This window comes from Microbacterium sp. sgz311019, from assembly GCF_056135325.1.
Genome location: NZ_JBWAXO010000007.1, coordinates 113,048 through 168,679, shown reverse-complemented (window position 1 = coordinate 168,679; position 55,632 = coordinate 113,048). Strand labels below are relative to the sequence as shown.

General features: G+C 70.2%; 58 protein-coding genes, 2 tRNA genes, 1 other RNA gene and 2 pseudogenes (2 of these 63 only partly in view). 20 read left to right on the top strand and 43 right to left on the bottom strand.

The annotated features are described in order from the left end of the window. The 12 genes from serA to AC0NZN_RS12940 all read right to left on the bottom strand — a co-directional run. Positions 1-111, bottom strand: partial view of a phosphoglycerate dehydrogenase gene (serA, locus tag AC0NZN_RS12995; protein WP_474592722.1) — the beginning only. Its footprint begins 1,494 nt before the window's first position; 111 of the gene's 1,605 nt are visible here — the first part of the coding sequence; the start codon lies at positions 109-111; its stop codon lies off the left edge, out of view. A 119-nt stretch (positions 112-230) separates the two neighbouring features. After that, positions 231-596, bottom strand: a complete 366-nt coding sequence (locus AC0NZN_RS12990) for a bacitracin resistance protein (protein ID WP_474592721.1) — start codon at positions 594-596, stop codon at positions 231-233. Beyond that, entirely contained in the window at positions 593-1,078 is a 486-nt protein-coding gene (locus AC0NZN_RS12985) for a DNA polymerase III subunit gamma/tau (RefSeq protein WP_474592720.1), read from the bottom strand. The genes AC0NZN_RS12990 and AC0NZN_RS12985 overlap by 4 nt, the downstream gene beginning before the upstream one ends. A gap of 28 nt (positions 1,079-1,106) precedes the next feature. Continuing rightward, positions 1,107-1,934 (bottom strand): peptidoglycan-binding domain-containing protein, encoded by an 828-nt coding sequence (locus AC0NZN_RS12980; protein ID WP_474592719.1) that lies wholly within the window; start codon positions 1,932-1,934, stop codon positions 1,107-1,109. Between the two features lie 89 nt (positions 1,935-2,023). Beyond that, the gene (locus AC0NZN_RS12975; protein WP_474592718.1) at positions 2,024-2,764 is read right to left on the bottom strand and encodes a copper homeostasis protein CutC; all 741 of its coding nucleotides are present in this window, start codon (positions 2,762-2,764) and stop codon (positions 2,024-2,026) included. Positions 2,765-2,880: 116 nt separating this feature from the next. Beyond that, positions 2,881-4,746, bottom strand: a complete 1,866-nt coding sequence (locus AC0NZN_RS12970) for a bifunctional metallophosphatase/5'-nucleotidase (RefSeq protein ID WP_474592717.1) — start codon at positions 4,744-4,746, stop codon at positions 2,881-2,883. 154 nt (positions 4,747-4,900) lie between these two features. Further along, a complete protein-coding gene (gene ilvC / locus AC0NZN_RS12965) occupies positions 4,901-5,926 on the bottom strand; it encodes a ketol-acid reductoisomerase (protein ID WP_474592716.1) in 1,026 nt (341 codons plus the stop codon). A gap of 34 nt (positions 5,927-5,960) precedes the next feature. Further along, positions 5,961-6,470, bottom strand: a complete 510-nt coding sequence (gene ilvN / locus AC0NZN_RS12960) for an acetolactate synthase small subunit (RefSeq protein WP_320941068.1) — start codon at positions 6,468-6,470, stop codon at positions 5,961-5,963. Between the two features lie 3 nt (positions 6,471-6,473). Next, positions 6,474-8,279, bottom strand: coding sequence for an acetolactate synthase large subunit (locus AC0NZN_RS12955; protein ID WP_474592715.1), 1,806 nt, complete (start codon positions 8,277-8,279; stop codon positions 6,474-6,476). Between the two features lie 38 nt (positions 8,280-8,317). Beyond that, positions 8,318-10,024, bottom strand: a complete 1,707-nt coding sequence (gene ilvD / locus AC0NZN_RS12950; RefSeq protein ID WP_474592714.1) for a dihydroxy-acid dehydratase — start codon at positions 10,022-10,024, stop codon at positions 8,318-8,320. 46 nt (positions 10,025-10,070) lie between these two features. Next, a complete protein-coding gene (gene otsB, locus AC0NZN_RS12945; RefSeq protein WP_474592713.1) occupies positions 10,071-10,856 on the bottom strand; it encodes a trehalose-phosphatase in 786 nt (261 codons plus the stop codon). 2 nt (positions 10,857-10,858) lie between these two features. Further along, positions 10,859-12,265 (bottom strand): alpha,alpha-trehalose-phosphate synthase (UDP-forming), encoded by a 1,407-nt coding sequence (locus AC0NZN_RS12940; RefSeq protein ID WP_474592712.1) that lies wholly within the window; start codon positions 12,263-12,265, stop codon positions 10,859-10,861. Positions 12,266-12,321: 56 nt separating this feature from the next. Between AC0NZN_RS12940 and AC0NZN_RS12935 the strand changes: the two genes are divergently transcribed. Next, a complete protein-coding gene (locus AC0NZN_RS12935) occupies positions 12,322-12,531 on the top strand; it encodes a hypothetical protein (RefSeq protein ID WP_474592711.1) in 210 nt (69 codons plus the stop codon). Positions 12,532-12,562: 31 nt separating this feature from the next. On the opposite strand, the gene AC0NZN_RS12930 is transcribed toward AC0NZN_RS12935, so the two are convergent. The 4 genes from AC0NZN_RS12930 to AC0NZN_RS12915 all read right to left on the bottom strand — a co-directional run bounded on the left by AC0NZN_RS12930 (position 12,563) and on the right by AC0NZN_RS12915 (position 15,726). Continuing rightward, positions 12,563-13,000 (bottom strand): N-acetyltransferase family protein, encoded by a 438-nt coding sequence (locus AC0NZN_RS12930; RefSeq protein WP_474592710.1) that lies wholly within the window; start codon positions 12,998-13,000, stop codon positions 12,563-12,565. Positions 13,001-13,038: 38 nt separating this feature from the next. Beyond that, positions 13,039-14,223: an acetyl-CoA C-acetyltransferase gene (locus tag AC0NZN_RS12925; protein WP_474592709.1), complete on the bottom strand. Its 1,185-nt coding sequence runs from the start codon at positions 14,221-14,223 to the stop codon at positions 13,039-13,041. A 73-nt stretch (positions 14,224-14,296) separates the two neighbouring features. Next, entirely contained in the window at positions 14,297-14,944 is a 648-nt protein-coding gene (locus AC0NZN_RS12920) for a 3-oxoacid CoA-transferase subunit B (RefSeq protein ID WP_474592708.1), read from the bottom strand. A 2-nt stretch (positions 14,945-14,946) separates the two neighbouring features. Continuing rightward, complete coding sequence (locus AC0NZN_RS12915) at positions 14,947-15,726, bottom strand: CoA transferase subunit A (protein ID WP_474592707.1); 780 nt, start codon at positions 15,724-15,726, stop codon at positions 14,947-14,949. Between the two features lie 198 nt (positions 15,727-15,924). On the opposite strand from AC0NZN_RS12915, the gene AC0NZN_RS12910 reads away from it, so the two are divergent. From AC0NZN_RS12910 to AC0NZN_RS12890, 5 genes are all read left to right on the top strand, one after another. Beyond that, positions 15,925-16,710, top strand: coding sequence for an IclR family transcriptional regulator (locus tag AC0NZN_RS12910; protein WP_474592706.1), 786 nt, complete (start codon positions 15,925-15,927; stop codon positions 16,708-16,710). Between the two features lie 38 nt (positions 16,711-16,748). Further along, complete coding sequence (locus AC0NZN_RS12905; protein ID WP_474592705.1) at positions 16,749-17,183, top strand: MarR family winged helix-turn-helix transcriptional regulator; 435 nt, start codon at positions 16,749-16,751, stop codon at positions 17,181-17,183. Beyond that, a complete protein-coding gene (locus AC0NZN_RS12900) occupies positions 17,180-18,412 on the top strand; it encodes an MFS transporter (protein WP_474592704.1) in 1,233 nt (410 codons plus the stop codon). Before AC0NZN_RS12905 ends, AC0NZN_RS12900 begins: the two co-directional genes overlap by 4 nt. A 97-nt stretch (positions 18,413-18,509) precedes the next feature. Next, a complete protein-coding gene (gene panB, locus AC0NZN_RS12895) occupies positions 18,510-19,343 on the top strand; it encodes a 3-methyl-2-oxobutanoate hydroxymethyltransferase (RefSeq protein WP_474592703.1) in 834 nt (277 codons plus the stop codon). Then, entirely contained in the window at positions 19,340-20,095 is a 756-nt protein-coding gene (locus AC0NZN_RS12890) for an SDR family oxidoreductase (protein WP_474592702.1), read from the top strand. The genes panB and AC0NZN_RS12890 overlap by 4 nt, the downstream gene beginning before the upstream one ends. Before the next feature lies 1 nt (position 20,096). Here the strand turns inward: AC0NZN_RS12890 and panC are convergent, their stop codons facing one another. Continuing rightward, positions 20,097-20,972, bottom strand: coding sequence for a pantoate--beta-alanine ligase (gene panC / locus AC0NZN_RS12885; RefSeq protein WP_474592701.1), 876 nt, complete (start codon positions 20,970-20,972; stop codon positions 20,097-20,099). A 1-nt stretch (position 20,973) separates the two neighbouring features. Then, positions 20,974-21,046: transfer RNA gene (locus AC0NZN_RS12880), tRNA-Lys, on the bottom strand. A gap of 116 nt (positions 21,047-21,162) precedes the next feature. Here AC0NZN_RS12880 and AC0NZN_RS12875 point away from each other — a divergent pair. Beyond that, positions 21,163-22,041: an inositol monophosphatase family protein gene (locus AC0NZN_RS12875; protein WP_474592700.1), complete on the top strand. Its 879-nt coding sequence runs from the start codon at positions 21,163-21,165 to the stop codon at positions 22,039-22,041. Next, on the top strand, positions 22,038-22,613 hold the full coding sequence (locus AC0NZN_RS12870) for a hypothetical protein (RefSeq protein ID WP_474592699.1): 576 nt from the start codon (positions 22,038-22,040) through the stop codon (positions 22,611-22,613). The genes AC0NZN_RS12875 and AC0NZN_RS12870 overlap by 4 nt, the downstream gene beginning before the upstream one ends. Before the next feature lie 91 nt (positions 22,614-22,704). On the opposite strand, the gene AC0NZN_RS12865 is transcribed toward AC0NZN_RS12870, so the two are convergent. The 5 genes from AC0NZN_RS12865 to ssrA all read right to left on the bottom strand — a co-directional run bounded on the left by AC0NZN_RS12865 (position 22,705) and on the right by ssrA (position 27,201). Continuing rightward, positions 22,705-23,475, bottom strand: a complete 771-nt coding sequence (locus AC0NZN_RS12865; RefSeq protein WP_474592698.1) for an amino acid ABC transporter ATP-binding protein — start codon at positions 23,473-23,475, stop codon at positions 22,705-22,707. Continuing rightward, on the bottom strand, positions 23,468-24,442 hold the full coding sequence (locus tag AC0NZN_RS12860) for an amino acid ABC transporter permease (protein WP_474592697.1): 975 nt from the start codon (positions 24,440-24,442) through the stop codon (positions 23,468-23,470). Before AC0NZN_RS12860 ends, AC0NZN_RS12865 begins: the two co-directional genes overlap by 8 nt. Before the next feature lie 2 nt (positions 24,443-24,444). Continuing rightward, positions 24,445-25,344, bottom strand: coding sequence for an ABC transporter substrate-binding protein (locus AC0NZN_RS12855; protein WP_474592696.1), 900 nt, complete (start codon positions 25,342-25,344; stop codon positions 24,445-24,447). A 152-nt stretch (positions 25,345-25,496) separates the two neighbouring features. Further along, the gene (locus tag AC0NZN_RS12850) at positions 25,497-26,687 is read right to left on the bottom strand and encodes an MFS transporter (protein ID WP_474592695.1); all 1,191 of its coding nucleotides are present in this window, start codon (positions 26,685-26,687) and stop codon (positions 25,497-25,499) included. A gap of 144 nt (positions 26,688-26,831) precedes the next feature. Next, positions 26,832-27,201, bottom strand: a transfer-messenger RNA (tmRNA) gene (ssrA, locus tag AC0NZN_RS12845). Between the two features lie 122 nt (positions 27,202-27,323). Here ssrA and AC0NZN_RS12840 point away from each other — a divergent pair. From AC0NZN_RS12840 to AC0NZN_RS12820, 5 genes and pseudogenes are all read left to right on the top strand, one after another. Continuing rightward, positions 27,324-27,989 (top strand): SIMPL domain-containing protein, encoded by a 666-nt coding sequence (locus tag AC0NZN_RS12840; RefSeq protein WP_474592694.1) that lies wholly within the window; start codon positions 27,324-27,326, stop codon positions 27,987-27,989. Continuing rightward, positions 27,986-28,651 (top strand): annotated as a pseudogene (locus AC0NZN_RS12835) (M20/M25/M40 family metallo-hydrolase); the annotation flags it as partial. The gene AC0NZN_RS12840 and the pseudogene AC0NZN_RS12835, both read left to right, overlap by 4 nt. 215 nt (positions 28,652-28,866) lie before the next feature. Beyond that, positions 28,867-28,983 (top strand): annotated as a pseudogene (locus AC0NZN_RS12830) (peptidase dimerization domain-containing protein); the annotation flags it as partial. Between the two features lie 63 nt (positions 28,984-29,046). Continuing rightward, complete coding sequence (locus AC0NZN_RS12825) at positions 29,047-29,355, top strand: M20/M25/M40 family metallo-hydrolase (RefSeq protein ID WP_474592846.1); 309 nt, start codon at positions 29,047-29,049, stop codon at positions 29,353-29,355. A gap of 32 nt (positions 29,356-29,387) precedes the next feature. Continuing rightward, entirely contained in the window at positions 29,388-30,866 is a 1,479-nt protein-coding gene (locus AC0NZN_RS12820; protein ID WP_474592693.1) for an MFS transporter, read from the top strand. On the opposite strand, the gene smpB is transcribed toward AC0NZN_RS12820, so the two are convergent. The 4 genes from smpB to prfB all read right to left on the bottom strand — a co-directional run bounded on the left by smpB (position 30,867) and on the right by prfB (position 34,623). After that, entirely contained in the window at positions 30,867-31,343 is a 477-nt protein-coding gene (smpB, locus tag AC0NZN_RS12815; protein ID WP_474592692.1) for an SsrA-binding protein SmpB, read from the bottom strand. A gap of 67 nt (positions 31,344-31,410) precedes the next feature. After that, on the bottom strand, positions 31,411-32,325 hold the full coding sequence (ftsX, locus tag AC0NZN_RS12810) for a permease-like cell division protein FtsX (RefSeq protein ID WP_474592691.1): 915 nt from the start codon (positions 32,323-32,325) through the stop codon (positions 31,411-31,413). Continuing rightward, positions 32,322-33,419, bottom strand: a complete 1,098-nt coding sequence (ftsE, locus tag AC0NZN_RS12805; protein WP_474592690.1) for a cell division ATP-binding protein FtsE — start codon at positions 33,417-33,419, stop codon at positions 32,322-32,324. The genes ftsX and ftsE overlap by 4 nt, the downstream gene beginning before the upstream one ends. Before the next feature lie 94 nt (positions 33,420-33,513). Beyond that, positions 33,514-34,623, bottom strand: a complete 1,110-nt coding sequence (prfB, locus tag AC0NZN_RS12800; protein ID WP_474592689.1) for a peptide chain release factor 2 — start codon at positions 34,621-34,623, stop codon at positions 33,514-33,516. A gap of 82 nt (positions 34,624-34,705) precedes the next feature. Here prfB and AC0NZN_RS12795 point away from each other — a divergent pair, with 82 nt between their 5' ends. Continuing rightward, positions 34,706-35,965 (top strand): MFS transporter, encoded by a 1,260-nt coding sequence (locus AC0NZN_RS12795; protein WP_474592845.1) that lies wholly within the window; start codon positions 34,706-34,708, stop codon positions 35,963-35,965. Positions 35,966-36,086: 121 nt separating this feature from the next. Here AC0NZN_RS12795 and AC0NZN_RS12790 read toward each other — a convergent pair whose 3' ends face one another. The 8 genes from AC0NZN_RS12790 to AC0NZN_RS12755 form a co-directional block, all read right to left on the bottom strand. Further along, complete coding sequence (locus AC0NZN_RS12790; protein ID WP_474592688.1) at positions 36,087-36,530, bottom strand: pilus assembly protein TadG-related protein; 444 nt, start codon at positions 36,528-36,530, stop codon at positions 36,087-36,089. Further along, positions 36,527-37,009: a TadE/TadG family type IV pilus assembly protein gene (locus AC0NZN_RS12785; RefSeq protein WP_474592687.1), complete on the bottom strand. Its 483-nt coding sequence runs from the start codon at positions 37,007-37,009 to the stop codon at positions 36,527-36,529. The genes AC0NZN_RS12790 and AC0NZN_RS12785 overlap by 4 nt, the downstream gene beginning before the upstream one ends. Beyond that, complete coding sequence (locus tag AC0NZN_RS12780) at positions 36,984-37,364, bottom strand: TadE/TadG family type IV pilus assembly protein (RefSeq protein WP_474592686.1); 381 nt, start codon at positions 37,362-37,364, stop codon at positions 36,984-36,986. The genes AC0NZN_RS12785 and AC0NZN_RS12780 overlap by 26 nt, the downstream gene beginning before the upstream one ends. Positions 37,365-37,414: 50 nt before the next feature. Next, the gene (locus AC0NZN_RS12775; RefSeq protein ID WP_474592685.1) at positions 37,415-37,606 is read right to left on the bottom strand and encodes a hypothetical protein; all 192 of its coding nucleotides are present in this window, start codon (positions 37,604-37,606) and stop codon (positions 37,415-37,417) included. A 16-nt stretch (positions 37,607-37,622) separates the two neighbouring features. Beyond that, complete coding sequence (locus AC0NZN_RS12770; RefSeq protein ID WP_474592684.1) at positions 37,623-38,555, bottom strand: type II secretion system F family protein; 933 nt, start codon at positions 38,553-38,555, stop codon at positions 37,623-37,625. Next, complete coding sequence (locus AC0NZN_RS12765) at positions 38,552-39,418, bottom strand: type II secretion system F family protein (RefSeq protein ID WP_474592683.1); 867 nt, start codon at positions 39,416-39,418, stop codon at positions 38,552-38,554. Before AC0NZN_RS12765 ends, AC0NZN_RS12770 begins: the two co-directional genes overlap by 4 nt. Beyond that, positions 39,415-40,563: a CpaF family protein gene (locus AC0NZN_RS12760; RefSeq protein ID WP_474592682.1), complete on the bottom strand. Its 1,149-nt coding sequence runs from the start codon at positions 40,561-40,563 to the stop codon at positions 39,415-39,417. The genes AC0NZN_RS12765 and AC0NZN_RS12760 overlap by 4 nt, the downstream gene beginning before the upstream one ends. Positions 40,564-40,630: 67 nt before the next feature. Then, positions 40,631-41,938: an alpha/beta hydrolase gene (locus AC0NZN_RS12755; RefSeq protein WP_474592681.1), complete on the bottom strand. Its 1,308-nt coding sequence runs from the start codon at positions 41,936-41,938 to the stop codon at positions 40,631-40,633. A gap of 125 nt (positions 41,939-42,063) precedes the next feature. Between AC0NZN_RS12755 and AC0NZN_RS12750 the strand changes: the two genes are divergently transcribed. Continuing rightward, a tRNA-Leu gene (locus tag AC0NZN_RS12750) sits at positions 42,064-42,145 on the top strand. A gap of 57 nt (positions 42,146-42,202) precedes the next feature. Then, a complete protein-coding gene (locus tag AC0NZN_RS12745; protein WP_474592680.1) occupies positions 42,203-43,000 on the top strand; it encodes a DedA family protein in 798 nt (265 codons plus the stop codon). Between the two features lie 3 nt (positions 43,001-43,003). Here the strand turns inward: AC0NZN_RS12745 and ku are convergent, their stop codons facing one another. Further along, positions 43,004-43,810, bottom strand: a complete 807-nt coding sequence (ku, locus tag AC0NZN_RS12740) for a non-homologous end joining protein Ku (protein WP_474592679.1) — start codon at positions 43,808-43,810, stop codon at positions 43,004-43,006. Between the two features lie 61 nt (positions 43,811-43,871). Between ku and AC0NZN_RS12735 the strand changes: the two genes are divergently transcribed. Beyond that, positions 43,872-46,271: an ATP-dependent DNA ligase gene (locus AC0NZN_RS12735; RefSeq protein WP_474592678.1), complete on the top strand. Its 2,400-nt coding sequence runs from the start codon at positions 43,872-43,874 to the stop codon at positions 46,269-46,271. Here AC0NZN_RS12735 and AC0NZN_RS12730 read toward each other — a convergent pair. The 4 genes from AC0NZN_RS12730 to murI form a co-directional block, all read right to left on the bottom strand. After that, the gene (locus AC0NZN_RS12730; protein WP_474592677.1) at positions 46,268-47,182 is read right to left on the bottom strand and encodes a cation diffusion facilitator family transporter; all 915 of its coding nucleotides are present in this window, start codon (positions 47,180-47,182) and stop codon (positions 46,268-46,270) included. The genes AC0NZN_RS12735 and AC0NZN_RS12730 overlap by 4 nt on opposite strands. Before the next feature lie 90 nt (positions 47,183-47,272). Beyond that, positions 47,273-47,854, bottom strand: a complete 582-nt coding sequence (gene rdgB / locus AC0NZN_RS12725; RefSeq protein WP_474592676.1) for an RdgB/HAM1 family non-canonical purine NTP pyrophosphatase — start codon at positions 47,852-47,854, stop codon at positions 47,273-47,275. Further along, positions 47,851-48,591: a ribonuclease PH gene (gene rph / locus AC0NZN_RS12720; RefSeq protein WP_474592675.1), complete on the bottom strand. Its 741-nt coding sequence runs from the start codon at positions 48,589-48,591 to the stop codon at positions 47,851-47,853. The genes rdgB and rph overlap by 4 nt, the downstream gene beginning before the upstream one ends. Positions 48,592-48,594: 3 nt before the next feature. Next, on the bottom strand, positions 48,595-49,440 hold the full coding sequence (gene murI / locus AC0NZN_RS12715) for a glutamate racemase (RefSeq protein ID WP_474592674.1): 846 nt from the start codon (positions 49,438-49,440) through the stop codon (positions 48,595-48,597). 39 nt (positions 49,441-49,479) lie between these two features. Between murI and AC0NZN_RS12710 the strand changes: the two genes are divergently transcribed. After that, the gene (locus AC0NZN_RS12710; protein WP_474592673.1) at positions 49,480-50,817 is read left to right on the top strand and encodes a nicotinate phosphoribosyltransferase; all 1,338 of its coding nucleotides are present in this window, start codon (positions 49,480-49,482) and stop codon (positions 50,815-50,817) included. A gap of 5 nt (positions 50,818-50,822) precedes the next feature. Here the strand turns inward: AC0NZN_RS12710 and AC0NZN_RS12705 are convergent, their stop codons facing one another. From AC0NZN_RS12705 to AC0NZN_RS12695, 3 genes are all read right to left on the bottom strand, one after another. Beyond that, on the bottom strand, positions 50,823-51,089 hold the full coding sequence (locus AC0NZN_RS12705) for a DUF3039 domain-containing protein (protein WP_320941129.1): 267 nt from the start codon (positions 51,087-51,089) through the stop codon (positions 50,823-50,825). 72 nt (positions 51,090-51,161) lie between these two features. Then, on the bottom strand, positions 51,162-52,694 hold the full coding sequence (locus AC0NZN_RS12700; protein ID WP_474592672.1) for a hypothetical protein: 1,533 nt from the start codon (positions 52,692-52,694) through the stop codon (positions 51,162-51,164). An 11-nt stretch (positions 52,695-52,705) separates the two neighbouring features. After that, a complete protein-coding gene (locus AC0NZN_RS12695; protein ID WP_474592671.1) occupies positions 52,706-53,941 on the bottom strand; it encodes an ABC transporter ATP-binding protein in 1,236 nt (411 codons plus the stop codon). A 299-nt stretch (positions 53,942-54,240) separates the two neighbouring features. On the opposite strand from AC0NZN_RS12695, the gene AC0NZN_RS12690 reads away from it, so the two are divergent. Both AC0NZN_RS12690 and AC0NZN_RS12685 read left to right on the top strand, forming a co-directional pair. Further along, positions 54,241-54,933 carry a phosphocholine cytidylyltransferase family protein gene (locus AC0NZN_RS12690; RefSeq protein ID WP_474592670.1) on the top strand — a complete coding sequence of 231 codons (693 nt, stop codon included), beginning with the start codon at positions 54,241-54,243 and terminating at the stop codon, positions 54,931-54,933. A 37-nt stretch (positions 54,934-54,970) separates the two neighbouring features. Then, on the top strand, positions 54,971-55,632 hold the 5' portion of the coding sequence (locus AC0NZN_RS12685; protein ID WP_474592669.1) for a hypothetical protein. The gene runs 163 nt beyond the window's last position; the window shows 662 of its 825 coding nt (coding positions 1-662); it begins with the start codon at positions 54,971-54,973; the stop codon falls past the right edge of the window.

Below are 55,632 nucleotides of genomic sequence, written 5' to 3'. Positions count from 1 at the left end.
CAGAGCCGGGCGGTCGGTGCCGTCGACGGAGCGGACGTCGAAGTCCGGCCCCAGGGCGTCGATCGTGGCGGGAGAGAGCTCCTCGGCGAGGAGGACGACAGGCTTGGGCACAGAGGAACCCTTCGATGAGCGCGACCGGGAATGCCCCGCCGCACGCCGTGGGGGCGAGACAGGCTCAGCCTACCGTGGGCGGGAAGGGCCTCCCCGCCGTGTGACGCCGGGCGACGCGCTCACGAACCGAGCATCGACCCGCCGTACGCCGCCCCGTAGGCGACGATGTCGAGCCAGAACACCGAGACAAGGCACAGTCCGGTGAGGAGGATGGCCGCGAACGGAAGCGCCCGCCTGCGCCAGCCGATCGTGAAGGCGACGGCGAACACGACGACCGGGAGGACGACCGGAAGCAGCAGCACGAACCAGCCGTAGCCGTTCAGGCCGAGGGGGCCAGACGCCTGCGCCACGAGGAAGGCGATGGCGTTCCAGAGCGCGTAGGCGTAGAAGAGGCCGAAGAATGCCGCGATGACGGCGATCAGCCAGGTCGGCATCGCGGCCCTGCGTGCCGCCGATGTCGGGGGTGTCGAGGCATCCGTCGTCATCGTCCGACCGCCCCCACCATGATGAAGGGCCACGGCAGCAGGAGCGCGGCGCCGCCGATGAGCCAGGCGAATCTCACCCATACACGGGAGCGCGCCGTGAGCCACAGCACCGTCAGGAACCACATCGCGGGCGCGGCCACCGCGAGCCACAGGCTCACCTGAAAGGCCACCGGTGCGACGAGGTAGTCGGCGGCGCCCTTCAGTCGCAGGCCGCCGACGATCCATCCGATCGTCGAGAGCAGCGACACCCCGCCCAGCACGCCGATGACAAGGAGCGCGACATTGCCCAGGGCGGGCGTCTGCTCGTCGACCTGAGCCTGGACGGCCTCCGCTCCCTTGCCGACCGCCGTGTATCCGTCCGGCAGAGTCGGCGCATCCGTCGCGTCCGCGGTCCGCTTCGCCTGAGCCGAGGAACCGACGTGCAACGTCGGATCGTCCTCGTCCCCCCACGAGAGGGCGTCGTCGTCGGAGCTGGCAGTCACCCGCCCAGCCTATCGGCGGCGCGGACCGTCACTCGAAGATGGGCACCGTCAGGTTGTGCCAGGTGACGGGCCCGGCGATGCCGTCCACCGGCGGTGCGAAGCTCGTCTGGAACTGCCGCACCGCGGTGTCGGTCTCGGGCCCGAAGATCCCGTCGACCGTGACGCTCAGCAGGCTCTGGAGTGCCCGTACGGCGTCACCGGTGCTGCCCAGCTGCACCGTCACGATGAGGCGCGGCCAGTCGAGCTGCCCGACGGTCGTCCCGAAGTCCGAGGAGCGGATGCTGTGCTGGAAGGCTTCGAGCGCGGCTCCGCTCAGCGGACCGAACGACCCGTCGGCGACGATGGTCGCACCGTGTGCGCGCAGCAGATACTGCGCGGCGAGCACGCGCCAGTTGTCGCCGGTCGTGGCTCCCTGGATCACGAGCGGCCAGCTGCCGGGAGCCATCATCAGGAACGACCAGGTCTGCACACCGACGATGCCGTCGGTCACCAGCCCCCACTGCATCTGGACGTTGCGCACCCGATCGTCGGTGTCCGGCCCGAAGCTGCCGTCCACCGCGGCCGGGGTGTCGCCCGGGAACCGCAGCAGCCCGAGGCTCTGGACCGCGCGCACGGCGTCGCCGCTCGAGCCCTGCTGCGTCTGGACGACCACGTGCGGCCACGTCAGCGGGCCGACGATGCCGTCCTGCACGAGACCGGCCGAGGCCTGGACGGCTGTGACGGCGGCCGCGGTCAGGGGTCCGAAGACCCCGTCGACGACGAGAGCGTGACCGTGCGCCCGCAGCAGATACTGCAGCGCGGGGACGCGGGGATCGGTCGTGCCCTGCCGGAAGATTGCCCACGGTTCGGTGTTCATGACGGCGTCCTCTCTGTGGCTGGGAGATCTGTGCCTGGCAGATCTGTGCCTGGCAGAGAACGAGAGGCGATCCGTCGCCGCGTGATACGTCAGGCGGATGCTGCGGCCGCCACCGCCGCGACAGCGGCGGCGACGAGCGCCGCGTCGGTGACCTCGAAGGCGTCCACTCCCCCGCCCGGGCCGCTGGCGCCGTGCTCGACGGGGCGCGAGGCCGAGAGGTGCACGGCATCCACCCCCGCCTCGACCAGCGCCGCGATGTCGTCGATCGCGACCCCGCCGCCGGCCATCACCTCGAGAGTCCCGCCCGCCTCGCGCACCATCACGGCGAGCGTGTCGAGCCCGTCCGCGCAGCGCCGCGCGCCGCCGGACGTCAGCACCCGGCGCACGGGAAGGGTCGCGAGTTCCGCGACCGAGGCGACCGGATCGGCGGATGCATCCACCGCGCGGTGCACGGTGACGTCGAGACCGTCCGCCGCATCGATGAACCGGCGGAGGACGTCGAGGTCGAGCCGGCCCTCCTCGGTGAGCGCGCCGACGACGACTCCGGACGCACCGAGCCGCGCAGCCGCGCGGATGTCGCGCACCATCGTCGCCACCTCGTCGCCGTCGTAGACGAACCCGCCGCCACGCGGGCGGATGAGCGCGTGGACGAAGGCGCCGCGTCCCGCGGAGAGCTCCACCGCATGCTCGATATGGCCGGCAGAGGGCGTCAGCCCGCCGAGCCGCAGCCCCTGGGTGAGCTCGACGCGGGCGGCACCCGCATCCATCGCCATCCGAACGCCCTCGGAGCTCTGAACGGCGATCTCCACGGCGACGGGGTGACGGGTCATCGCCTCAGGCTAGTGGCGGGATCCGTCCGCCCGTCACGTCCGAAAGGTGGGTCTCACGCGCCTCTCCCCGCGGCGCGGGAGCGCTGCGGGGAGAGGGCGCAGGAGACGAGTGCCGGTCAGAAGACCGGGACGCCTCCCTGGACGAGCTGCCAGTTGACCACGTGGAAGTCCTTCGGGTCGATGACTCCCGCGGCCGACGCGTACGCGACGATCGCCTCACGGATCGCCACCTGGGCGTTGTAGACCACCGGCGCCGCCGCGATGTGCGGGAAGCCGCCGCCGCCGGACTGACGGTAGTTGTTGACCGCCACGACGAACTTCTGGTCGGGTGCGACGGGCGCGCCGTTCCACGAGAGGTTCAGGATGCGCGAGCCCTGCGGCTGCGCGATGTCGATGTCGTACGTTACGCCCGAGAACTGGTCGTAGTTGTAGTCCGGCGTGTTCAGCGCGTTCGTCAGCGTGGCGGTGCTCACCGGTGTGCCGACCGGGACCTGGTTGAAGTACTTCGCCGAGTACTCGAGGTAGTCCTTGATCTCGGCACCCGTGAGCACCGACGCGAGCAGCGTGTTGTCGTAGATGTAGAGACCCGCGATGTCGCGGATCGTCACCTGACCCGCCGGGAACGAGGCGAGGCGGCTGAACGGCGCCGCGATCGAGACGATCGGGAGGGATGCCTCGGCCGTACCCGCGATCGCCTTGGCCACCGTGTCGACCTGCACCTTGTTGACGTAGTCGAGGATCGCCGTGTCCTTCCAGCACGCCTCCGCGGCCGAGAGCGCCTCGGTCGAGGTCGCGACCGGCTTGTTGACGTACGCGACGACCGCATCGTGCTGCGACTGGATGACGGACACGAGGGCCGGGTCGTCCTGCACGGAGTTCGTGTTCACCGTGTAGACGTTCTTGCTCGCGATCTGCCACTGGCCCTGGGCGAACTTGAGTTCCAGGTCGAACACGCTCACGCGCTCGCCCCAGCACACCGGCTCGCTCATGGCGACCGTCTGGCCGGTGGGGCCGGTCTGGAGGTAGTTGCGCTCGACGTGGGCGTGGCCGAACAGGATGGCATCGATGCCGGGCACCTGCTGGGCGATGAGCTTCGCCGCGTTCTCGTTCGGCAGGTCGCCCCCGTACGAGGACGTTCCGCTGTCGCCCGCGTGGACGCTCACGACGAGCACGTCGACGCCCTCGCGACGGATGATCGGCACCCAGCGCTTGGCCGTCTCGACGACGTCGAGCACTTCGAGCTTGCCGCTGACGTGCCCCTTGTCCCAGATGACGATGCCGGGGTTGGTCATGCCCAGGACACCGACGCGGATGGGCTTGCGGCCCTTCAGTTTGATCGTCTTGATCGTGTACGGCTTGTACGCCGGGACGGTCGTGCCGGCTCGAACGGCGTTCGCGCCGAGGACCGGCGCATCCATCTGAGAGATCCACGTGTCGAGGAAGTCGAGGCCGTAGTTGAACTCGTGGTTTCCGAGGGCGACGGCGTCGTAGCCGATGGCGTTCATCTGCGCGGCCATGGGGTGGATCGCACCCGAGGTCGTGATGGGGTCGACGGTGGCGTAGTAGAAGCCGAGAGGCGTGCCCTGGATCGTGTCGCCCGCATCGAACAGCAGCGTGTGGTCGCGTCCGCGGTCGGCGCGGATCTGGTTGACGACACTCGAGACGCGCGCGAGGCCGACGGCGTTGCCCGCCCTGTCGCTATAGGCGGCGTTCGTGTAGTAGTCCCAGTTGAGGGCGTGCGAGTGGATATCGGACGTGCCCATGATCGTGATCGTGACGGACTCGGAACCGTCGGCGGCGAGGGCCTTACCGGGGTTCGCGACCCAGCCCGCGGCAGCCAGCGCGCTGGCCGCCGACACCCCCGTCAGGAACCCGCGGCGGCTGACTCCGCTGCGGCGCTCCTCGTGAATCTCTTCAGGAATTCGGCACGAGCACCACCGGGGTGCGGGTGCGCTGTCGTGGGTGTGATGGTCGTGAGGCATGTGTTCTCCCATAACGGACAATGCCATCATGCTGAGTGTTTCCTGACAAGGAAATCGGCATGAACTCTCTCTCATCGGAAGCAGTTCGCTACCCGGCCGCGAACGCGAACGAGCCCGGCCCCTCACGGGACCGGGCTCGCGTACGAACGACGGGTCAGCGCGCGGCGGAACCCTCGGTGTAGTCGGCGTCCTGCTGCTTCCACGCGAAGAGCGCCCGAAGGTCGCGGCCGACAGCCTCGATGGGGTGCTGGGCGGCCTTCTCGCGCAGCGCGTAGAACTCCGGGGCACCCGCATCCTGGTCCGCGATGAAGCGCGCGGCGAACGCACCCGACTGGATGTCGGCGAGCACGCCCTGCATGTTCTCCTTGACGTGGGGGTCGATGACGCGCGGGCCGGAGACGTAGTCGCCGTACTCCGCCGTGTCGGAGACCGACCAGCGCTGCTTGGCGATGCCGCCCTCCCACATGAGGTCGACGATGAGCTTCAGCTCGTGCAGCACCTCGAAGTAGGCGATCTGCGGCTGGTAGCCCGCCTCGGTGAGCGTCTCGAAGCCGTACTCGACGAGCTGCGAGACACCGCCGCACAGGACGGCCTGCTCGCCGAAGAGGTCGGTCTCGGTCTCCTCGGTGAAGGTCGTCTCGATGACGCCGGCGCGCGTGCCGCCGATGGCCTTGGCGTACGACTTCGCGGTGTCCCAGGCGTGGCCCGAGGCATCCTTCTCCACGGCGATGATGTCCGGGATGCCGCGACCCGCGACGAACTCGCGACGGACCGTGTGGCCCGGGGCCTTGGGGGCGATCAGGATGACGTCGACGCCCTCGGGGGCCTCGATATAGCCGAACCGGATGTTGAAGCCGTGCGCGAAGGCGAGCGTCTTGCCCTCGGTCAGGTTGTCCTTGATGGACTCGCTGAAGATCGAGCGCTGGTGCTGATCGGGCGCGAGGATCATGATCAGGTCCGCCCAGGCCGCCGCATCGGCGACGTTCTTGACCTCGAAGCCGTCCTCCTGCGCCTTGACGATCGACGGGGAGCCGTCCTTCAGCGCGACCACGACCTCGACGCCCGAGTCGCGCAGGTTCTGCGCGTGGGCGTGGCCCTGCGAGCCGTAGCCCACGATGGCGACCTTCTTGCCCTGGATGATCGAGAGGTCGGCGTCGTCGTCGTAGATGATGTCAGCCATGTTGTGTGTTTCTCCTTGATGGTTGGTCTGGAAGTCAGCCGCGCAGGACGCGCTCGGTGATGCTCTTGCCGCCACGGCCGATGGCGAGCAGCCCCGACTGGGCGAGCTCCTTGATGCCGAACGGCTCGAGAGCGCGCAGCAGGGCGTCCACCTTGCCCTTGTCGCCCGTCACCTCGACGACCACGGCGTCCGACGCGTAATCGACCACCGAGGCGCGGAACAGGTTCACGACCTCGAGCACGTTCGAGCGGTTGCTGTTGTCGGCACGCACCTTCACGAGCATGTGCTCGCGCTGCACGGATGCGACGGGGTCGAGCTCGACGATCTTGATGACGTTGATCAGCTTGTTGAGCTGCTTCGTCACCTGCTCGAGCGGCAGCTCGTCGACGTCGACCACGACCGTGATCCGAGACAGCCCCGGCACCTCCGTGACACCCACGGCGAGCGACTCGATGTTGAAGCCGCGACGGGCGAACAGGCCCGCGACGCGGGTCAGCAGACCCGGCTTGTCCTCGACGAGGAGGCTCAGCACATGACTCGTCACGGATCAGTCCTCCATCTCGTTGAACGCGGGCGAGTGGTCGAGCGCGTACTGGACGTAGCTGTTGCTGACCCCCTGCGGCACCATCGGCCACACCATGGCGTCGGCGCTCACGACGAAGTCGATCACGACCGGACGATCGTTCGTCTCGAGAGCGAGCTTGATCGCCGCATCGACGTCCTCCTCCTTCTCGACGCGGATGGCGAGGCATCCGTACGCCTCCGCGAGCTTGACGAAGTCGGGGATGCGGACGGTGCCGTGGCCCGTGTTGAGGTCGGTGTTGGAATGGCGACCGTCATAGAACAGCGTCTGCCACTGGCGCACCATGCCGAGCGACGAGTTGTTGATGATCGCGACCTTGATCGGGATGTCGTTGATCGTGCAGGTGGCGAGCTCCTGATTGGTCATCTGGAAGCAGCCGTCGCCGTCGATCGCCCACACCACGCGGTCGGGCTCTGCGACCTTCGCGCCCATCGCGGCGGGCACCGCGTAACCCATCGTGCCAGCGCCGCCGGAGTTGAGCCATGCGTTGGGGCGCTCGTACTTGATGAACTGCGCGGCCCACATCTGGTGCTGCCCGACACCGGCGGCGTAGACGCCTTCGGGGCCGGTCAGCTCGCCGATGCGCTTGATGACGTACTGCGGCGACATGAGGCCGTCGCTCGGCTGGGTGTAGCCCAGCGGGAACTCGTCGCGCAGCCCGTCCAGGTACGACCACCACTCCGAGATGTCGGGCGCCTTTCCGTCCGACACGCCGCGGAAGGCGGCCTCGAGGTCGATGAGCACCTCGCGCAGATCGCCCACGATGGGCACGTCCGCCGTGCGGATCTTCGAGATCTCGGCGGGGTCGATGTCCACGTGCACGACCTGGGCGTTCGGGGCGAACAGCGACGCCTTGCCGGTGACCCGGTCGTCGAACCGAGCGCCGAGCGCGACGATCAGGTCGGACTCCTGCAGCGCGAGCACCGCGGGCACCGTGCCGTGCATGCCAGGCATGCCCAGGTGCTGCGTGTGCGAGTCCGGGAAGGCGCCGCGGGCCATGAGCGTCGTCACGACCGGCGCACCGGTCGTCTCGGCCAGGGCGAGGAGCTCCGCTGCCGCCCGCGCGCGGACCACGCCGCCCCCGACGTACAGCACGGGCTTCTTCGACTCTGCCAGCAGCTGCGCCGCCGCCTGGATCTGCTTGCCGTGGGCCTTCGTCACCGGACGATAGCCCGGGAGGTCGATCTTCGGGGGCCAGATGAAGGGCGCCTCGGCCTGCTGGGCATCCTTCGTGATGTCCACCAGCACCGGACCCGGGCGACCGGTCCCCGCGATCTCGAACGCCGCCGCGATGGCGCCGGGGATGTCCTCGGCGCGCTTGACCAGGAACGAGTGCTTCGTGATCGGCATCGTGATGCCCACGATGTCGGCCTCCTGGAAGGCATCCGTCCCCATGAGCGTGGAGAACACCTGGCCGGTGATGCAGACGATCGGAACGGAGTCCATGTAGGCGTCCGCGATCGCGGTCACGAGGTTCGTCGCGCCCGGGCCGGAGGTCGCGATCGCGACGCCCGTCTTGCCCGAGGCGGCCGCGTAGCCCTGGGCGGCGTGGCCGGCGCCCTGCTCGTGGCGGACGAGGATGTGGCGGACCGACTCCGCATCCATGAGCGGGTCGTACACCGGCATGATGGCGCCGCCGGGCAGGCCGAAGACGTCGGTGATGCCGAGGAGCTCGAGCGAGCGGACGACGGCCTCCGCGCCGGACAGCACCGGCGCGGTGGCAGGACGGGCGGGCGGCCGTGGGATGGCCGGGACGGTTTCTGCAGGCATGCGGATCACCTTCGTGCGAGACGGATGGAGAGTGAGGCCTAGCCCGTGACCGCGCCTTCTGCGGCGGAACGCACGAGCTTCGAGTACTTGGCCAGGACGCCACGGGTATAGCGCGGAGGGATGGGCTCCCAGCCCTCACGGCGGGAGCTCAGCTCTGCCTCATCGACGAGTAGGTCGAGAGTGCGAGCCGCGATATCGACCCGTATCAGATCACCATCGCGCACGAGAGCGACAGGACCAGCGTCCACCGCCTCGGGTGCTATGTGGCCGATGCACAGGCCGGTTGTGCCGCCGGAGAATCGACCGTCCGTCAAGAGTAGTACATCTTTGCCGAGGCCAGCGCCCTTGATGGCCGCCGTGATCGCCAGCATCTCGCGCATCCCGGGACCGCCCTTGGGCCCCTCGTAGCGGATGACGACGACGTCGCCGCCCGCGATCTCGCCGGCCTCGAGGGCGTCCATCGCGCCGCGCTCCCGCTCGAAGACGCGGGCCGGGCCCTCGAAGACCGCGGCGTCGAAGCCCGCCGTCTTCACGACGGCGCCGTCGGGTGCGAGCGATCCGCGCAGGATCGTCAGACCGCCGGTGGCGTGGATGGGGTTGTCGAACGTGTGGATCACCTCGCCGTCGATCGGACCCGGGTTCAGCACCGCGAGGTTCTCGGCGAGCGTCTTGCCGGTGACGGTCAGGGCGTCGCCGTGGAGCAGACCCTCGTCGAGCATCGCCTTCATGATCACCGGGATGCCGCCGTGGCGGTCGACGTCGTTCATGACGTACTTGCCGAAGGGCTTCATGTCCGCCACGTGCGGCACCTTGTCGCCGATGCGGTTGAAGTCGTGCAGGCTCAGCTCGACGTCGGCCTCCTTGGCGATGGCGAGCAGGTGCAGGACGACGTTGGTGGAGCCGCCGAGCGCCATGGCCAAGGCGATCGCGTTCTCGAACGCCTCGGGTGTCAGGATGTCGCGCGTCGTGATGCCCTGACGCAGCAGGTTGACGACGGCCTCACCGGAGCGGTGCGCGAAGTAGTCGCGGCGGCGGTCCGCCGAGGGCGGGGCCGCCGAGCCCGGCAGCGAGAGGCCGAGCGCCTCGGCGACGGAGGCCATGGTGTTGGCGGTGTACATGCCGCCGCAGGCGCCCTCCCCCGGGGCGAAGGAGCACTCGATGCGCTTGAGGTCCTCCTCGCTCATGCGACCGGCCAGGCACGCGCCCACGCCCTCGAACGAGTCGACGATCGTGATGTCCTTCTCGGTGCCGTCGGAGAGCTTCACCCAGCCCGGCGCGATCGAGCCGGCGTAGAGGAACACGCTCGACAGGTCGAGGCGGGCGCTGGCCATCAGCATCCCCGGGATCGACTTGTCGCAGCCGGCGAGGAGCACCGTCCCGTCGAGGCGCTCTGCCATGACGACGGTCTCGACGGAGTCGGCGATGACCTCACGCGAGACGAGGGAGAAGTGCATGCCCTCGTGGCCCATCGAGATGCCGTCCGAGACGGAGATCGTGCCGAACTGCAGCGGGTAGCCGCCGCCGGCGTGGACGCCCTCCTTGGCGCCCTGCGCGAGCCGATCGAGGCTCAGGTTGCACGGGGTGATCTCGTTCCAGCTGGACGCGATGCCGATCTGGGGCTTGTCCCAGTCCTCGTCGCCCATGCCGACGCCGCGGAGCATTCCTCGGGAGGTCGTGGCCTCGATTCCGTGCGTGACAACGCGGCTGCGGGGTTTCATGTCGATGGAGTTGTCGGGCTGAGCCATTCTGCGATTCTAGGGCCGCGCGGCGGATCGCCTCCCCGGGCGGTTCCTATCCCAGGAGAAGAGCCCGCCGATCCGCGAGACGGAGGAGGAGCGCCGCCAGAGCCGCGATGTCGGGGACGCTCACCGCAGCCGCGGTGCGGCGGTCGCCGACATGGATGCCGAGGTCCTCCGGCCGCAGGCTCTCCAGCGCGTCCTCGTCCGTCACGTCGTCGCCGGCGAAGACCACGGCGGTCGCGTCGACGAGTTCGCGGAGCTGCGCGACGGCGCCGTCCTTGCCCTCGTGTCGGAACGAGAACTCGAGGATGTCGTGCCCGCTGCGGCGACGCCACCGGGGGGCGGCGGCCCTGACCATCGGCTCGACGATCTCCCGCGCCGTCTGCGCGGTCGCGGCATCCGCGCGCCGGGTGTGCACGCCGAGCCCGAACGTCTTGGGCTCGATCCAGACGCCCGACAAGTCCGCCGTCGCGGCCTCGGCGCGCGCCTGCAGATCATCGCGCAGCCGGATGTCGGCGGGGTCATCGGGCGTGGCCCTCCGGCCCTCCCCCGGCACCCAGACCTCGGCGCCGTGCGAGCCCGCCAACAGCAGCGGCGAGTCGTCGTCGTGCTCGGCGATGATCCGCAGATCGGGGATGCTGCGCCCCGACACGAGCGCGACGATCGTCGCCGGCGCCGCCGTCAGCGCCACCACCGCATCGCGTGCGACGGGCAGCATGCGGGCCGTCATCGGATCGTCGACGAGCGGCGAGAGCGTGCCGTCGAAGTCGAGGGCCACCAGCAGCCGCGACGTGGCCGCGACAGCGTCCAGCAGACCGTCGACGTCGGACGGCGACATCCTCAGCTCCCCTGCCATCGCTTCGAGGCGGCCAGGGTCGCCAGGAACGCCCGCGACCAGTCCGTGACCGTGTGCTCGCGCACACGGCGGCGCAGGGCCCGCATCCGTCGCCCCTGTTCGGCGGGCGACATCTCGACGGCGGCGATGATGGCCTCCTTGACGCCGTCGATGTCGTGCGGGTTGATGCGGATGGCGCTGCCGAGCTCGTCGGCGGCTCCCGCGAACTCGCTGAGGATCAGCACGCCGCGGTTGTCGTTGCGCGAGGCCACGTACTCCTTGGCGACGAGGTTCATCCCGTCGCGGAGGGCGGTCACGAGCATGACGTCGGCGGCGAGGAACAGGGCCACCATCTCCTCGCGCGGGTAGGCCTGGTGCAGGTACCGGATGGCGGTGTGGTCCATCGTGTCGAAGTCGCCGTTGATGCGGCCGACCATGAGCTCGATCTCGTCTCGCAGCTGCACGTACGCCTCGACCCGCTCCCGGCTGGGGCTGGCGACCTGCACGAGGGTGACGTCCTCGACAGCCAGGCGTCCGTCCTCGAGCAGCTCCCCGAAGGCCTTCAGCCGATGCCGTATGCCCTTCGTGTAGTCCAGGCGGTCGACACCGAGGAGGATCTTGCGCGGGTTGCCGAGACTCTCCCGGATCTCCGCCGCCCGCGCGCGCACCTCGGGCGTCTGCGCCAGATCGCTGTAGGACTGCGCATCGATCGAGATCGGGAACGCCTTGGCGAGGGCGACACGGGTCGTGCCGTCGGGATTCGGGACATGGATGCCGCTCGCCCGCGTCACGTACCGCAGCTGGCGTCGGACGGCCCGGGCGAAATTGCCGGCGTCGGCCACGCGCTGGAAGCCGATCACGTCGGCGCCGAGCAGGCCCTCGAGCACCTGGCGGCGCCACGGTAGCTGCGAGAAGAGCCCGTATGCCGGGAAGGGAATGTGGTGGAAATAGCCGATCGTGAGGTCGGGACGCGCATCGCGGAGCATCTGCGGCACGAGCTGCAGCTGATAGTCCTGCACCCACACCGTGGCGCCCTCGGCGGCGATGTCGGCCGCCGCCTCGGCGAACCGCCGGTTGACGCGCACGTACGCGTCCCACCACACGCGGCGATAGCGCGGAGCGGCGATGACATCGTGGTAGAGCGGCCAGAACGTGTCGTTCGACATGCCCTCGTAGTACAGCTCGACCTCTTCGGCGGACAGCGTGATCGGCACCAGCATCGTGCCCTCGAACACGAACGGCTCGACATCGATGCCGGCCTGCCCCGGCCATCCGACCCACGCGCCCTCGGACTCGTGCATCACCGGCTCCATCGCGGTCACAAGACCGCCGGGAGATCGGCGCCACCCCCCGTCCGTGTCGCGGTCGACCGGCAGCCTGTTGGCCACGATCACGAACTCCGCTCGATCCACGGCGCCTCCCGTCCTCGGCTTGTCCCTACGCTAACAGGCGCCTTAACCTTGCTCTCATGCGCAGGTACATCTTCGGCACGGGCATCATCGGAGCGGTGACGACAGGACTCGAGATGCTGCGCGAGATGCGGGAAGGCCAGCCGTTCACGTGGCGCACCGCCCTGATCTGGCTCAGCTGGGGCATCACGGTCGCCCTCGCCATCGGCGCGATCGTCGACCGCCGTCACGAGGTCGTCGCCGAGAGGATCGCACGCGGCGAGCGCTGATCCCCGGCCTTCGCCCCGCGGGAGATCGGCGTCAGAGCTCGATCTCGTAGTGCACGAAGCCGGTCTCCGTCGCGACCGTGTCGTACAGCCGGCGGGCAGTCGCATTGGACTCCTGGGTGAGCCAGTAGACCTTCGCGCAGCCGTTCTGCTTCGCCCACTCCACGACGTGCGCGATGAGCGCGCGACCGGTGCCCGCCCCGCGCGTGTCGGGGGCGACGAAGAGGTCCTCGAGGTAGCAGTACGGCGTTTGCGCCCATGTCGAGGGGTGCGGAAGCCAGTTCACGAAGCCGATCGCACGTCCGTCGTCGTCCCGGGCGATCGCGCCCCGCATCCCGTCGCCTGCGACGAGGCGAGCGAACGTCGCCTCGGTGACCTCGTGGGTCAGCTCGCTCTCGTAGAACGTCAGGTAGCCCTGCCACAGCGGCAGCCAGTCGTCGTGGTCGGCGGAGCTCAGCGGTGCGATCTGCATGGCACGACCGTACCGCTGCGGTCCGACGTCGGGACGCCCTATCGCGTCAGGATGAGGGCGTCGCCCTGGCCGCCACCGCCGCACAGGGCCACGGCGGCCGTGCCGCGCCCGCGGCGCACCAGCTCGTGCACCATGTGGACGACGAGGCGGTTGCCGGATGCGCCGATCGGGTGGCCGATCGCGATGCCGCCGCCGTGGATGTTCACGATGTCGCTGGACAGGCCCAGCTCGCGCTGCGAGCGCGCGACGACGGCTCCGAAGGCCTCGTTGATCTCGACGACGTCGAGATCCGCGGGCGTGATGCCCTGTTTCGCGCAGGCCTGCTCGATCGCTCGGGCGGGCTGGGCGTGCAGGGAGTTGTCGGGGCCGGCGACCTGGCCGGAGGCGCCGACGACCGCGAGCACCTTCCATCCGTTCTCGTCCGCATGCGAGCGCGAGGTGAGCACGACGGCCGAGGCGCCGTCCGAGATCTGCGATGAGTTGCCGGCGGTGATCGAGCCGCCCTCGGCGAAGGCGGGGCGAAGCTTCGACAGCGAGTCGACCGTCGTGTCGGGGCGCACGCCCTCGTCGGCGCTGACCACGATGGGTTCCCCGCGCCGCTGCGGGATCTCCACATCCACGATCTCGTCCGCGAAGACGCCGGCCGCCTGGGCCGCCGCGGCCCGCTGGTGCGACAGGGCGGCGACGGAGTCCTGGTCCTCCCGCGAGACCTCGTAGGTCGGGTTCAGCCGCTCGGTCGAGGCGCCCATGCTCTCCCGGTCGTAGGCGTCGGTGAGCCCGTCGTACGCCATGTGGTCGAGCACCTCGATGGTGCCGTACGACCAGCCGTCGCGCGAGCCCATGAGCAGGTGCGGAGCGCGGGTCATCGACTCCATGCCCGCGGCCACGACGACCTTGGCGTCGCCGAGGCGGATCATGCGCGCCCCGTCGATGATCGCTGTGAGCCCCGACAGGCAGACCTTGTTGACGGATGCCGCGGGCACATCCCATCCGATCCCCGCGCCGATCGCGGCCTGGCGCGCCGGGTTCTGACCCGCCCCCGCGGGCAGCACCTGACCGACCAGCACCTGGTCGACGGCCTCGGCGGGGATGCCGCCCTGTGCGAGCGCGCCCCTGATGGCCGCGCTGCCGAGCTGCACGGCCGTGAGCGGGGCGAGCTGGCCCTTCAGCCGGCCCTGCGGGGTGCGGGCCGCTGCGACGATGACGACGTCGTCCATGTTCATGAATCCATTCTCCTGCTGATGTTCGGGGGCGGCTCGGCCGCGGGATGGGGCGGTCAGCCGATGCGGAGGGTGCTCAGCCGCGCAGGGCGTCCGGCACGATGAGACGGGGCTGGGTCGCGGCCACGACCTCGTCCGCGGTGACCCCGGGCGCGAGCTCGACGAGCACGAGGCCCTCGGGCGTCACATCGATGACGGCGAGGTCGGTGATGATGCGGTGGACGACACCCCGGCCGGTGAGCGGGAGGGAACAGGCATCCACGATCTTGGGGCTGCCGTCCTTCGCGACGTGCTCCATCAGCACGATGACGCGACCCGCGCCATGGACGAGGTCCATCGCACCGCCCGGGCCCTTGACCATCTTGCCGGGGATCATCCAGTTCGCCAGGTCGCCGTCTGCCGAGACCTGCATCGCGCCGAGGATCGCGGCATCGATCTTGCCGCCGCGGATCATGCCGAAACTCAGCGCCGAGTCGAAGAACGCGGACCCCGGGAGGGTCGTGACGGTCTCCTTGCCGGCATTGATGAGGTCGGGGTCGACGTGCGCCTCGTCCGGGTAGGGACCGACGCCGAGGATGCCGTTCTCGGACTGCAGCACGACCGTCACGCCCTCGGGGACGTAGTTCGGTACGAGCGTCGGCAAGCCGATGCCGAGGTTGACGTAGGAGCCGTCGGAGAGCTCGCGCGCGGCGCGCGCGGCCATCTCGGTGCGGGTGAGGGCCATGCTCACACTCCTTCCGGCGCGGCCGCGACAGTGCGCCGCTCGATGCGCTTCTCGATGTCGGGCCCGACTTCGACGATCCGGTGCACGTACACGCCGGGAAGATGGATGCTGTCCGGGTCGAGCTCGCCCGGCTCGACGAGCCGCTCCACCTGCGCGATGCACACGCGCCCGGCCATCGCCGCGAGCGGGTTGAAGTTGCGGGCCGCCTTGTTGAACACGAGGTTTCCGTGGCGGTCGCCTGCGAGGGCGTGGACGAGCGAGAAGTCCGTGGTGATCGCCTCTTCGAGGACGAACTCCCTCTCCTGTCCGCGCACGAGGAACGGACGGACATCCTTGGGGGGCGAGGCGACGGCGACCGTGCCGTCCGGCGCATAGCGGCGGGGCAGACCGCCCTCGGCCACCTGGGTGCCGACACCGGTCTGCGTGTAGAAGGCCGCGATGCCGGAGCCGCCGGCGCGCAGCTTCTCGGCGAGCGTGCCCTGGGGCGTCAGCTCGAGCTCGAGATCGCCCTCCAGGAACTGCCGCTCGAACTCCTTGTTCTCCCCCACGTACGACGAGGTCATCTTGCGGATGCGGCCGGCAGCGAGCAGCACCCCCAAGCCCCAGTCGTCGACTCCGCAGTTGTTGCTGACGACGCTGAGCCCTGTGGTGCCCTGCGCGAGCAGCGCCTCGATGAGGAGCATCGGATTGCCGGACAGCCCGAACCCGCCGACCGCAAGGGTCGCGTCATCGGGAATGTCGGCGACCGCCTCCGCGGCACTCGCCACCTGCTTGTCGATCATGCTGCTCCCTCGCATCGGCCCGCCGTCCCGGCGACTGCGGAACTCCACGGATGCGCCGCATCCCGCGGCTGAACCCGCCATCGTCGACGCCGACTCGCACGAAATCGTGGAGTTCCGCAGACGATCCTGCACCTGCCCGGGAGCGGCGTGCGCGCCTGTGCTTGCCATGTGGATGGCGTCGTCGATATCGTCCACATCGTGGACACGCAGCGAACGATCCCCGGCGCGCAGTCCATCGCGCGCGCCGCATCCATCCTCCGTCTCGTCACCGCAGCGGGCGAGTCGGGCGTCACGACGGCCGACCTCGCAGTGCGCTCCGAGCTGACCCGCCCGACGGCGCACCGGCTGCTCACGGCGCTCCGCCGCGAGGGACTCGTCGACCAGGACGAGCACAGCGGACGATGGATGCCGGGCCCCGAGCTGTACCTCATGGGCACGGTCGCGGCATCCCGCTACGACATCACCGAGATCGCCCGCGACATCGTCCGCTCGCTCGCCGTGCGTACCGAGGAGAGCGCGTTCCTGTCGGTGCGGCGCGGGGACGAGACCGTGTGCCTCATGCGGGAGGAGGGCAGCTTCCCGATCCGCTCGTTCGTGCTCGCCGAGGGGGTGCGGTTCCCGCTCGGCGTCGCCTCCGCAGGCCTCGCCATCCTGTCGTTCCTCCCCCGTCACGATGTGGACGCCTATTTCGAGCGGCATCCCGAGCTTGCGACGCGCTGGGGCTCCGCACATGCGGAGCGCCGGTTGCGCACCCGGCTGCGCGAGACGCAGGAGCGCGGCTACGCGCTGAATCCCGGGCTGATCGTCGAGGGCTCCTACGGACTCGGGGCGGCCGTGTTCACCCGGGAGGGCCACCCGCAGTGGGCCCTCAGCCTCACCGGCGTCGAGTTCCGCTTCGGGCCCGATCGCCTGCCCGAACTCGGGCGCACCCTGCTCGCCCACGCGCACCAGCTGACGTCGCGCATCGCCTCCCGCGGTCGCTGATCAGCGACTGATGCATACCTTAGGTATATACTTTTGGTATGCGTAAAGCCGATGACATCCTCGCGATCGTCAGCGCCGCGAACGCGCTGACCCGCATCGCGGCAGTCCAGACGCACAACGACGCCCCCGCCGCGCAGTGGCGGGCGCTGAAGATCCTGCAGCACGAGGGGCCTCAGCGCATCGGCGCTCTCGCCGCGTACAGCCGCACGACCCAGCCCGGCATGACCCGCCTCGTCGGCCAGATGGTCGACGAAGGGCTCGTCACCCGTGGGGCCGACCCCGACGATTCGCGCGCCACGGTGGTGGGCATCACCGAGGACGGCATCCGCGCCTTCGCCGCGTGGAAGGTCCAACTCGCCGACGCACTCGAGCCGCTGTTCACCGATCTCGGCGACGACGACTGGGCCGTGCTCTCCCGCGCGGCCGCCATCCTCACATCCCGCACCGCACCCGTGGAGGCCACCACCCGATGAGCGCACACGCACCCGCATCCGCATCCCCCTGGCGTCAGCCGGCCCAAGTCTGGGCCGTCGCGTTCGCGTGCGTCGTCGCGTTCATGGGCATCGGCCTCGTCGACCCGATCCTGCCCGCCATCGCCTCCTCGCTGCAGGCGACGCCCGTGCAGACCGAGCTCCTCTTCACGAGCTACCTCATGGTGACTGGGCTCGCGATGCTCGTCACGAGCTGGATCTCCAGCCGCATCGGCGCGAAGGCGACCCTCCTCGTGGGTCTCGCGCTCATCGTCGTCTTCGCCCTGCTCTGCGCCCTGAGCGGCAGCGTGAACGTCATCATCGGCTTCCGCGCCGGATGGGGTCTCGGCAACGCGCTGTTCATCTCCACCGCCCTCGCGACGATCGTCGGTGCCGCTTCGGGCGGCAGCGGAGCGGCCATCGTCCTCTACGAGGCCGCACTCGGTCTCGGCATCGCCATCGGCCCCCTCCTCGGCGGCCTGCTCGGCGAGGTGAGCTGGCGCGGACCCTTCTTCGGTGTCGTCGTGCTCATGTCGATCGCCTTCGTCGCGGTCGCAGTGCTCCTGCGCGGGCCGTTCGAGAGGCGTCAGCCCGTCCCGTTCAGCGCGCCCTTCACGGCTCTGCGCATTCCTGCACTCGCCGTGCTCGCCGTCGTCGCGCTGTTCTACAACATCGGGTTCTTCGTCCTCCTCGCCTTCTCGCCCTTCCCGCTCGGATTCAGCGCGATGGGCATCGGCCTGACGTTCTTCGGCTGGGGCGTCGCACTCGCCATCACGAGCGTCTGGGTCGCGCCGCTGCTGCTTCGCCGCTGGCGGCGGACCACTGTCATGGTCGTCATCCTGCCGCTTCTTGCAATCGACCTCGTGGTGGCCGGCATCCTCGTCGCGAGCCAGCTCGCGCTCGTCGTCTGCATCATCGTCGGCGGCATGCTCCTCGGCATCATGAACACGGTGCTCACCGAGTCGGTCATGGAGTCGACCGACCTGCCGCGCTCGGTCGCCTCCTCGTCGTACTCGGCGGTGCGCTTCCTCGGCGGTGCGGCCGCCCCGCCCATCGCCGCGGCCCTGTGGCACGCCTTCGGGCCCACGGTTCCGTACCTCTTCGCCGGAGCATCCGTGCTCGTCGCGACCGTCACGCTCGTGATCGGCCGCCGCGCGCTCAGCCGCATCGACGAGCACGAGGCCGATCTCGAGGAGACCGGCGCAGCCGTCCTCGTCGGCGACGCCGCCTGAGCACGGCGCGCCCGCGGGAGGCCTGCATCCACGGGGATGCGGGCGTCTCGCCGTCCGGTCGGCTCTGCACGCCCGCGCGGACTGAGAGACTTGACCCATGCGCACGACGATCGAGACGATCCGCCGGTCATACGAGAACGGTGAGCGGTTCGCGATGGTCACCGCCTACGACTACACGAGCGCGCGTCTGGTCGATCGCAGCAGCGTGCCCCTGATCCTCGTGGGCGATTCCCTCGGCATGGTCGTGCAGGGCAACGACAGCACCGTCCCGGTCACGCTCGACGACATGATCTACCACACGCGCATGGTCACCCGCGGGAGCGCGGGTGCACTCGTCGTCGGCGACCTGCCGTTCGGGACGACGGCGATCCCGGACGACGCGGTGCGCGCAGCCGTGCGCCTCATGCGCGAGGGCGGATGCCAGTCGGTCAAGCTCGAAGGCGGCGCACCGGTCGCCCCGCTCGTCCGCCGGCTCGTCGACGTCGGCATCCCCGTCATGGGTCACATCGGCTACACGCCGCAGTCCGTGAACGCCCTCGGCACGCGCGTCCAGGGCCGTGACGTGGCCAATGCCCGCCGCATCCTGCTCGATGCGCGCGCGATCCAGGATGCGGGCGCCTGGGCCGTCGTCCTGGAACTCGTGCCCGCCCCGCTCGCGGCCGCGATCACCGAGATCCTCGACATCCCGACGATCGGCATCGGCGCCGGAGCGGGATGCAGCGGCCAGGTGCAGGTCTGGCACGATCTGCTCGGCCTCTACGACGACTTCGTCCCGCGCCACGCGCGCCGCTTCCGCACGCTCGGCGACGAGACGGCGGCCGCGCTCGACGAGTACGCGGCCGCCGTGTCCGACGGCTCGTTCCCGGCGGCGGAGAACAGCAGCACGATGGATGCCGGCATCCTCGCCCGTGCCCTCGAGGACATCGAGTGACGGTCGCCGTGCCGACCGTCGCCCTGGTGACCGGCGCGCGCACCGGCATCGGCTTGGCCACCGCCCGGCTCCTCGCGCAGCGCGGCGCACACGTGCTCGTCGGCGGGCGGGAGGCCGCGACCCTCGAGCCGGTCGTCGACGGGCTACGCTCGGACGGCCTCGCGGCCGATGCCTTCGTCGCCGACGTGAGCGATCCCGACGCCCTCGCCGCGGCGTTCGCCCGCGCGGCCGACGACGACCTGGTGCCGCGCATCCTCGTCAACAACGTGGGCGCGCGCGATCGCCGCGGCGTCCGCGACATGGACACCGCGGGCTTCGCGGCCCTCGTGCAGGCCGACCTCGTCTCCACCTACGACGTCGTGCGCGGCTACCTCGCCGCGCACGGCGCACGGCGCGGAGGGTCGATCGTGAACGTGTCGTCGATCGCCGCCTCGATCGGTCGCGCCGGCGACGTCGCCTACGCCGCGGCGAAGGCGGGCATCGAGGGCATGACGCGATCGCTCGCCGCGGAGCTCGGACCCGACGGCTACCGCGTGAACGCGGTGGCTCCCGGCACCATCGCGACCGAGGCGAACGACGAGCTCATGACCGACGCGCGCATGAGCGAGGTCGTGCGCACCCGCACGTCCCTCGGGCGCTGGGGCCGGCCCGATGAGGTCGCGGCACTCATCGCATTCCTGGCGTCGGACGAGGCGTCCTTCATCACGGGCCAGACCGTCGCAGTCGACGGCGGGCTGACGACGCTCTTCTGATTCAGGCGAGCGGTGCGTTGTCGATGAGCCGCACGGGACCGACGCGCGCCGCCACAATTGCGAGGGCGCCCGATTCGACCTCGGAAAGCGGCTCGAAGGTCGACGGATCGACGATCGCCCAGTACTCGATCACCGCGCCGGCCTCGCGCAGGATGCGTCGGGCCTCCCCCTCCAGGAGCCCGGTGTCGCGCTCCCCCGCGGCGACGAGGTCGTGGGCGCGCCGCAGGCTGCGGCTGAGCGCCAGCGCGGCGTCGCGGTCGTCGGCGCCGAGCCGCGCGTTGCGGCTCGAGAGTGCGAGGCCGTCGGCGTCGCGGACGGTGGGCAGCGCGGTGATCTCGGTGGGCAGGTTGAGGTCTGCGGCGAGCCGGCGGACGACCGCGACCTGCTGCGCATCCTTCTGCCCGAAGTAGGCAGCCTCGGCCCCGACCGAGACCAGCAGCTTCGTGACGACGAGCGCGACGCCGTCGAAGTGGGAGGCGCCGCGCGTGGCGCCCTCCCAGCGCTCGCTCACACCGCCGACGTGGACGGAGGTGGCGAAGCCGGCGGGGTACATCTCCCCCGCGCTCGGGACGAACAGCAGCGTTGCGCCGGCGGCCTGCGCGAGCTCGACATCGCGGTGCTCCGTGCGGGGGTAGGCGGCGAGATCCGCCGCATCGTTGAACTGCGTCGGGTTCACGAAGATCGAGACGACGACCTCGTCACTGTCCTCCGCGGCCGCGCGGATGAGAGCGAGATGGCCCTCGTGGAGGGCACCCATCGTGGGGACCAGCCCGATCCGGCGCCCCGCGCGGCGGGCCGCGCCGAGGTGCTCGCGCAGCTCGGAGACGGTCCGCACAACGAGAGAACGGCCCCGCGCAGCGGGACCGTTCTCTGTCATGTGCACCCCCTGGGACTCGAACCCAGAACCCACTGATTAAGAGTCAGTTGCTCTGCCGATTGAGCTAGAGGTGCTCGATTCGCGCGAAGCGAACCGAGAGACAACATTACCGGATGATCCACCTGTTGACGAAATCGCGGGGAGCCCGGGCGTGCCGGGGATGCTCAGCCTTCCCACCTACGATGGAGACGTGACCTCCCCCCTCACGCCGCCCTCTGCGGCCGCGCCCGCGGTGGGCCCGACCGGCACCGATCTGCGCGACGATCTCGCTCTCGCGCTCCGTCTCGCCGATGCCGCGGATGCGGTCTCCATGATGCGGTTCGACAGTCCCGACCTCGACGTGCGCACCAAGGCCGACGCGACGCACGTGACCGAGGCCGACCTCGCGACCGAGCGCGCCATCCGCGGGATCCTCGCCGCAGAGCGCCCCGGCGACGGCATCTTCGGCGAGGAGTTCGGCGCCGAGGGCTCGACGGAGCGCCAGTGGATCATCGATCCGATCGACGGCACCGCCAACTACCTCAAGGGCATCCCCATGTGGGCGACGCTCATCTCGCTGGCCGTCGACGGCGTTCCGCGTGTCGGGGTCGTCAGCCAGCCCGCCATCGGCCGCCGCTGGTGGGCGGCGACGGGTCTCGGCGCGTGGACGAACGGGGCGCAGCCGGATGCCGGCCCCCGACGACTCTCGGTCTCCGCCGTCGACCGCCTCGACCGGGCGAGCGTGAGCTTCCAGAGCATTGCGCAGTGGGACGGCGCCGGCCGCCTCGACGAGCTCCTGCGGCTCACGCGCGCGGTCTGGCGCGACCGCGGCTACGGCGACGCGTGGCCGTACATGCTGCTCGCGGAGGGTCGCCTCGAGTTCGTCGCCGAGTTCGATGTGAAGGAGTACGACATCGCCGCGCACGTCCCCATCGTGACCGAGGCCGGCGGCCGCTTCACCGCGTTCGACGGCTCGGACTCGATCGCCGCGCGCTCGTCGCTCGCGACCAATGGCGTCCTGCACGACGCATTCCTCGACCTTCTGCACGGCGCACCCGCTGGCACCCCCGCTCCGGGAGCAGGCGCGTGACGCGCGGGATGCGGCAGCTGGCCGCCCTCGCCGTCGCGGCCGCCGCGGCATCCGTCCTCGTCGCATGCGCGCCCACCGCACCCTCCTCGTCACCCAAGAGCACCTCGCGAGCCGACTCGACGGTCGCGCCCAGCGCACCGGCGCCGTCGGGCAAGCCGACGCCGGCCGGCCCGCCGACGTGCGAGGGCATCATCCCCTCGACCACCGTGCAGGCGTTCAAGAAGGTCGGCTGGTCCTCGCAGGAGGAGCCGTTCCAGATCGTCGACCAGCAGCTCTCCGGCGGCATCGAATGCCGCTGGGCCGACTTCTCGGTCGCGAGCGACAATCTGCAGATCTTCGGCTGGGCGCCCATCACCAAGGCGCAGGCCCAGTCCGCGCGCGACGCGCTCGTCGCGTCCGGCTGGCACGTGATCGACGGGACGACCGACGGCACCTACATCACGGAGGACAAGTCGACGGCGGTCTCCACCGACGACCAGGGCTACGGCATGACCTACCTCTTCGGCAACGGCTGGGTCAAGGTCGCCGACACCAAGCAGGGCCTGCTGCTGGTCGACTGGCCGCAGTCCTGAGCTGAAGCCCACGCACGACGAGCCCGCACCGATTCACGCGAATCGGATGCGGGCTCGTCCCACGTGTACGGCTCGCGCGTGACGGGTGCGGTCAGAGGACCTTCGAGAGGAACGCCTTGGTCCGCTCGTGCTGCGGGTTCGCGAGCACCTCGCGCGGATCGCCCTCCTCGACGACGACTCCCCCGTCCATGAAGACGAGCTTGTCGGCGACTTCGCGGGCGAAGCCCATCTCGTGGGTGACGACGATCATCGTCATGCCGCTCGCCGCGAGGCCCTTCATGACGTCGAGCACCTCGCCCACGAGCTCGGGGTCGAGTGCCGAGGTCGGCTCGTCGAACAGCATGAGCTTCGGATCCATCGCCAGCGCGCGGGCAATGGCGACCCGCTGCTGCTGGCCGCCGGAGAGGTGCGCCGGGTAGTAGTCGGCGCGCTCGCTCAGACCGACGCGTGCCAGCAGCTCCATCGCCCTCGCTCGTGCCTCCGCCTTGGGCACGCCTTTCACGCGCACCGGCGCCTCCATGACGTTCTCCAACGCCGTCATGTGCGGGAACAGGTTGAAGCGCTGGAACACCATGCCGATGTCGCGGCGCTGCTTGGCGGCATCCTTCGGCTTCAGCTCGTAGAGCTTGTCGCCCTGCTCGCGGTAGCCGACCAGCTTGCCGTCGACGGCGAGCCGGCCGGCGTTGACCTGCTCGAGGTGGTTGATGCAGCGCAGGAACGTCGACTTGCCGGAGCCCGAGGGACCGACCAGGCACAACACCTCGCCGGGCATGACCTCGAGCGAGATCGACTTCAGGACTTCGTGGGAGCCGTAGCTCTTCGAGACGCCCTCGGCGAGCACCATCGGGGTCGTTTCAGCCATGCGATGCCCCCTGATCGTTCGCCTTCATCGTCTGCACGGCCTCCGTGATCGCGCCCGGGTTCGCCGCGGGCATGGGCCGGCGCTCGCCGACTCCGCGCGAGAACCGCTTCTCCAGGTAGTACTGGCCGATCATCAGGATCGAGGTCACCAGCAGGTACCACGCCGACGCGACGATGAGCAGCGGCACAGGTGTGAACGTCACCGCCGAGATGTCGCGCGCGACGCCGTACAGATCGGTGGTCAGCGGGATGGCGGCCACCAGCGACGTGGTCTTCAGCATCGAGATGACCTCGTTGCCGGTCGGCGGGATGATGACCCGCATCGACTGCGGGATGACGACGCGGCGCATGGTCTGGCCCCACGACATGCCGAGGGCGGTCGCCGCCTCCTCCTGGCCCTGATCGACCGAGAGCAGGCCGGCCCGCACGATCTCCGCCATGTACGCGGCCTCGTTGAGCGACAGGCCGATCACGGCGATGAGGAACAGGTTCTGCAGGAAGCCCATGTCGACCGTGAACCCGATGTCGGTGAGCGGGATGCCGAGGCGGAGGTTCTTGTAGATCACGGCGGCGAGGCCCCAGAACACCAGCTGCACGTAGACCGGCGTGCCGCGGAAGATCCAGAGGTAGACCCAGGCGATGTACTTGACGACGGGGTTCGGCGACAGACGCATGACCGCGAGGACGAGACCGAGCAGGATGCCGGCGATCATCGAGAGCACGGTCAGCTCGAGGGTGACGAGCGCGGCAGCACTGATGCGCTTGTCGAAGACGTACTTGAGGACGTACGGCCAGCCGTACGCCTCCCGCTGCAGCGCGTCGGCGATGAAGGCGGCGAGCAGGAGGATGAGGATGACGGCGAAGACGATGCGCCACGGGTGCCGCAGCTTGATGGCCTTGATCGGCGCGGAGCGCGCCGGCTCCGGCGCCGGGGTGGTCCCCGACGCCGGAGCGGACGTGGTCGACATGTTCAGCCCTTCGAGGCGGCGTTGATCTCGGCGGTCTTGACCGCGCCGTCCGAGACGCCCCACTTCTCGAGGATCTTGCCGTAGGTGCCGTCGTCGATGAGCGACTGCACGGCGGCCTGCACGGCCTTGTCCATGCCCGTGTTCTTCGCCACCGGGAAGCCGTACGGCGCGACGTCGAACGTCTTGCCGGCCGCCTGCAGCTTGCCCCCGGTCTGCTTGATGGCGTACGACGTGACCGGCGAGTCGGCGCTCATTGCGTCGACCTGACCGAGGATGACCGCGTTGGTGGCGTCATCCTGCTTGTCGAAGCGGAAGACCTGGATGGCGGGCTTGCCGGCATCGGTGCAGGCCTTCGACTTCGCGGGCACCTCGTCGGTGTCCTCGTAGGTCGTCGACTGCACGGCGACCTTCAGGCCGCACGCGTTGTCCGGGTCGACCGTCTTGCCCGCGGCCGAGGCCCACAGGATGCCGGCCGTGTAGTAGTTGACGAAGTCCACCTGCTGCTCGCGCTCGGTCGTGTCGGTGAACGACGAGACGCCGATGTCGTCCTTGCCGCCGGTGATCGAGGGCAGGATGTTGTCGAACTTGGCGATCGCGAACTGGGGCTTCAGACCGAGCTTGGCCGCGACCGCCTTCGCGAGATCGACGTCCCAGCCGACGGGATTGCCGTTGTCGTCCTTGTACTCATTCGGCGGGTACGTGTTGTCCATGCCGATGACGAGGGTGCCGGACTTCGCCACATTGGCGGGCAGAAGCTTGGCCGCTGCGGCGTCCTTCGAGACCTGGGAGCTCGAGCCGGACGAGGAGCCGCCGGAGGGTGTGGAGTTGTCGACGCAGCCTGCGAGCAGCAGGACAGCGGCGGCTGCGGATGCCGCAGCAATGACGATACGTCGGGTTCGCATGGAGGACACCTCGGTTGTGAAGGGCGATCAGGGTACCGCGGTAGCGTAATCGCCCCCGTCGGCCGAGTCATGGTAACGCGGCACAGTCGTATCCGTATCGTGAGGTCTCCCAGCTTTTGTCCAGCCGGCCAGACACAGCGCTCTCGGACGGTTCAGACCTCGGCGAGTTGCTCGGCGACCTCGCCCGCGACCGACGGTGCGGGCCGAGCGACGACGTGGCGTCCCGCCGCCCATCCCCCGACGGCCTCCAGGACCAGGACGGCGCCGAGCATGCTCGCCGCGACCGCCCAGGGGATCCCTGACGCGCGGAGAAGCCCCATGGACAAGGGGCCGAGAGCAGCGATGGCGTAGCCCACGCCTTGCGCCACCGCCGAGAAGCCCGCGACCGCCGCGGGCGGCGCCTTGATGACGATCAGCGCGACCCCGAGTCCGAAGGCGGCGCCGAGCGCGAGACCGAGGACGGCGATGGAGAGAGGAACAAGAGCGAGCGGCGCGAACATCACGCCCGCCAGGCCGAGCGCGGTTCCCCCGACGGCGACCGCGACCAGCCGGTGCTGGCGACGCATCCGTCCTGCCAGTACCGAGACGAGAAGGGATGCCGGCAGCCCGGCGATGCTCGTCCACGCGAGCATCTGCGCACCCTCCGCCGGCGGGAGTCCGCGATCGGCGAGGATCGTCGGGAGCCATCCCGCGACGGCGAAGAAGACGAGCGCCTGCGCACCGAAGAAGGCGGTGACCTGCCAGAGCAGGGCCGAGGAACGCAGGCGGGTCCGGGCCGCGCGGCCGCGGGATGCATGCGTGTCGGCGCGTCCGCAGACGACGGCCGCGACGACGACGAGCGCGACCGCGGGCACGGCCCACGCGGCGAGTGCGAGAGGCACGCTCTTCGTCGCTTCCAGGAGCGGGACCGTCCATCCGGCTCCGATGGCGGCGCTCACACCGAAGCTCGTCGAGAAGACGCCCGACCACAGGCCGATCCGGTCGCCGAACCGCTCGCGCACGATCTGCGGCATGACGACGCTGACTCCGGAGATCGACGCACCCGCGACGATCGTCCCGAGGAAGAGGGATGCGATGCCCATCGGCCGCAGGGCAACCGCGGCGGCGAGGACGATCGCCAGCACGAGGATCGCTCGTTCGGCACCCCACCGGCGCTCCAGTACGGGGGCAAGTGGCGCTCCAACCGCGAGCAGCAGGACGGGAAGGCTCGTCAGGATCGCAGTGGCGAGACCGTCGAGCGCGTAGTAGTCCGACACGGGCCCGAGGATCGCGGAGACGCTGGTGATCGGAGCCCGCAGGTTGAGCCCGGCGAGGACCACGAGCGCCCCATACCCGAGAGCCACTCGTCCGGCGTGACGAGGAGGACCCGGCCGACTCATGTAATCACCATATCATCTGATGAATAGTCGCCTCCCACGTGCGACCGCGCGCACAGCGAAGCCCGGCCGTCATGGACGGCCGGGCTTCGGAGCTCCGTGACAGCGGTTTCGTGGAGCTGGGGGGAATCGAACCCCCGTCCAGCACTGAGTCTCCACGCCTTCTCCGGGCGCAGTCTGTGCAATCGTTCTGCTCGGCCCCGACCTTTGTCACAGACACCTAAGTCGACAGGCCCAGCCTGGGAAGAGTCCCGAGCGGCGTCCAGACGCCGACGCTCAGCAAGATCCCTAGATGACGCCAGGATCCGTGGCGGGATCACCCACGGTCTGACGGACTATCGGGCTCGCTTAGGCAGCGAGGGCGAAGTCAGTGCGCTTAGCATTGGCACTTGTTGTTTTGCAGGGAGCGTTCACGAGATAACCCTGCATCCTCGGCCCGCTTCTCGTGGATTCACAGGCGCTGTCGAAACCGATCAGCCCCGTGGCCTTCTCTCGAAGGGACCGCTGTCACTCTGTGGAGTTGTGAATGGATGCTTCGCAGCACCCGAGCATCACAGACTACAACCCGCTCTGATCCCGTGCAATTCCGCCTAGTCTCGGAGGATGAGCGACATCATGGTGTCCGTCCGCGGCGAGCACGAGCTGCGGGTCGCGCCCGAGCGCGCCGTCGTCCGGCTGACCGTCACGGCTGACGGACCGCAGCGCGGCGCGGTCGTCGAGCGCATCGCAGCGATCGCCGAACCACTCAGGGACGAGCTGGCGGCGCACGAAGCGTCGGAGGCCGTCGCCGAGTGGTCCAGCGAGCGCATCTCGGTGTGGGCCGATCGTCCCTGGAATGCCGACGGCACCCAGCTGGCCCTCGTGCATCACGGCTCGATCGGCATCACGGCCGAGTTCGCCGACACGACGGCGGCATCGGACTGGGTGTCCGCCGTCGGGCTGCGCGACGGCGTGCGGGTAGACGGGGTGGACTGGAAGCTCACGCCCGAGACCCGCGCCGCGAAGGAGAAGGAGGCGGCCACGGCGGCCGTCGGCGTCGCGGTCGCCCGGGCGGCCGCGTACGCATCCGCACTGGGCCTCTCCACCGTCACCCCGCTCGAGGTCGCCGACCTCGGCCTCCTCGGCCATCCCGACCAGGGCGGCGGCCCGATGCCGAAGATGATGCGGGCGGCGGCATTCGCCGACGCGGGCTCGGCTCCCGACCTCGGACTGCGGCCCGCCGACATCGTGGTGTCCGCAGCCGTCGAGGCCCGCTTCTCGGCGCGATGAGCGACGCCGACCTTCGGGCCTCCGAGTCGGACACCGACGTCACTCCTCGCCCCGGCGTCGCGGAGCGACTCTCGCGCATGATCGCACTTCCGACGGTCTCGGCCGAGATCGATGTGCGAGGCGGCGCGCCGTTCGCCGCATTCGTCGAGCTCATCGGCGAGCTGTACCCGCTCGTCACCGCACGACTCGTGCGCGAGCGGATCTCCGACCTCGGCCTGCTCTACCGCTGGCCGGGTCGCGACAGCAGCGCCGACCCGCTCGTGCTGATGGCGCACTTCGACGTCGTCCCCGTCGACGAGACGGATGCCTGGACCCATCCCCCGTTCGCCGGCGTCATCGCCGACGGCTTCGTGTACGGACGCGGCGCGCTCGACGACAAGGGACCGCTGCTCGCCGTGCTCGAGGCCGTGGAGAACCTGCTCGCGGCCGGATTCGTCCCCGCGCGGGATGTCTACCTCTCCTTCGGAGGCGATGAGGAGACGGCCGGCAGCGCGGCCGAGGCGATCTCCGACGCCCTTCACGACCGCGGCGTGACACCGTGGCTGGTGCTCGACGAGGGCGGTGCGGTCGTGCCGTCGCCCTTCCCTTTCGTGCACGGAGCCATGGCGATGGTCGGCGTCGCCGAGAAGGGCGCGGTGACCATCGAGCTCGCCGCCCGGGGCGAGGGCGGCCATGCATCCGCCCCGCCGCGCATGACGGCCGTGCGGCGCGTCGCCCGAGCGGTGGATCGGCTGGGCCCCGGAACGTTCCGGCCGCGCACGCCCCGCGCCGTCTCGCGGATGCTCGAGCTGTTCGTCCCCGCACGCGGGGGGCCGCTCGACTCGGCTACCGTGTGCTCGCGGCCGTCCCTCCGCTCTCCGCACGCGCTCTGGCGGCGATGGGTGGCGAGGGAGCGGCCTCCGTCCGCACGACGGTCGCCGCCACCATGCAGTCGGGCGGAACCGCGGCGAACGTCCTGCCGTCGCAGGCCTCCGCGACGATCAACCTGCGCATCGCCCTGGGTGAGACGGTCGAGAGCACGGTTCGGCGGGTGCGACGGCGCATCGCCGACCGCGAGGTGGCGATCACGGTCGTGCAGGGCAGCGATCCGTCGCCCGAGTCGTCCGCCGAGAACGCGCAGTTCGCCCTGATCACGGCGGCGGTGGATGCGTCGCATCCCGGTGCCGCCACCGTGCCGTATGTGATGATGCAGGCCAGCGACGCCCGGCACTTCCATCGCTTCTCCCCCGCCGTCTATCGCTTCGCGCCGCTCACGATGAACACCGAGCTGCGCGCGACGATCCACGGCGTCGACGAGCGGGTGGAGATCGCAGAGCTCGAGCGCGGGGAGCGATTCCATCGCACGCTCATCGAACGGCTAAAGTAGCCGCGCCCGAACCCCTGCTGCGAAGGAGCACCATGGCTCAACGCGAGAGCACCCGGAACGCCCGCGTCACGCTCGGCACCCTCGCCGGCGTCGTCGGCTTCCTCGCCTTCGTCGAGTTCACGAGCGGCGTCCTGCAGGGCTACTACACCCCGATGCTGACCGACATCGCCCGGCACCTCGGCATCCACGACGCCGATGTCAACTGGCTCGAGGGCACGCAGCTCACGCTGTCCGCGCTCGTGGTCCCCGCGTTCGCGAAGCTCGGCGACATGGTCGGGCACAAACGGATGCTGCTCATCTCGACCGCCCTGACCGCCGCGGCCGCCCTCGTACTGCCGTTCACCGCGTCGTTTCCCGTGTTCCTCACCGCGTGGGCGCTCATGGGCTTCTACGTCGTGTGGCTGCCTCTCGAGATCGCCCTCATCTGGTCGCGGTCGCGCAGCATGGAGGGTCGCTCGACCATCACCGCGCGAGCGGCGGGCTTCCTCGTCGCCGCGCTCGAGTCGGGCGCGATCATCGGAGCCCTCGTCGGCGGGGCGCTCGTGGATGCGCTGCCCCTCACCGTCGTGCTCCTGATCCCCGCGCTCGCCGTCGTCGTCTGCTTCTTCGTGGTGATGTTCGGCGTGAAGGAGTCGCCCAATCCCATCGGCGGCCGGTTCGACACGGTCGGCCTGGTACTCGTCTCCATCGCTCTCATCGCCTTCACCGGCGGGCTCAGCCTGCTGCGCCTGAACGGGCCCGCTGACCCGGGAGCGTGGGCGGTGGTCGCGGTAGGCGTGCTGCTTGTATGGCCGTTCGCCGTGTGGGAGCTGCGTCACCCCGATCCGCTCATCGACGTGCGGATGTTCCGGTCTCCCGCCCTCGGCCCGGTGTTCCTCACCGCGGGGCTGTTCGGTGTCAGCGTTCTCGGCGCTCAGGCGCCGCTGTCGACCTTCGCGCGCACCGATCCCGCCGTGTACGGCTACGGGCTCGGGACGACCGGCTTCCAAACCTCGCTCATCATCGGCATCTACCTCATCGCGATGATCACGGGCGCGCTGCTCTTCCCGCTCCTCGCCCGGCGGACGACGCCACGTCTGACGCTGATCGGCGCGGCCGTGCTCGTCGGCGTCGGCTTCCTGCTCTTCCTGCCGTTCCACACGTCGTACGGACAGCTCGTCACGAACATGGTGATCGTCGGACTCGGCTCGGGGGCTCTGGTCGCCGCACTGCCGGCGGCCGCCGCATCCGCCGCTCCCGCGACGCAGACGGGCGTCGCCACAGGCCTCACCAACTCGGTGAAGACGGTAGGCGGCGCGATCGCCTCGTGCGTCTTCGGAATCGCCCTGCTGCACGGCACGACGGGCGCCGCCGGCGCCGCGGGTGGAACCGCCGGATCGTTCGCCGGCTACGTCACCGTCTGGGTCGTCTGCGGCGTCACCGCGCTCGCCGCGGCCGTGCTGCTTCTGTTCGTGCCGAAGCAGGCCTTCAGCGACCGCGCCGACGAGGGCGTCGCAGCCACCGCGCGCTGATCAGTCGCCGAGGCGATTGCGGCTGCGCATCGCACGCTCGGCCTCGCGCTTGTCCTCGCGCTCGCGGATCGTCTGGCGCTTCTCGTACTCGCGCTTGCCCTTGGCGACGGCCAGTTCGACCTTCGCACGGCCGTCGGAGAAGTAGAGCCGCAGCGGGATGAGCGTGTAGCCGCCGGCCGAGATCGCGTGCGAGAGCTTCACGATCTCCTCCTTGTGCAGGAGCAGCTTGCGCGTGCGCTTGGACGAATGGTTCGTCCAGTGCCCCTGGGAGTACTCCGGAATGTGGACGGCGTCGAGATACGCCTCGCCGCCGTCGATGAACGCGTAGCCGTCGGTGAGATTCGCCCGCCCCTGACGCAGCGACTTGACCTCGGTGCCCGTGAGCACCAGGCCGGCCTCGTACGTCTTCTCGATCGTGTACTCGTGGCGCGCGCGTCGATTGGTCGCGACGACCTTCTCTCCGCGTTCCCTGGGCATGGCTCTCTCCTGATCTGCGACCCGCGATTCGGGCAGCCTGTCAGTCTACTACGGAGGGGGTGGAGTCCTACGCGTGCAGCCAGCGGCGGATGGCGAACCCGGCCGAGATCGCCGCCAGCACGACGCCGATCGCGATGACCACCGGGATGACGACGGCGACATCGCCGACGCCCACCCAGGTCGTCACGAATCCGATGCGCGAGCGCAGGTAGTCCGCGACGCCGAACCGCACGATCGCCCACACAGCCGCACTCGCGAGAAGCGAGCCGATCAGGGCGGCGATGACGCCCTCGAGGACGAATGGGGTCTGGATGAACCGGTTGGATGCGCCGACCAGCCTCATGATGCCGATCTCGCGCCTTCGCGCGAACGCCGACAGTCTGATCGTCGTCGCGATGAGCAGCACGGCGGCGACGAGCATGAGAGCCGCGATGCCGACGGCGATGTAGGTCGCGACGTTCAGCGCAGAGAACAGCGGCTGGAGGTACTGCAACTGGTCTTTCACCTCCTCGACGCCCTGCATCCCGTTGAACGCCTCGATGATCGCATCCGACTTGCTCTGGTCGATCAGGTTGATCGAGAACGTCGCGTTGATCTGATCCGGCGTGATGATCGTCTTGTAGTTGTCGCCGAGCTGCTCGATCGCCTTCGTATACGCCTGCTGGTTCGTCTCGAACGTGGTCGTGCGGATCAGGGCCTTCAGCGCGGGGCTCTCCAGCTTCTGCGCAACGGCGTCGATCTGCTGCTGGGTGGCGACACCCTGCGTGCACGTGCGCGCCGTCGACACCGAGGTGCACATGTACACCGCGACCTGAGCCCGGTCGACCCAGAAGTCGCGCATCTTGCCGACCTGCATCTGCATGAGGATCGCGGAGCCCACGAAGGTCAGCGACACGAACGTGACGAGGACCACCGAGATGACCATGGATGCGTTGCGCCGAAGCCCCGTCATCGCCTCGCCGAAGATCAGACCCACCCTCATCGCGTCGGCCCCACTTCGTCGTCGGCGTCGTGCGACAGACCCAGCCGGTCGGCGAGTCCGAGCTCGTCCAGATCGACGTCGGGCCGGATGATCGGGTTCGCGCGCGTCGTCGCCGCTATGGGGACGGATGCCGCGGCATCCCGCTGCTCGGGCTCAGCGCCTGCGGCGGCAGGGAGCTTCTTCTGCTGTGCCGCGTCCTGGTCGCCGGAGCGGTCCTGCAGCGCGGGGGACGGCGCATCCGTCGCCTTCGCCGCCGACGTCGTCGAGGTGGCGACGGGCACGGCGTCGTCGGAAAGAGCGTCGATCGCTCCGGTCTCGGCGATCTCGCGGTGCAGCTCGAGCACGGCGGTGAGGGCGGCGACCGCGGCCGCGCCGCGCTCGGGCTCCGGTGCCAGGCTCGGCAGACCCGATGTGTCGCCGTAGCCGCCGTGCCGCTCGTCGCGGACCATCTCTCCCTCGCGCAGCTCGATGACGCGCCGCTGCATCTGGTCGACGAATCCGGCCTCGTGCGTGGCCATGAGCACTGTCGTGCCTCCTGCGTTGATGCGCGCGAGCAGCTGCATGATGTCGATGGATGTAGCCGGGTCGAGGTTGCCCGTCGGCTCGTCGGCGAGCAGGACGGGCGGACGGTTCACGAGCGCCCGGGCCATGGCCACGCGCTGCTGCTCACCGCCGGACAGTTCGTGCGGCATCCGCTTGCCCTTCCCCTCCAGGCCGACCAGCGCGAGCGCCTCCGGCACCGCCTGGTGGATGAAGGCGCGCGACGCCCCGATCACCTGCAGCGCGAACGCCACGTTCTGCGAGACGGTCTTGGTCGGCAGGAGTCGGAAGTCCTGGAACACGGCGCCGATCTGCCGCCGGAAGTACGGCACCTTGCCGTTCGACATCGAGCGGAGGTCGCGGCCGAGCACGACGACGCGTCCTTCGCTCGTGACGTCCTCGCGGAGGATCAGCCTCAGGCACGTCGACTTGCCCGATCCCGAGGCTCCCACGAGGAAGACGAACTCTCCGCGTTGCACCTCGAAATCCACGTCGTTGAGCGCGGGTTTGACGGTGCCGCGATACCGCTTTGTCACGTTTTCGAACCGGATCATGGCGTTGTCAGCCTAAGCGGCCCGGCAACCACCGGGGTCAGCGACACCCGTCCCGTGGCAACCCGATCAGCGCGTCTGTGTGGACGCGAGCGGATCAGTCGTTGTCGCCGCGCTTGCGCCAGCGGATGCCTGCGGCGATGAAGCCGTCGAGGTCGCCGTCGAACACGGTCGCAGGGTTCCCCACCTCGTGGCCGGTGCGCAGGTCTTTGACCAGCTGCTGACCGTAGAGGAAGTAAGAGCGCATCTGGTCGCCCCAGCTCGCGGTGATGACCCCGGCGAGCTCCTTCTTCTTCGCGGCCTCCTGCTCGCGCTTGAGCAGCAGCAGGCGGGTCTGGAGCACGCGCATGGCGGCGGCACGGTTCTGGATCTGCGACTTCTCGTTCTGCATCGACACGACGATGCCGGTCGGCAGGTGGGTGAGGCGCACCGCGGAGTCCGTGGTGTTGACCGACTGGCCGCCGGGGCCGGACGAGCGGAAGACGTCGACGCGGATGTCGCCCTCGGGGATGTCGACCTCGACGGCCTCCTCCATCACGGGGATGACCTCGACGGCGGCGAAGCTCGTCTGCCGCTTGTCGGCGGAGCCGAACGGGCTGATGCGGGCGAGGCGATGCGTGCCGGCCTCGACGGAGAGCGTCCCGTAGGCGTACGGCGCATCCACTTCGAACGTCGCCGACTTGATGCCGGCGCCCTCCGCATAGGACGTGTCCATGACCTTCACGGAGTACTTGTGGCGCTCGGCCCAGCGCAGGTACATGCGCATCAGCATCTCGGCGAAGTCCGTGGCGTCGTCGCCACCCGCGCCGGAGCGGATCGTCACGACCGCGGCACGATCGTCGTACTCGCCGTCGAGGAGCGTCTGCACCTCGAGCTCGCCCACGATGTCCTCGAGCTCGGCGAGCTCGCGGCGCGCCTCCTCCGCGGAGTCTTCGTCATCCATCTCGATCGCGAGCTCGACGAGCACGTCGAGGTCGTCGAGCCGCTGCTCGATGTCGGCGATGCGCTTGTACTCCGCCTGGCGATGGCTGAGCGCGCTGGTGACCTTCTGCGCCTTCTCGACGTCGTCCCAGAGGTCGGGCGCGCCGGCCTCCTCGCTCAGGCGGGCGATGTCGGCCTTCAGGGTGGGGACGTCGACCACCGCCTGGATGTCGGCGAAAGTGGAGCGCAGGGCCTGAATGTCGGCGGACAGATCGAGATCGAGCATGACACTCCAGCGTAACGTGGATGCCGTGACCGACGCGCCCGATTCCCTCTCGGTCCGCGATGTGGTGTGGCGCCTCGCGCCGATGATCTACGGTCCGACCGTGCTGTTCGCCCTCGGCGAGGGCGCCATCATCCCGCTCCTGCCGATCTACGCGACGCGTCTGGGCGCCGGCGTCGCGATGGCCGCCCTGATCGGCGCAGCCCTCGTGGTCGGCCAGGTCTGCGGCAACCTTCCGGCCGGCTGGGCCGTGGCGCGCTTCGGCGAACGGTTCACGATGGCCTGCGCCGGCGCTCTCGCCCTCGTCGGACTCGCCGGCATGCTGCTGGCGCCGAGCCTCGGCGTGCTCGCGGCATCCGTCTTCGTCATCGGATTCTGCGCCGCGACCTTCGGCCTCGCCCGCCACTCCTTCATGACGACGCGTGTGCCGCTCGTCTTTCGCGCTCGTGCGCTGTCGCTCCTCGGCGGCGCCTTCCGGCTCGGCGCGTTCATCGGCCCGTTCGTCACGGCGGCGCTGCTCGCCGTCTTCGGGAACGACCACGCCGCCCTCTGGTTCTTCGCCCTGTGTCTGGTCGCGACGATCCTCCTCGTGTTGCTCGGCCCGGACCCCGAGCGCCAGCTCGTGACGCGCCAGGCACCCGTCCGCGACGATCTCGTCGAGGACACGGGCGAGGCGGTCACCGGCTCCGTGCCGACCGCTGCGATCCGACGTCACGAGGGCGACACCGCGGCTCGCGCGGGCGTCTTCCCGACGATGTGGCGGTACCGCGCGGTGCTTTCGAGGCTCGGGCTGGCCGCCGCATCCCTCTCTGCGATCCGCTCGGCGCGGCAGGTCGTCCTGCCGCTGTGGGGCGTCTCGATCGGCCTCGACGCCCAGACCATCGCCCTCGTCGTGGGCGTCTCCGGCGCCATCGACTTCGCCCTCTTCTACGCGAGCGGGCAGGTCATGGACCGCTTCGGGCGCCTCTGGGCGGCGCTTCCCGCCATGCTGCTCATGGGATGCGGGTTCCTCGCGCTGTCATTCACGCACGGCGCATCGAGCGCGGCGATGTGGTTCGCGATGTTCGCCGCGGTGCTCGGCGTCGGCAACGGGCTGTCGAGCGGCATCCTGCTGACCCTCGGCGCGGACGTCGCCCCCCAGGCGGAGCCGGCGGCGTTCCTCGGCTCGTGGCGGACGCTGACGGATGCGGGCGGCGCCGCCGCTCCCCTCATCGTGTCGGCGATCACGGCCCTCTCGTCGCTCGCGCTCGCGACCGGGGCGATGGGTCTGCTCGGCCTGCTGGGGGCCGCCGCATTCGTGCGGTGGGTGCCGCGGTTCGTTCCGCGGCGCGCGCCCGGCTCGTAGCCGCGACGGCGGCCGCAGGGAACGGGCTGCTCGCTGGCTGACGAGGGTGGATGCCGCTGTCCTCGCGGCGATATCGCTCCTGCCCGTGTGAGCCGGGCATCCGGTCGCGTCGTCGCCCGTCTCAGCGGAAGGCGGTGCGGCTCGTCGCGGTGGCGGCGAGCTCCCAGCCCTGCGGCACGAACACGGTGAGCACGGGCGGGTGCCAGATGGATGCGACGGTCACGCGGGATGCGGCACCGTCGGGGCTCTCGGCGCTCACGAGGCGGACTCCCGGCGCTTCGCCCAGCAGGGCCGATGCCGCCTGTCGAACGCCCGCGCTCGTGAGCTCCGCCCGCGGGCCGGTGGCGTCGACGCGCAGGTGGAAGCCGTCCGCGCCGGCGAGCGCCGCCGCGTCAGCGAGCGCATCCAGGTCCTTCTGGGCGAGGTACAGCGATGTCGCGTCGACGCAGACGAAGATCACCGCGAGCGCCAGCATCGCGTACCCGAGAGTGAGCAGGAGCACGCTGCCCTCGTCGTCTCCGGCGTCGCGCAGCGTGCGCAGGCGCGCCACGGCCGCCCGGATCATCGACCCATCCAAGTGGTGGACACCTTCTGCACCGCCGTGGCCTCGACCGGAATGCCGGCCAGCCGGTCCAGCCCGAGCACGGGCGGAGCGAGCGGGAGCGTGACGCGCGTGGCGACGCGGATCCTGAGGACGGCGCCGGCCTCGGGGCATGTCCCACCCGCGGGTGCGCACGACATCGAGACCTCGACGGCTTCTGGGTCCATGCCGTATTCCTTCGCGACCGACGCCGCGATCAGGTCCGCGCGCATACGTGCGTCGGCCGCGTCGGACGCCGTCGCCACGGCGCGGGCGATGTGCCGTGCGCCCGACTCGACACCGAGCGCCTGACCTTGGATCTGTCCCAGAGCGACGATGATGTAGACGAGTGGGACCAGCATCAGCAGGCCGACGAAGATGAACTCGAGTGCGGCGGAGCCGCGATCATCGGGCTCGCGGGGGGCGACATCACCCGGCTCAGCCGAACGACTCTGCCGGAGCATGCGCGGTCACCTCCATCGTGCGGGGGATGCCGAGCAGCCCCGCCAGCGGCAGCGGGGCCCGAACGGTCACGACGACGCTCGGCCCCCCGAGCTCGGCGCTCTCACGGACCTCGACGTCTTCGGCGTAGCCGGCGCCGACCGCTCGCGCCACGATCTCGCGGGTGCGCTCTGCGCCCTCCCCCAGAGCGGTGTCGGCGAGGGCTGCCCGATAGGCGCCCTCGACAGCGGCGTCATGCACGACATTCCGCACGTAGACGGCGAGACCGAGCTGAAGGACGGCGAGCGTGAGCACCGTCAGCAGCGACCCGACGAGCACGAACTCGACCGGGCTGGACCCGGCATCGTCGGCGACCACGGCCCGCGCATGCGCCGCGATCCGTGCGAAGCCGCGAGGATGGGGCGCTCTCACATTCCCGACACGCGCGCGATGGCCTGCTCGAACAGCTGTGACAGCGCAGGTCCGGCCAGCGTCCAGATCGCGAGGACGAGGGCCGCCGTCATGAGCGTGACGAGGACCCACCCGGGGACGTCGCCTCGTTCGTCGTCGTGCAGGTCGCGCAGCGCCGCTCGCACACGCGTGATGGTTCCTGTGAGCATCTCTGTCCTTTCGGGGTCAGCCGATTCCGAGTCGGAGCATGAAGATCCCCGGAAACACCGCGAAGACGACGCTCAGGGGAAGGATGAGGAAGACCAGGGGGATAAGCATGAAGACCTCGCGCTTTCCCGCCTGCTCGATGAGCCCGCGCTTCGCGTCCTCGCGGGCGTCGATGGCCTGGCTCTGGAGGACTCCCGCGAGCGGGGCCCCGCGTTCGAGCGCCGCGATGACCTGATCGAGACTCCGCGTGAGCGCGGGGACGTCGAGCCGTGCGGCGAGTGCCGAGAGGGCATCGGCGAGACTGGAGCCGGTTCCGACCGCGAGCACCGTGGTCCGCAGCTCAGCGGTCAGCTCGCCGGCGCCGATGTCGCCCACGCGGCGCAGCGCGTCGAGCACGCCCTCCCCCGCCGACAGACACAGCGCGAGGAAGTCCAGCACCGTCGGCAGCTCGTCCTCGATGCGCCTGATCCGTGCGCGAGCGGCGTGCGACAGGTGAGCGTCGCAGAGCAGCACGCCGATGGCGGCCAGCACCGGGGCCAGGAGCACGGCCGCAGGTGTCGCCCGGCCCATGACCGCGAGGCCGACGGCGACGAGCGCACCGGTGAGCAGGCCGCCCAGGGCCCAGGCGAGTTGGCGGCCGCGGAAGGCTGCGCCATCCATCGACCACCCCGCCTGCCGGAGCCGTCGGTCCACACCGTCGCTGCCGCCCAGCAGCGATCCGGCCCGTACGAGCAGGGCGCGCCAGAGCTCGAGGAGGCCGGCCGAGGGCGCAGGCACGATGAGCGACGTGCCGACCGGGTCCGTGACGTCCCGGATGTAGGGCGCGATCCGCCGCGACAGGCTCGGGGCACCCCAGCGGGGAACCACGGTCAGGACGCACCACACGCCGAGGCCGAGGGCGGTGCCGAGCACCACCGCGACGGCCGCCTCGGTCGGCAGGACGCCCGTCACCCGAACCACCTCCGCGGTTCCGGCAGGCGGCCGATCCGCAGCATCAGGCGGTAGGCGACGAACGACGTCAAGGCGCCCGCGATGATGAGCGCAACGCCCTCCGGCGTCGCGTAGGCCTTGGCACCCTCGGGCCGCAGCACGAGGAGGCCGAGGATGACCCAGGGGGCGACGACGCCGAGCACCGCGGCGCCGCGGATCCACGATTGTCGTGACTCGACCTCGGCGCGCAGCGCCGCATCCGCCCGCACCGACGCCGAGAGCGCGCGCAGTACGGGGACGAGTTCCGTCCCCCCGACCTGCCGCGCCATGCGCAGGGTCTCGACGATGCGGTCGCCGACCGGGTCTGCCAGCTGGTCCTTCAGCCGTCGGGCACCCGAGTCGAAGTGACCGGAGGCTGCCAGGTCGCGGGCGAAGCCCGCGAACGCCGGCCGCAGGGACTCCGGAGCGGATGTGGCGAGCGACGCCACCGCATCCGGCAGCGACATGCCGGCTCGGACGGAGGCGATGACGAGATCGCAGACGTCGGGCCACAGCGTCCGCCGCCGCCGCATGCGGGCTGCCCGCCGTCCGCGCAGGTAGGCGATCGGAGCCGCCGCGCCGACGATCGCGCCCAGAAGCGCGAGGATCGGGAGTCCGGTGACAAGCCAGGCAGTGGCAGCGGCCAGCCCGCCCGCGATCGCGCAGGAGCCGACGAGCCCGGCGCCGGTCAGGCGCGGGAGCCCGGCGGCAGCGGCGAGCCGCTCGAGAGCGCCCGTGCGCTCGACGGCCTGCACCGTGGCATCCGCCTCGCGTGGGGGCCAGAGCCACGGCGACAGAATCAGGAGGATGCCGGCGGCCAGCGCGGCACCCCACAGCACGGTCACGCGGCGGCCTCGTACAGCGTGCGGGCAACGACGCTCGAGCCGTCGACCCCCGTGGGCTCGACGATCTCCGCGACACGGCGCCGGCCGGACGCATCCCGTTCGCAGTGGACGACGAGATGCACGCCCGTGGCGACGGCCGGGAGCACGAAGCCCGAATCGATGTTCCGGCCTGCCAGAAGCGGCAGGGCGGCGAGCTTGGCGAGCGCCTCGCGCGCGGAGTTGGCGTGGATCGTGGCCGCGCCGGGGACGCCGGTGTTGAGGGCGAGCAGCAGATCGAGGGCCTCCGCGTCTCTCACCTCGCCCACGACCAGGCGGTCCGGCCGCATGCGCAGCGCCTCCTTCACGAGGCGGCGAAGGGTCACCTCGCCGGACCCTTCGAGGGACGGCTGGCGCCCCTGCATCGCCACCAGGTCGGGCGCATCGACGGCGAGCTCGAAGGTCTCCTCGACGGTCACGATGCGGTGCCAGGCCGGCGCCGCCGCCACCAGCGCGCCGAGCAGGGTCGTCTTGCCGGCATGGGTGGCGCCGGAGACGAGGATGCTGCGATCCGCGCCCATCGCGTCGCGCAGCAGCCCGGCGGCGCGGGGATGGAGCGAGCCGATCGCGACGAGCCGATCCAGGTCGCGGTAGGCCGGCAGGAATTTGCGGATGTTGACCGACCAGTGCCGGCGCGTGATGTCCGGGATGACGACGTGAAGACGCGACCCGTCGGGCAGCGACGCATCCACGAACGGCTGGCTCAAGTCGACGCGACGGCCGGTGGCCTGCAGCATCCGCTCCACGAGATCCCGGATCGCCGCATCCGTCAGCCGCAGCGGCACCCGCTCGGGCACGCCCTCCCTCGCGATGAAGATGCGGTCGGGCGCGTTGATCCACAGCTCTTCGACGGTCGGATCGTCGAGGTACGGCTGCAGCGGTCCGTAGCCGGCGACGGCGGCCAGCACCTCGCGCACGCACGCCTGCTCGTCGTCCACCGGCGCGAGGCCCCGCGCGAGGGCGAAGTCGTTGTGTCGGCGGACCTCCGCCCACGCGATCTGCAGCGCGACGTCGGGATCGCGGGTGGGGTCCGTCTGCTCCGCGCGCAGGCGGTCGCGTACACGATCGGCGACGGATGCCGTCGGTCCGGTCGTGAAGGCGAGAGTCACCGGAGCATCATGACAAGACTCCGGGAATCGACCCGAAAGTTATCCACAATCGGGCGCCCGGCCTCGCCTACGCCGAGAGTCCCCACAGCGGGTAGAGGACGTCGAGCCCCGCGGCCACGCCTCCCGTGAACGCGAGGCCGATATGGGTCGCGCCGGGGATCGGCGTGAGCGTGACATCCATCCCGACGGAGCGGGCCACCGACGAGACGAACTTCGCGTCCGGCCCGTACTTGTGGTCGTCGCCGCCGTAGGTGAACACGGCGTGGACGCCGTCGTACGTTCCCGCGGGGGCCCTGCGCATGATGTTGACCGGCTTGCTCGCCTCGAACGCGGCCACATTGCCTTGGAAGATGCGGGCGAGGGCCAGCGGCGGATGCACGGAGCCGGGGAACGGCTCACCCGAGATGTCGACGATCGTGCCGAACGTCTTCGGCATCAGCGCGCCGTACTTGATGGCGCAGCCCCCGCCGTTGGAGTAGCCCATGATCGCCCAGTACTTCGGGTCCTGGATCACGTGGAGGTGGGTCGCCGCCCACGCCACGACATCCTTCGTGATGTAGGTCTGCGCGTTGCCGTACATCTTGGAGTCCGCGCACGTCGGGTCGCCCCGCGTGCCGATCTGGTCGGCGACCAGCACGATCGGTGCGAGGCCCTGATGCTTCAGCTGGTACTGGTCCACCACGGAGGCGACGCGCGCCGGGCTGGGGTTGCCCGGGTAGCCCATCATGAGGATCACGAGCGGCAGCTGCGGCGCATCCTTCACCAGCGCGGCGGGCGGGAGATACAGGCCTGCCGGACGGGCCTGGAAGCCGGAGACGGTCGCGGGGATCGTGACCGTCCCCTGCTGACCGAGATGCGGCATGTTCGCCGGGGGCCGCCATGCCTGGTACAGCGAGCCGTCGCCGGGCGTCCACGCCGGCTGGTCGGTGGAGGTCGGCGACGGCTTCGGAAGGGCGATCGGGTGCCGCACCGAGATCCCGAGCATGTCGGCGACGGTCGCATTGAGGCCGAACACGGCATTGATGCCCACGGCACCCGCCGCGATGAAGACGGGGATGCTCAGCACCGCGATGGTCTTGCGCCACCAGCGCGAGCGCCACAGGTTCGCGAGCGCCAGACCCACCCCGCCGAACGCCGCCACGGCCCACCAGAGGATCTCGATCTGCAGCTGCTCGCCGAACGCGTTCGTGACGTTCGACACGACGTAGACGACGATCGCGACGAGCGTGCCCACGAGGATGCCGATCGCCGAGGCGAGGAGCCGGCCTCGACCCGGCCGACGGACCAGGAGGTAGACGGCGAGCACCAGCGCGGCGACGTAGAGCACGACGGGAACGGGACCGTCGAGCACCTGAGCAGTCAGAATCGCGTTCATCAGTCCTCGCCTGTTGGGGTCGGTTCACTGTATTCGCGGGCACTTTCGCGAGTCTGCGTGAGAGCCGTGAGATCGCCGAGCCGCGCACACATCGCGCACAGGTCGCTCAGTAGAATTGCCAGAGCGCGGGAGTGGTGAAACTGGCAGACACGCAGGATTTAGGTTCCTGTGCCTCCGGGCGTGTGGGTTCAAGTCCCACCTTCCGCACGCGTCATCCTCTTCGCGCGACGACGTGACTCAATCGACACAATCGACGGGAACTCCGTGCACGCTGCCGCACTCATCCCCTGGCTCGACCCCCAAGGGATCATCCACGCCGCCGGACCCTGGGCGCTGCTCGTCGTCTGCGGCATCGTCTTCGCCGAGACGGGCCTGCTCATCGGCTTCCTCTTCCCCGGCGACACGCTGCTCCTGATCTCAGGTCTGCTCTCGCACTCGACGGAGGCCTACCCGAACGGCGTGTTCGGCGTGAACGTGTGGTTCGTCGCGCTGGCGATCGCCATCGCCGCCTTCATCGGCGGCGAGGCGGGATACCTCATCGGGCACAAGGGCGGCCCGGCGATCTTCGAGCGCAAGGACTCTGGTCTGTTCAGCCGCAAGAACGTGGAGCGCACGAACGCGTTCTTCGAGCGCTACGGCGGCATGACGATCGTCCTGGCGCGCTTCGTGCCGGTGGTGCGCACCTTCGCGCCGATCGTCGCGGGCGTCGGGCACATGCCCTGGCGCCGCTACACGCTGTACAACCTCATCGGGGCGGTGCTCTGGGGATTCGGGATCACGCTGCTCGGCTACGCGATCGGGTTCATCCCGTGGGTCGCGGACATCGTGACGAAGTACATCGACGTGATCCTCCTCGGGGTCGTCGTGCTGACGATCGCCGTGACGGCCTACCACTACCTCCGCGAGCGCGCGAAGGCGCGTCGCGAGGCCGTCGCCGCGGAGAGCGGCGAGACGCCTGCCGAGCACGTCGACCTCACGCTTCCCGACGACGTGTTCGCGCCGCACACGCGTCGCTCGCACCGCGCCGCCATGGAGCACGAGAACGACGAGCCCGCGGGCTGACGCCTACTCCCCCGAGGCGCGCTTCGCGCGGTTGCGCTCGACGCTCGCGCGCAGCGCATCCATGAGGTCGATGACCTCTCCTCCGGTGCCCTCTTCGGCAGTCTCGCCGAACATGTCCGCGGTGTCGAAGGCCTCGCCCTTCTCCAGCTTGGCCTGCACCAGCGTGCGCAGCTCCTGCTGGTACTCGTCGACGAATGCGCTCGGCTCGAAGTCCGCGGCGAAGCCGTCGACGAGGGATGCCGACAGCTCGAGCTCCTTGTCGGAGATCTTGACCGGCGCATCCAAGGCCGGGAAGGCCGCCTCGCGCACCTCGTCCGACCACAGCAGCGTCTGCAGCACGAGCACGTCGCCGCGCACCCGCAGCGCCGCGAGCCGGGTCTTCTGCCTGAGCGAGAAGCGGACGATCGCGGTCCGATCGGTGTTCTGCAGCGTCTCGCGCAGCAGCACGTACGCCTTCGGCGACATCGAGTCGGGCTCGAGGTAGTAGGCCTTGTCGAAGAGCAGCGGGTCGATCTGCTCCGTCGGCACGAACTCCACGACCTCGATCTCGCGGCTCCGCTCCGCGGGAAGGGATGCGACGTCCTCCGCGGTGATCACGACCGTGCGCTCGCCGTCGTCGTAGGCCTTGTCGATGTCGGCGTACGGCACGATCTCACCGTCGATCTCGCAGATCCTCTGATAGCGGATGCGGCCGCCATCCTTGTTGTGGACCTGATGGAGGGAGAGGTCGTGATCCTCGGTGGCGGAGTACACCTTCACCGGGACGTTCACGAGTCCGAACGTCAGTGCACCCTTCCAGATGGCTCTCATCACTCCAGTAGACACCTGTCGCACCTGCCACGGCTACCCCGCGCCCGGCTAGCCTTGGCGCATGCCCGGGGCTGACCAGGTGGTGCGGATCGGTGGCCGTCGTCTGCGCATCTCGAACCTCGACAAGGTGCTCTACCCCGACACCGGGACGACCAAGGGCGAGGTCATCGACTACTACGCGCGCATCGCCCCGGCGATGCTGCCGTGGATCGCCGGGCGACCGGTCACGCGAAAGCGCTGGCCCGACGGGGTCGGCACCGAGGAGCATCCGGGCGACTGGTTCTTCGCGAAGGACCTCGAGGGCGGTGCGCCGAGCTGGCTCGCGCGGTTCCCCATCGACCACTCGAGCGGGGCGAAGGACTACCCGGTGGTGAATGACGTGGCATCCCTCGTCTATCTCGCCCAGGTGGCGAGCCTGGAGATCCACGTGCCGCAGTGGCGCTTCGACGCCCACGGCGGCAGATCGAACCCGGACAGAATGGTGCTGGACCTCGATCCGGGACCTGGCGTCGGTCTCGTGGAGTGCGCGGAGGTCGCGCGCCGGGCTCGCGGCATCCTTCAGGACATGGGGCTCGACCCGATCCCGGTCACGAGTGGGAGCAAGGGCATCCACCTGTACGCCGCGCTGCCGGGAAGGCAGAGCAGCGACGAGGTCTCCGCGGTGGCGCGGGAGCTCGCCAGGGCCCTCGAGGCCGACGACCCCACCCTCGTCGTGAGCCAGATGGCGAAGTCGATCCGTCCCGGGCGCGTGTTCCTCGACTGGAGCCAGAACAACGGCTCGAAGACGACGATCGCCCCCTACTCTTTGCGCGGGCGCCCGCATCCCACGGTCGCCGCACCGCGCACCTGGGCGGAGCTCGACGACCCCGCCCTTCGCCACCTCACCTTCGAGGAAGTCCTCGAGCGGGCGGCGAGCGCGCCGCCGGACGCCGGCGCACCCCTGCAGGCCTATATCGACAAGCGCAGCGCCGACCGGACGCCGGAGCCCGTTCCCGACAGCCCTCTGGCCGCACCCGCCGCCATCGGAGGACTGCCGCGGTTCGTGATCCAGGAGCATCACGCGCGGCGCCTGCACTGGGACTTCCGGCTCGAGCGCGACGGAGTGCTCGTCAGCTGGGCGGTGCCCAAGGGCGTGCCGCCGGATGGCGCGCGCAACAGCCTGGCGGTCATGACCGAGGACCACCCGCTCGACTACGGCGCGTTCGAGGGCGAGATCCCGCACGGCGAGTACGGCGCGGGCAGCGTGACGATCTGGGACGAGGGCGTGTACGAGCTCGAGAAATGGCGCGACAGCGAGGTCATCGCGACCCTCGAAGGTCGACCGGGCGGTCCTCTCGGCGGGCGCGCCCGCATCGCCCTCATCCGCACGGGCGGCGAGGGAGAGAAGTCGACGTGGCTGCTGCACCGCATGGCGCTCGAGGGCGAACCCATGCACCGTCCCGCCTCGAGCCTCGCCGAACGTGCTGAGCGCACCCCGCGATCGCCCGCGGCCCCCGCGATCGCGCCCATGCTGGCGACGGCGGCGACCCCCGCCCAGGCCCGGAACGCCGTCCGCCGCTGGGGTGACACGAAGCCCTGGATCGAGGCAAAGTGGGACGGCATCCGCGCAATCGGGTTCTGGGATGGCGAGCGCCTGCGCCTGCGCGCCCGGAGCGGCGCCGACATCACGGAGAAGTACCCCGAGCTCACCGGCGGCAGCCTTGACCTCGGACCGGTTCCAGCCGTCCTCGACGGCGAGATCGTGGCCCTCGACGCGACGGGCCGGCCCAGCTTCACCCGGCTGCAGTCGCGCATGAACCTCACCCGCTCCTCGGAGATCGCGCGCGAGGCTCCGCGCACGCCGGTGCAGTGGTTCCTGTTCGACGTCCTCTCGTGGGCGGGGGCGGATGCCACGGACCTCCCGCTGTCGCAGCGCCGCGGCATCCTGGAGCAGATCCCCGCTCACCCTCCCGTCGTGATCCCGCCCGTCTTCGACGACCTCGACGCGGCGCTGTCTGCGAGCCGCGCGCTCGGGCTCGAGGGGGTCGTCGTCAAGGACCCGCGGTCGCGCTACCGCAGCGGATCCCGCGGCGAGGAATGGCTCAAGGTCAAGCACACGCACACCCAGGAGGTGGTGATCGGCGGTATCCGGCCCGGACGCCGCCCGATCGCGTCCCTCCTCCTCGGCATTCCCGGAGCGGCCGGTCTGCGCTACGCCGGACGTGTGGGCACCGGGTTCACCGAGCGCGACATCGAGCACCTGCAGTCTCTGCTCGCGCCGCTGCGCACCGACGCCTCGCCGTTCGTGAGCGTCCCCGCGGCGGATGCGTCGGATGCGCTGTGGGTGCGCCCGGAGCTGGTCGGAGAGGTCGAGTACGCGGAGCTCACGCCCGGCGGCATCCTCCGCCACTCGCGCTGGCGGGGCCTGCGCCCCGACAAGTCGCCCGCCGAGGTCGTCCGAGAGGATGGGACTCCCGCCTAGGTGTGGGCCTCGTGCTCGATGTGCCCGGCGGGCTCCAGCTGGAATGTCGAGTGCTCCACGTCGAAGTGCGACGACAGGCAGGACTGCAGGCGTGTGAGGATGTCGCCCGCACGCCCGTCGCGCAGCGCGTCGTCCTCGACCACGACGTGCGCCGTGAAGACGGGTGCGCCGCGGGTCAGCTGCCACACGTGGACGTCGTGCGCGTCCACGACCCCCGGCGTCGCCAGGATGTGGTCGCGGATCTCTTTCACGTGCACGCCTTTGGGCGCCGACTCGGCGAACACCGATCCCACTTCGCGCAGCAGACCGATCGCGCGCGGGATGATCATCGCGGCGATGAACAGCGACGCGATGGCGTCGGCGGGCACCCACCCGGTCACCATGATGATGACGGCGGCAAGGATGACGGCGGCGGAGCCGATGAGGTCGCCCATGACCTCGAGGTATGCGCCGCGAACGTTGATGCTGCGCCTCTGCGCCGCCGACAGCAGCCACATCGCGAGCGCGTTCGCGGACAGGCCGACGATCGCGACGACGAGCATCGGCGTGGCCGCCACCTCCACGTCGGCGGGATGCAGCAGCCGCAGGACGGCCTCGATCGCGATCCAGACCGACAGAACGATGAGGATGATGCCGTTGATGAGCGCCCCGAACACCTCCGCGCGCTGATACCCGAAGGTGCGGCGCTCGTTGGCCGGACGGGCTGCGACGAAGCTGGCGATGAGGGCCACGATGAGCGCCGCCGAGTCGGTGAACATGTGGGCGGCGTCCGCGAGGAGTGCGAGCGAACCCGACAGGATCGATCCGATGATCTGAACGACCATGACCACGCTCGTGATGCCGAGCGAGAGTGCGAGCAGCCTCCGGTTGGAAGCGCCGCGGATCCCCTCGGACGGAGCGTGGTCGTGCATGCGTCCAGGGTAGGACGCGGCATCCCCTCGCGTCCGCGAATCGGCGCAGTCGGGAATGAGAGTCGCTCTCAGTGGCCTGTGCGGGTCGGCTCAGAGCTCCGCGAGCAGGGGGGCCAGAGCCGCGAACGCGCGGGCCCGGTGCGACTGCGCGGCCTTCTCGGCATCCGTCCACTCCCCCACGGTCCTGCTCTGACCGTCCGGGATGAAGACGGGGTCGTAGCCGAAGCCGCCCTCGCCCCGCTCCTCCGTGGCGATCCGGCCCGGCCAGATGCCCTCGACGACGCGCTCCACGCCCTCGGGGGTCACGAGCGCGATCACCGAGACGAACCGCGCCGTGCGATGCGGGTCGGCGATGTCGGAGATCTGGTCGAGCAGCAGCCGCCGGTTCGCGACCGGGTCCTTCGCGTGCCCGGCCCAGTACGCCGAGAAGATGCCCGGCGCGCCGCCGAGCACCGCGACGCTCACACCCGAATCGTCGGCGAAGGCGGGTGCACCCGTGTGCTGGGCCGCGGCGCGGGCCTTGATGAGGGCGTTCTCGGCGAAGGTGACGCCGTCTTCGACCGGCTCGGGTCCGTCGTAGCCGACGAGTTCCAGGTCCGGTCGCGTGGCCTCGACGATCGCGGCGAACTCTTCGACCTTGTGCGGGTTGTGGGTGGCCAGGACGACCCTCATCGTTCGGCCTCGAGTGCGGCGGTCTGCAGGTCGCGCAGCTGGCCGCACCCGTCGACGCCGAGCTCGAGCAGCTGGTCGAGCTCGCGCTTGTCGAAGGGTGCCCCCTCGGCGGTGCCCTGCACCTCGACGAAAAGACCGCGCCCGGTGACGACGACGTTCATGTCGGTCTCGGCGCGCACATCCTCGACGTATGCGAGGTCCAGCATCGGGGTGCTGTCGATGATGCCCACCGAGATGGCAGACACCGAGTCGAACAGCACCTGCGACTTCTGGCCGATGAACTTCTTCTCGCGACCCCACGCGATGGCGTCTGAGAGCGCCACGTAGGCGCCGGTGATCGCGGCGGTGCGCGTGCCGCCGTCCGCCTGCAGCACGTCGCAATCGATGACGATCGTGTTCTCGCCGAGCGCCTTGGTGTCCACGACCGCGCGCAGCGCGCGGCCGATGAGCCGGGAGATCTCGTGCGTGCGACCGCCGATGCGGCCCTTCACCGACTCGCGGTCATTCCGGTCGTTGGTGGAGCGGGGCAGCATCGCGTACTCGGCGGTGACCCAGCCGCGGCCCTTGCCCGTGAGCCACCGCGGCACCCCGTTCGTGAACGACGCGGTGCACAGCACGCGGGTGTCGCCGAACGAGATGAGCGCAGAGCCCTCGGCCTGCTTGCTCCAGCCGCGCTCGATCGTGACGGGCCGGAGCTGGTCGACGGCGCGGCCGTCGGCGCGGACGATGTCGGTCAAAGGTCAGTCCTCCTGGTGGGTGGCCGCACGGGCCCTCGGCAGATCGATGGCGCCGGTGTGCACCAGCGTGACATCGCGCACCTCACGGCCCATCAGCCGGTGCGCGAGACGGATGAAGTCCGCGGCGCTGTCGCCCGTGGCCTCGTAGACGTGGGAGGCCACCGCATCCGGTCCCGCGAGCAGGTCGCGGGAGACCAGCTGACGGTAGACGTCCTTCGCGGTCTCCGTGTCGCTCGAGACGAGCGACACATCAGGCCCCATGACGTAGCTGATCGCGCCCTCGAGGAACGGATAGTGCGTGCAGCCCAGCACGAGCGTGTCGACCCCGGCGCTGCGCAGCGGTGCGAGATACCCCTCCGCTACGGCGAGCACCTCCGGCGAGTCTGTGACGCCGTCCTCGACGAACTCCACGAAGCGGGGGCACGCCTGAGCGAAGACGGTCAGGCGCTCGTTGACCTCCAGCATGTCCTGGTAGGCCCCGGACGAGATGGTCCCGGCCGTGCCGATGACCCCGATGCGCCCGGTGCGGGTCGTCGACATGGCCGTGCGGACGGCCGGGCCGATCACCTCCACGACGGGCACGTCGTAGCGCTCGCGGGCATCGCGGAGCATGGCGGCGGATGCCGTGTTGCAGGCGATGACGAGCATCTTCACGCCCTCGTCGACCAGCGCATCCAGCACCTCGAGCGCGTACCGGCGGACGTCCGCGATCGGCTTCGGACCGTAGGGAGAATGCGCCGTGTCGCCGATGTACCGGACCGACTCCCGAGGCAGCAGGGACGACACCGCCCGGGCCACCGTGAGCCCGCCCACTCCGGAGTCGAAGATTCCGATGGGCGCGTCATTCACGATGGACCAGCCTACCGGCGGCCTGGCTAGGCTACGCGCATGAGTGCCACCCGCGACTCGCCCGCGTCCACCGCGCTGCTCACGGACCGGTACGAGCTGACCATGCTCGAGGCCGCCCTGCATGACGGCACCGCATCCCGTCGGTGCGTCTTCGATCTGTTCACCCGACGACTGTCCGGCGGGCGTCGGTTCGGGGTCGTCGCGGGCAGCGGCCGTCTGCTGTCGCTGCTGCGGGACTTCCGCTTCGGCGACGACGAGCTGCGGTTCCTTCGCGATGCGCGAGCGGTGGATGCCGCGACCCTGGCGTACCTCGCGAACTGGCGGTTCACCGGCACGATCACCGGCTACCGGGAGGGCGAGCTCTATTTCCCCGGGTCCCCCATCCTGACGGTGGAGGGCACGTTCGCCGAGGCGGTCGTCCTGGAGACGCTGGCCCTCAGCGTGCTCAACCACGACTCTGCCGTGGCCACCGCGGCGGCCCGCATGAGCATCGCCGCGGGCGATCGGCCGCTCGCGGAGATGGGCTCACGGCGCGCCGGCGAGCACTCGGCCGTCGCGGCGGCGCGTGCGGCGTACATCGCGGGTTTCGGTGCGACGAGCAACCTGGAGGCAGGGCGTCGGTGGGGCATCCCCACGATGGGCACCGCGGCGCACGCGTGGACCCTTCTGCACGACAGCGAGGAGAAGGCCTTCCGCGCGCAGATCGACGCCCTCGGACTCGACACGACGCTCCTCATCGACACGTACGACATCCGCCACGGCGTGGAAACGGCGATCCGTGTGGCGGGGACGGGCCTCGGCGGCGTCCGCATCGACTCCGGAGACCTGCCCATCGTCGCGTCCGAGGTGCGCGCCCAGCTCGACGGGCTCGGCGCGACCGGCACCCGCATCACCGTGACGAGCGACCTCGACGAGTACTCGATCGCGGCTCTGGCGGCATCCCCCGTCGACGCCTACGGAGTGGGAACCTCGGTCGTGACCGGGTCGGGCACTCCGACCGCGGGTCTCGTTTACAAGCTCGTGGCGCGACAGGATGCCGCCGGCTCGTGGGTCCCCGTGGCGAAGGCCTCCGCAGAGAAGGTCTCCAAGGGCGGCCGCAAGTCCGCGTTCCGCACTCTCGACGGCGGGACGGCGACGAGTGAGACGATCGTCGTCGCCGACGGCTTCGAGCAGGCACCGGCGGCGCACGACGATGCGCGTGCCCTCCAGACGGTGCTCGTCGAGGAGGGCGACATCGTCACGGCGTTCGAAGGGGCGAGCGGCGTCGCCGCGGCGCGGACGCATCATGCCGCGGTGCGCGAGGAACTGCCGGTCCGAGCGCGCGCACTGAGCAGGTCGGACCCTGCGATCCCGACGGTGTGGGTCGACCTCGACTGAGGGCGTCAGCCCATCAGCGACTCGTAGATCTCCTTGCAGGTCGGGCAGACCGGGAACTTCTCCGGGTCACGGCCCGGCGTCCATTTCTTGCCGCAGAGGGCCTTCACGGGCTTGCCGGTGAGGGCCGACTCGAGGATCTTCTCCTTGCGCACGTAATGAGAGAACCGCTCGTGGTCGCCCGGCTCGATGTGCTCCTCGCGCAGGAGCTCTTCGAGCTCACGGTCGAGGACGGCGAGCCCTCCCTGATCCGGGCTGTCCAGCGGTGTGCTCATCCCCCGAGTCTAACCGCGGGCATCCTGCGGCGGGATGGATACGGCGAACCGCACCGGCAGCGGCAGACCGCGTCAGGTCGACTCGGCGAACTCCATGAGTCGGCCGGTGCGGCGCGAGAATGCGGAGGCGCCGATCGCGACCCCGGCGACGAGCACGACGAGACCGATCGCGAGGCCGCCCCACAGCGCTGCGGCGGAGAACTCCACTCGGCCGGTGATGGCCAGCCACCCCCACCACAGCGCCGGCGCACTCACGACCAGCGACCCGATCAGCACGAGCGCCTGGGCTGTGCCGGCGTGCGATCCGCTGCGCTGCGGCTGCCGGAACGGGCTGTCCCCGGGGTGCGAGACCGCGTACGGCGCCACGACGGAGGCGATGCTGGAGAGCCCGAGACCGCTGAGGAACAGCGATGCGCACGCCCCGACCATCGCGGGCAGCGCCGCCCAGCGCCCGTGGATCGAGATCGCGATCGGGAGGGCGATGGCGAGGATCGGGATGCCGATGAGCATCACAGGGATGATCCGCCCGATCCGGTCCGCCGTGCCCCGTACACCGCTCGCGATGTGCACCCAGAGCGCGGTCGAGTCGTAGGCGAGATCGTCGTGCGGCAGCCAGCCGAAGAAGAGCGCGAGGATCGGCAGCGGCACGAGCACGGCGACTTCGAGCGGCACTCCGGCGATGAGCGGCGGGATGACCGCGAGGACTGCGGCGACCGGGACGATGACGATGTTGGCGACGTAGCGGGGGTCGTGCAGCCAGTAGACGAGGCTGCGCGCCGCGATCGCTCCGCCCGGGGTGCCGGGTGCCACGGCGAACCAGCCGAGTCCGCCGCGCTCGCGCACGGCGACAGGGCGTTCGGCCGTGCTGATCATGTGGCCGACGAGCCACAGCCAGAGCGCCGCCAGCGCGACCAGTGTGGCGAGCGCGATGACGACCGCCCAAAAAAGGTCCGCGCCCGCGCCGGGCACGAGCGCCGGGATCGCCCACGCGGCGCCGAGGGGCGTGTGGGCGAGGACGGATGCCGCCTGCATCAGCTGGGTCGGCACCTCGCCGCCCCACTCCAGCGAGGCGAGGAAGACGCTCGCCGGCACCGCCACGACGATGACGAGGATGGCGAACGCCCCGGACAGCTCACGGGAGCGACGATCGCGCAGCACGAGAGCCGCCGTCGCCAGGCCGACTCTCGCAAGCAGCGAGCAGATCAGGACGCCGAGGATCACCGCGATGACGCCGACGATCACCGACACGCCGTGCGCCGCCCAGACGGCGACGAGACAGGCTCCAAGAGCGATCGCGGCGAGAACCGGGATGCTCACCAGCCCGGCGGCCGCAGTGGCCAGGGCCAGGGCGGGGGCCCGCATCCCGAAGATCGCGAATCGGCGCGGATCCACCTGGTCCTCGACGCCCGAGATGAGAGGGGCCAGGAAGAAGCTGGCGGTGAGAGCGGCGCCGCCGAGCACGGTGACAACGCGCGCGGCATCGTCGGATGCGCTGCGCAGGGTCAGCAGCATCCCTCCCGCCGCGACGACGACCGCCGCCAGTGCCGCCGCACCGAGCCACGCGCGGACGCTGTGCCGGCGCGGTCCGCGGAACGCGCCAGCCATCAGGGCGAGTCTCAGTCGGAGAATGCGTGCAGCCACTCCAGTCCTTCCACGTCGCTGAGACCGCCGGAAAGCTGCAGGAAACGCTCCTCGAGCGTGCTCTCGCCGCGCACCTCTGCGACCGTGCCCTCTGCGAGCACCGTGCCTGCCACGAGCACCGCGACACGGTCGCACACCCGCTCGACGAGCTGCATGCCGTGACTCGACAGCAGCACGGTGCCGCCGTGCGAGACATACGTGTCGAGCACGTCGAGGATGACGGCACTGGAGACCGGGTCGACGGCCTCGAACGGCTCGTCGAGCACGAGGACGCGTGGCGAGTGGATGAGTGCTCCCGCCAGCAGCACTTTCTTGCGCATGCCGGCCGAGTAGTCGGACACGGGGCGCGAGAGCGCATCCGTCAGATCGAAGGCACGCGCGAGGTCCGCCGTGCGGCTCTCGGCGACCGCGGGCTTCAGCTCGCGCAGCACGCCGAAGTAGTACAGCAGCTGGCGCCCGGTGAGCCGGTCGAACGTGCGCATGCGGTCGGGCAGGACGCCGAGCATCCGCTTCGCCTCCCGCGGATGCGCGACCGCGTCCACGCCGTTGATCCGCACGGAGCCTGCGCTCGGCCGGATGAGCCCGGCGATCATCGACAGCATGGTGGTCTTGCCGGCGCCGTTCGGACCGACGACTCCGTAGAAGGATCCCGCGGGAACCGATAGGACCACGCCGTCGACGGCCTTCGTCTGACCGAACGTCTTCGTGAGGCCCGATACGGCGACAGCGGCGGTGGATGCCAGCTCCCCCTGATGGACCGTCGCGTCCGCCGGCACCATCTCGACATCGTGGGCGACGGCGACCAGCGCAGGCACCCGATCGGGCTCCTCGGCCGCGTGCGGCCGGGTCTCGGGGTCCGCGACCGGGGCGACGTCCCCCGCGCCGGCGGGCTGCGGCACCGGCTCCGGCTCCGGGTCCGGCTCCGGCTCCGCCGTCTGCGGCTCGGACTCCGCCGTCTGCGGCTCCGACTCCGCCGTCTGCGGCTCGGTCTCTGCCGGCGCGGCAGGGGCGGGAGGATCTGCCGGTTCGACCGGCGTCGAGATCGGAGCATCCATCGTGTCGACCTCTTCGCTGTTCACGGGAACCGTCGTGGGGGCGTCGTCGATCGGCAGCGGAGGCCTCGGCGGCAGAGCGGCGGCCGCCGCCGCCGACAGCTTCGGCTTCGGCGGCGTGCGCGGCACCCCGGCACCGGGGGCTGATGCCTTCGGCACGGTGGGCTGTCTGGGCTTGCGGGGCTTCGCGGGCCGCGGCGAGGGGCCGTCGCCCGACGACTCCGGACGCGGCTCCGGCGCTCTTTCCGGCACGGCAGTCACCCGCCAACGCTATCAACCGCCTGCTCGGCGACCGCCTGCCACGGCGACGGACGTCAAATCCGCGAAAAGATCACGAATCGGCAACGTCGGGTGAACATTGTGCGGTCTATCAGGCGGTTTCGGTAGCCTGGTGCGGGCACGAAGGAGTGTCGCGTCGGTGAACCATCGATGAAGACACTCACTCCAGGAGCACAATCTTGACACTGCAGACCGTCATCCTCGCGGCCGGTATGGGTTCGCGTCTGGGGCGCAGCCTCCCCAAGCCTCTGACCGAGCTCAACGATGGTCGCAGCATCATGCGCCAGCAGCACGACAACATCCGTGCCGCATTCGGCGACGAGGCGCGCATCACGACCGTGGTCGGCTACCGCGCCGAGACCATCGTCGAGGCCTTCCCCGATGTCGACTACGTCTACAACGACCGCTACGACCAGACCAACACGTCCAAGAGCCTGCTCCGCGCGCTGAACGCCACGGGGCGCAGCGGAGTGCTGTGGATGAACGGCGACGTCGTCTTCGACCCGCGCGTGCTCGGCCGTGCCATCGCGCTCATCGAGCGCGAACAGTCGTTCGTCACCGTCAACACGGCGAAGGTCAGCGACGAAGAGGTCAAGTACACCGTCACGCCCGAGGGCTTCATCCGGGAGCTGTCGAAGACGGTGCGCGGTGGTGTCGGCGAGGCCGTCGGCATCAACTACATCTCGGCGGCCGACAAGCGCGCGTTCATCCGTCAGCTCGGCCGTGTCGACGACCAGGACTACTTCGAGCGCGGCCTCGAGCTCGCGATCGACGAGGACCAGGTGCTGCTGCGTCCGCTCGACATCTCGGACCTGTACGCGGTCGAGGTGGACTTCGCCGAGGACCTCGAGCGCGCGAACCTCTTCGTCTGACGGCTGACGCCCAGGTGGCGTTCGTAGGATCGGAGCGATGGCCCGCAAGGTTCACCGCATCCATTCGCTGCCGGACGGCTCGCCCTGGCAGGGCGGACTGCCGCCCCAGGGCTCTGACGAGCACCCGCTGAGCATCCGCGCGCTGGATCGCGTTCTCGCGCTCCAGCGGCCGGTCGTGCTCGCGCATCTGCGCGGTGTGATCCGACGGCACCCGGATGCCGGACCCGCCGAGCTCGCCCGAATCCTGGAGACGCGATACATCGCCGCCGTTACGAGCGGCGGGGCCGCGGTCGGCGCCACCGCCGTCGTGCCGGGCATCGGAACGGGGGTCACCCTCGCACTCAGCGGTGTCGAGACGGTCGGGTTCCTGGAGACCACCGCCCTCTTCGCGCAGTCGCTCGCCGAGGTGCACGGCATCGAGATCTCGAATCCCGATCGCGCCCGGGCACTCGTGCTCACGATGCTGCTCGGCGAGGAAGGTGTGAACCTGGTGACGCAGTTGGCCGGACAGGCGGCCGGCACGGGCCCGGCCCGAGCGTCCTACTGGGGCGACATGGTCACCAAGACGCTTCCGCGCGCAGCGGTCGGACCCGCCGTCGATCAGTTGACGTCGATGTTCGTCAAGCACTTCGCGGCGCGCGCCGGCGCCTCCTGGATCGGCAAAGCACTGCCCTTCGGCATCGGCGCCGTGATCGGCGG

Coding starts and splice junctions, on each gene's coding strand:
- AC0NZN_RS12990 (WP_474592721.1), bottom strand. CDS start 596: ATGACGACGGATGCCTCGACACCCCCGACATCGGCGGCACGCAGGGCC.
- AC0NZN_RS12980 (WP_474592719.1), bottom strand. CDS start 1,934: ATGAACACCGAACCGTGGGCAATCTTCCGGCAGGGCACGACCGATCCC.
- AC0NZN_RS12975 (WP_474592718.1), bottom strand. CDS start 2,764: ATGACCCGTCACCCCGTCGCCGTGGAGATCGCCGTTCAGAGCTCCGAG.
- AC0NZN_RS12970 (WP_474592717.1), bottom strand. CDS start 4,746: ATGCCTCACGACCATCACACCCACGACAGCGCACCCGCACCCCGGTGG.
- ilvC (WP_474592716.1), bottom strand. CDS start 5,926: ATGGCTGACATCATCTACGACGACGACGCCGACCTCTCGATCATCCAG.
- AC0NZN_RS12955 (WP_474592715.1), bottom strand. CDS start 8,279: ATGCCTGCAGAAACCGTCCCGGCCATCCCACGGCCGCCCGCCCGTCCT.
- ilvD (WP_474592714.1), bottom strand. CDS start 10,024: ATGGCTCAGCCCGACAACTCCATCGACATGAAACCCCGCAGCCGCGTT.
- otsB (WP_474592713.1), bottom strand. CDS start 10,856: ATGTCGCCGTCCGACGTCGACGGTCTGCTGGACGCTGTCGCGGCCACG.
- AC0NZN_RS12935 (WP_474592711.1), top strand. CDS start 12,322: ATGCGCAGGTACATCTTCGGCACGGGCATCATCGGAGCGGTGACGACA.
- AC0NZN_RS12930 (WP_474592710.1), bottom strand. CDS start 13,000: ATGCAGATCGCACCGCTGAGCTCCGCCGACCACGACGACTGGCTGCCG.
- AC0NZN_RS12925 (WP_474592709.1), bottom strand. CDS start 14,223: ATGAACATGGACGACGTCGTCATCGTCGCAGCGGCCCGCACCCCGCAG.
- AC0NZN_RS12920 (WP_474592708.1), bottom strand. CDS start 14,944: ATGGCCCTCACCCGCACCGAGATGGCCGCGCGCGCCGCGCGCGAGCTC.
- AC0NZN_RS12915 (WP_474592707.1), bottom strand. CDS start 15,726: ATGATCGACAAGCAGGTGGCGAGTGCCGCGGAGGCGGTCGCCGACATT.
- AC0NZN_RS12905 (WP_474592705.1), top strand. CDS start 16,749: ATGCGTAAAGCCGATGACATCCTCGCGATCGTCAGCGCCGCGAACGCG.
- AC0NZN_RS12900 (WP_474592704.1), top strand. CDS start 17,180: ATGAGCGCACACGCACCCGCATCCGCATCCCCCTGGCGTCAGCCGGCC.
- panB (WP_474592703.1), top strand. CDS start 18,510: ATGCGCACGACGATCGAGACGATCCGCCGGTCATACGAGAACGGTGAG.
- panC (WP_474592701.1), bottom strand. CDS start 20,972: ATGACAGAGAACGGTCCCGCTGCGCGGGGCCGTTCTCTCGTTGTGCGG.
- AC0NZN_RS12865 (WP_474592698.1), bottom strand. CDS start 23,475: ATGGCTGAAACGACCCCGATGGTGCTCGCCGAGGGCGTCTCGAAGAGC.
- AC0NZN_RS12860 (WP_474592697.1), bottom strand. CDS start 24,442: ATGTCGACCACGTCCGCTCCGGCGTCGGGGACCACCCCGGCGCCGGAG.
- AC0NZN_RS12855 (WP_474592696.1), bottom strand. CDS start 25,344: ATGCGAACCCGACGTATCGTCATTGCTGCGGCATCCGCAGCCGCCGCT.
- AC0NZN_RS12840 (WP_474592694.1), top strand. CDS start 27,324: ATGAGCGACATCATGGTGTCCGTCCGCGGCGAGCACGAGCTGCGGGTC.
- AC0NZN_RS12820 (WP_474592693.1), top strand. CDS start 29,388: ATGGCTCAACGCGAGAGCACCCGGAACGCCCGCGTCACGCTCGGCACC.
- smpB (WP_474592692.1), bottom strand. CDS start 31,343: ATGCCCAGGGAACGCGGAGAGAAGGTCGTCGCGACCAATCGACGCGCG.
- ftsX (WP_474592691.1), bottom strand. CDS start 32,325: ATGAGGGTGGGTCTGATCTTCGGCGAGGCGATGACGGGGCTTCGGCGC.
- ftsE (WP_474592690.1), bottom strand. CDS start 33,419: ATGATCCGGTTCGAAAACGTGACAAAGCGGTATCGCGGCACCGTCAAA.
- prfB (WP_474592689.1), bottom strand. CDS start 34,623: ATGCTCGATCTCGATCTGTCCGCCGACATTCAGGCCCTGCGCTCCACT.
- AC0NZN_RS12795 (WP_474592845.1), top strand. CDS start 34,706: ATGATCTACGGTCCGACCGTGCTGTTCGCCCTCGGCGAGGGCGCCATC.
- AC0NZN_RS12790 (WP_474592688.1), bottom strand. CDS start 36,530: ATGATCCGGGCGGCCGTGGCGCGCCTGCGCACGCTGCGCGACGCCGGA.
- AC0NZN_RS12785 (WP_474592687.1), bottom strand. CDS start 37,009: ATGCTCCGGCAGAGTCGTTCGGCTGAGCCGGGTGATGTCGCCCCCCGC.
- AC0NZN_RS12775 (WP_474592685.1), bottom strand. CDS start 37,606: ATGCTCACAGGAACCATCACGCGTGTGCGAGCGGCGCTGCGCGACCTG.
- AC0NZN_RS12755 (WP_474592681.1), bottom strand. CDS start 41,938: ATGAACGCGATTCTGACTGCTCAGGTGCTCGACGGTCCCGTTCCCGTC.
- ku (WP_474592679.1), bottom strand. CDS start 43,810: ATGAGAGCCATCTGGAAGGGTGCACTGACGTTCGGACTCGTGAACGTC.
- AC0NZN_RS12735 (WP_474592678.1), top strand. CDS start 43,872: ATGCCCGGGGCTGACCAGGTGGTGCGGATCGGTGGCCGTCGTCTGCGC.
- AC0NZN_RS12730 (WP_474592677.1), bottom strand. CDS start 47,182: ATGCACGACCACGCTCCGTCCGAGGGGATCCGCGGCGCTTCCAACCGG.
- rdgB (WP_474592676.1), bottom strand. CDS start 47,854: ATGAGGGTCGTCCTGGCCACCCACAACCCGCACAAGGTCGAAGAGTTC.
- AC0NZN_RS12710 (WP_474592673.1), top strand. CDS start 49,480: ATGAGTGCCACCCGCGACTCGCCCGCGTCCACCGCGCTGCTCACGGAC.
- AC0NZN_RS12705 (WP_320941129.1), bottom strand. CDS start 51,089: ATGAGCACACCGCTGGACAGCCCGGATCAGGGAGGGCTCGCCGTCCTC.
- AC0NZN_RS12700 (WP_474592672.1), bottom strand. CDS start 52,694: ATGGCTGGCGCGTTCCGCGGACCGCGCCGGCACAGCGTCCGCGCGTGG.